Origin of the sequence: Flavimobilis rhizosphaerae (genome assembly GCF_014852685.1) — a bacterium.
Classification (GTDB): domain Bacteria; phylum Actinomycetota; class Actinomycetes; order Actinomycetales; family Cellulomonadaceae; genus Flavimobilis; species Flavimobilis rhizosphaerae.
Genome location: NZ_JACZDF010000005.1, coordinates 56,492 through 114,162, shown reverse-complemented (window position 1 = coordinate 114,162; position 57,671 = coordinate 56,492). Strand labels below are relative to the sequence as shown.

Sequence of the window (57,671 nt, the reverse complement as noted above, 5' to 3'; positions counted from 1 at the left end):
TGACCTCGACGACCATGACGCGGTTGTGGGACTCCGCTGTCGTGTGGATCCGGTCGATCGCCTCCGTCGCGATGTTCACCGCGGTGTGGAAGCCGATCGAGAGGTCGGTCCCCGCGACATCGTTGTCGATCGTCTTGGGGATCGCGACGATCTTCACGCCGGCATCCGCAACCTTGCTCGCCGCGTGGAGCGTGCCGTCGCCGCCGATACAGATGAGTGCCTCGATCTTCTCGGCCTCGAGCGTCTGGAGGACCGCGTCCATCGACCCGTCCTCCTCGCGCGGGTGGAACCGCGCGGTCGAGAGCAGGGTGCCGCCCATCGAGAGGACGTTGCGGATGTGCTGGCGCTCGAGCGGCTGGATGTCGCCGTCGACGACGCCCTTCCACCCGTTGCGGAACCCGATGATCTGGTGCCCGTACTCCCCGAGCCCCTGCTTGACGATCGCCCGGATCGCCGCGTTGAGACCCGGGCAGTCGCCGCCGCCCGTGAGAAGGCCGATGCGCATCAGAGAAAGCTCCCTCGCGTAGTGCGCGAGCACGACCGGGCAGACGCCGGGTCGCGTCCTCACGCCGTTCGTACCTCCAACTTATCTCACGACGGAGACCGATTTCCGGTGCCGAAGGTCCTTCCCGGGCGCGTGTCCCGCACCGTGGGACGATAGGCAGATGCAGCAGCGTGCCGGATACCAGGACGTCCCGCCCGAGTCCGCCGGCCCTGCGGGCCGCAGCTGGTGGGACGAGAACGCCGCCGAGTACCTCGACGAGCACGGGGAGTTTCTCGGCCACGGCGACTTCTGCTGGTGCCCCGAGGGACTGCGCGAGGCGGACGCCCACCTGCTCGGAGACGTCGCCGGGACGGACGTCCTCGAGATCGGGGCCGGCGCCGCGCAGTGCTCCCGGTGGCTCCGCGCACACGGGGCGCGCACCGTCGCCACCGACCTGTCCGGCGGGATGCTCGCTGCCCTCCGCACGCTGCCAGGGACGCCCCCGCTCGTCCAGGCCGACGCCCGCGCGCTCCCGTTCGCGGACGCCAGCTTCGACGCGGTCTTCACCGCGTACGGCGCGATCCCGTTCGTGCCCGATGCCCGCACCGTCCACGCCGAGGCCGCCCGCGTCCTCCGTCCGGGCGGGCGCTGGGTCTTCTCCGTCACGCACCCCGTCCGCTGGGCCTTCCCCGACGACCCCTCGGAACGCGGGCTCACCGCAACGTCCTCGTACTTCGACCGGACGCCCTACGCCGAGCGCGACGACGCCGGCCGCGTCACGTACGTCGAGTACCACCGGACCGTCGGCGACCACGTCCGGGACCTCGTCGCCGCGGGGTTCGAGCTCCTCGACATCGTCGAGCCCGAGTGGCCCGCCGGCCACAACCGCGCGTGGGGCGGCTGGAGCCCGGTGCGCGGCAGGGTGCTGCCCGGCACCGCGATCTTCGTCACGCGCCGCCGCTGAGCCCGGACGACGGCACGCCCGCCCCGCAGACGGGAACGGCGCCGCGGTGCGTCCCCCGGCGCACCGCGGCCCGGATCAGTGCCCCGCGTCGTGCCAGTTCGGGCCCGTGCCAACGGAGACGTCGAGCGGCACCGAGAGCTTCGCCGCGCCGCCCATCGCCGCACGCAGGAGCGCCTCGACCTCCTCGAACTCGCCCGGCGCGACCTCGAGGACAAGCTCGTCGTGGACCTGGAGGAGGAGGCGGGAGCGCAGCCCGCGCGCGTCGAGTTCCTTGCGCACCTCGAGCATGGCGATCTTGATGATGTCCGCAGCCGACCCCTGGATCGGGGAGTTGAGGGCGACCCGCTCGGCGATCTCGCGCCGCTGACGGTTGTCGCTCGTGAGGTCCGGCAGGTAACGCCGGCGCCCGAGGATCGTCTCGGTGTAGCCCGTCGCACGCGCAGCCTCGACGACCTCGTGGAGGTACGTCCTCACGCCGCCGAAGCGCGTGAAGTAGTCGTCCATGAGCTTCTGCGCCTCGCCGACCTCGATGCCGAGCTGCTTCGAGAGGCCGAAGGCTGACAGCCCGTACGCGAGGCCGTAGCTCATCGCCTTGATCTTCGACCGCTGAGCAGGGCTCACGTCCGTCGTCGCGACGCCGAACACTCGGGACGCGACGTAGTTGTGGAGGTCCTCACCCGACCGGAACGCCTCGATGAGTCCCTCGTCGCCAGACAGGTGCGCCATGATGCGCATCTCGATCTGAGAGTAGTCCGCAGTGAGCAGCGTCTCGTAGCCGTCACCCACGACGAAGGCGCGGCGGATGCGCCGTCCGGCAGCCGTGCGGATCGGGATGTTCTGAAGGTTGGGGTCCGCCGAGCTCAGCCGTCCCGTGGCCGCTACCGTTTGTTGGAACGTCGTGTGGATGCGACCGTCAGGACCGACGTAGCGCAGGAGAGTCTCGACCGTCTGACGCAGCTTCGTCACGTCACGGTGCGCGAGCAGGTGCTCGAGGAACGGGTGCTGCGTCTTCGCGAACAGCTCCGTGAGCGCGGCCGCGTCCGTCGTGTAGCCCGTCTTGATCTTCTTGGTCCGCGGCATGTCCAGCTGGTCGAAGAGCACCTCCTGGAGCTGCTTGGGCGAGCCGAGGTTCACCTCACGCCCGATGACCGCGTACGCCTCCTCGGCCGCGTGCCGTGCCTGCTCGCCGAACTCCGCGTCGAGCTCGCGGAGCAGGTCGACGTCGACCGCGATCCCCGTGTCCTCCATGCGCGCGAGGACGTCAGCCAGCGGCAGTTCGAGAAGCTCGAGGAGCTTCGTCGCGCTGCGGTCCGCGAGGTCGTCGGCCAGTGCCTCCCCGAGCGGCACGAGGATCGATGCCCGCTCCGCAAGCACCGTGAGCTCTCCCCCGTCGCCGTCGAGATCGAGGTCGAGCGAACCCTGCGTACCCCCGGGCGACGCCGCGCCGATCTCACGGTGGAGCGAGCGGATCGTGAGGTCCTCGAGGTCGAACGTCCGCTGGTCCGGGTGGCACAGGTACGCCGCGAGCTCGGTGTCGAGCGTGACCCCGCGAAGCGCGTAGCCACGCCCCTGCAGCTCGTGCCAGCGAGCCTTGCCGCCGTGAACGAACTTGGGTGCGTCCTCGTCCGCGAGCCACGCACCGAGCGCGGCGTCATCGGCGGGCTCGATCTCCGTGAGATCGACGACGACCGCGTGCCCGTCCGCATCCCCGAGAGCCAGAAGGTCCGCGTCACCCGAACCCGGAACCGCCCGGCCCCGCACCTCGAGCCCGAGATGCTTCCCCCCGCGGGCGGCGAGCCACGCACCGAGTCCGCCCGGTGCGACGGCGTCGAGCTCCAGCGAAGGACCCGCGACGACGTCGTCGTCGCCCCGCTCCTCGGCCGGCATCATCGCGAGCAGGCGGTCGCGCAGCGTCCGGAACTGCAGCGCGTCGAAGATCGTGTGCATCGCCTCGCGGTCCCACGGCCGCGCCTCGAGATCCTCGGGCGCGTACGGCAGGTCGAGATCCGTGAGGAGGTGGTTGAGCTCGCGGTTGAGCCGGACCTGGTCGATGTGCTCCCGCAGGTTCTGGCCCGCGACCCCCGTGATCTCATCGGCGTGCGCGAGGACACCCTCGAGGTCGCCGTACTGCGTGAGCCACTTCGCGGCCGTCTTCGGCCCGACCTTCGGCACCCCCGGGATGTTGTCCGCCGACTCCCCCACGAGCGCCGCGAGATCCGGGTAGCGCTCAGGACGCACCCCGTACTTCGCCTCGACAGCGTCAGGTGTCATGCGCGCAAGCTCCGAGACGCCCTTGACCGGGTAGAGCACCGTCACCGTGTCCGTGACGAACTGCAGCGAGTCGCGGTCCCCCGAGCACACGAGGACCTCCCAGCCGCGCGAGCCTGCCTCTGACGACCACGTCGCGAGGATGTCGTCGGCCTCGATCATCTCGCGCTCGTAGTGCGTGATCCGGAGAGCGTCGAGCACCTCACGGATGAGCGGCACCTGGCCCTTGAAGGGCTCGGGCGTCGCGTCGCGGCCGCCCTTGTACTCCGGGAAGCGCTCCGTGCGGAACGTCGTCGAACCTGCGTCGAACGCGACCGCGACATGCGTGGGCTGCTCGTTCTTGATGAGGTTCGCGAGCATCGACACGAAGCCGTGCACCGCGTTGGTGTGCTGGCCCCCCGACGTCGTGAACTTGTCGGCGGGCAGCGCGAAGAACGCGCGGAACGCCATGGAGTGTCCGTCGATGAGCAGCAGGCGGGGTCGCACGTTGTCGTTCACACCTGACAACCTATCTCCCATGACCGACACCCACCCGGACGTCCGCACCCCCCTCACAGACGCGCAGCGAGAGCTCGTCGCCCGTTCGGCGCACGGCACGCTCCACGAGCGCATGGGCATCGAGATCCTCGAGCTCACCCCCGAGCGCGCCGTCGCGACGATGCCCGTCGAGGGCAACACGCAGCCCGCAGGACTCCTCCACGGCGGTGCCTCCGCAGCGCTCGCCGAGACCCTCGCCTCGTACGCTGCGATCTCGCACGCCGGCACGGGTCGCGGGGTCGTCGGGCTCGACCTCAACGCGACCCACCACAAGGGGGTCCGCTCGGGGACCGTCACCGCCGTCGCGAACGCGCTCCACCTCGGCCGCACCCTCGCGAGCTACGAGATCGTCGTCCACGACGACGCAGGCCGCCGCGTCTGCACGGCGCGGCTCACGTGCATGATCCTCGACGCACGCTGAGAGCCCTCGCACCGAGTGGCTGCAGCCCGGGCTCAGCCCGCCGACGTCAGCCGACGACGGGCACCCGTCTCAGCGACGCCCTCCGCGACCGGGACACCCGCCCCCGGGGGTCGCCGGCGACCCCAGACGTTCCGCACGCAGACGCGCCTGGAGCTCACGCAGGTCGACGGGACCCGAGTGCGTCTCGATGCGCGCCTTGCGGCGCCGTGCGATGAGGTCCTCGAGCCCACGAGACCCGCGACGAGCAGACACCGGGTCCGACTCGAGTCGGCGGACGAGCGTCGCCGTCTGGACGACACGGTGCGCCGCGGCCGGTGCGAACCCGAGGCGCAGGAGGAAACGCTGCACGCCGCGCGAGCCAGGGAGCGGCACGGAGTAGACCTCCTCCGCGCCGACCTCGAGCGCGATCTCCGCCGCAGCCGCAAGCAGGGCGTGCCCGGCGCCGCGCCGACGGAAGACCTGGTCGACGAACAGCGCCTCGATGTAGAGCACTGGGTCGTCGTGATAGAGGTTCGCCTCGACGATCCTGCCGAGCAGGAACCCCACCGCGACCCCGTCGTGCCGGGCGACGAGCACACGCCCGCCCGGCACCGACAGCAGCACGCCGAGCTGGTTGCGCACACGCTCGACATCGGGCGAGCACAGCTGGGTCGGCGTCGAGGACTCCTCGCGTGCCGTCAGGCACAGGTCCGCGACGTCGAGAAGATCGCCGGCAACCGCATGGCGTACGTCGATCGATGCCCGCACCATCGACGCACCTCCTTCATGAAGTCCCCTGCTTGGCCCTGACGCGCTCCCGGGACGGGCACGCGGAACCGAATGTACTCAGGTCACGGTCAGGTCACAACACGCGACGGGCCCGGCAGCGTGCCGGGCCCGTCGTCATGCGATGTCAGTCCTTGCCGACCTGGTCGATGACCGCGTCCGCGACCTCGCGCATCGTGAGGCGTCGGTCCATCGACGTCTTCTGGATCCAGCGGAACGACTCCGGCTCCGACAGGCCCATCTTCGTCATGAGCAGACCCTTGGCACGGTCGACGTGCTTGCGCGTCTCGAAGCGCTCCTGAAGGTCCGCGACCTCGTCCTGGAGCGCCGAGATCTGCGTGTACCGCGAGATGGCGATCTCAACGGCCGGAAGCAGGTCCGCGGGGCTGAACGGCTTGACGACGTACGCCATCGCGCCCGCGTCCCGCGCACGCTCGACGAGCTCGGTCTGCGAGAACGCCGTGAGCAGTACGACCGGGGCCGCATGCGCCTTCGCGATGCGCTCCGCCGCGGAGATACCGTCGAGCTCGGGCATCTTCACGTCCATGACGACGACGTCCGGCTTGTGCTCGATCGCGAGCGCGACCGCGGTCTCGCCGTCACCAGCCTCACCGACGACGTCGAAGCCCGCCTCGCGGAGCGTCTCGACGACGTCCATGCGGATGAGCGCCTCGTCCTCCGCGACGACCGCACGACGGACACGACCAGCAGCGGCCGGCTTCTCCGCCTCAGGCTCGACGAGCGGGGGCAGGTCCAGCTCGATCTTCTCGGGGCTCTTCTCGTTCTCTGTCACGCACACATCCTACGGGGTCGGCGCGCACACCGGCACCGGACCCGCGGGTGCGTCGCACCACGTTGCGGGCGATATGCTGGGCCCGCCCCCGGCCCCGATAGCCCAACCGGCAGAGGCGTTCGGCTCAAACCCGATCCAGTGTGGGTTCGAATCCCACTCGGGGCACCCTCGCGCCCCCGCGGCGCACGCGCGGCCCGGTCCCCCCGAGGGACTGGGCCGCGCGCGTGAGATCGGCGTGTCAGCGCGGGACGCGCCCGAACACCCGCAGGACGTGGCACAACGCCCGATGGGCACGGTCACCGACCTCGCAGTGCATGAGCGGACAACCGCCGACGAGCACCTCGACGCCGGCAGCCCGGCGCGCCCGGCACCGACGGGAGGTCAGGGTGGGCCGGGTCTCCCCTCGACCTCGTTCGCCGACGGGTTGATCGCGACGGCGTCGTAGCTGGCCTTCCGCAGGCCGAGATGCACCGGCGCTCCTCGTCCCGTCCAATACCTCGTGCCATGGGCGTCTCACCGCTGCTGACAGCGACGAAAGCCCCGCACAGGCCCCTGCACAACGCGAGGGGCCCCGGACCGCACGGTCCGGGGCCCCTCGACGTGAGAGACGAGCGTCAGGCGATACGGCCGGTCGACTCGCCGATCTTGTGGACGGTGATGTTGTTCGTCGAACCGATGACACCGACGGGCGCACCCGAGACGACGACGACATACTCGCCGTCCTCGACGAGCTCCTTCGAGCGGAGCGTCTGGTCGACGAGCTGGACCATCGCGTCCGTGTTCGCGACCTGGTCGACGAGCTCCGCCTGGACACCCCAGCTGAGCGCGAGCACGTTGCGCACCGACGCGTCAGGGGTGAACGCGATGAGCGGGATCGACGAACGCAGGCGCGACATGCGACGCGCCGAGTCACCCGACTGCGTGAACGTCGCAAGGTACTTGACGCCCACACGCTCACCGATCTCGGCCGCGGCACGCGTGATGGCACCACCGCGCGTGTGCGGGGTCGAGCCGAGCGGCGCGATGCGCTCCCGGCCGTGCTCCTCGGTCGACTCGATGATGCGGGCCATCGTGCGGACCGCCTCGATCGGGTAGTCGCCGACCGACGTCTCGCCCGAGAGCATGACGGCGTCCGCACCGTCGAGAACCGCGTTCGCGCAGTCCGAGGCCTCAGCACGCGTCGGACGCGGCGCCGAGATCATCGACTCGAGGACCTGCGTCGCGACGATGACCGGCTTCGCGTTGCGGCGCGCGAGCTCGACCGCACGCTTCTGGACGAGCGGGACCTGCTCGAGCGGCAGCTCGACGCCGAGGTCACCACGGGCGACCATGATGCCGTCGAACGCGTCGACGATCTCTTCGAGGTTGTCGACCGCCTGCGGCTTCTCGACCTTGGCGATGACGGGGAGGATCCGACCCTCCTCCTCCATGATGCGACGCACGTCGTTGTAGTCGGCCGCGTTGCGGACGAACGACAGGGCAATGATGTCCGCACCGAGGCGGATCGCCCAGCGGAGGTCCTCCTCGTCCTTCTCGGACATGGCGGGGACGGAGACAGCGACGCCGGGCAGGTTGATGCCCTTGTTGTTGGAGACGGGACCGGCAACCTCGACACGCGTGACGACACGCGGGCCGTCGACCTCGACGATGCGCACGAGGACGCGGCCGTCGTCGATGAGCATCGGGTCACCGACGCGGGCATCGCCAGGAAGACCCTTGTGGGTCGTCGAGACGAGCTCCTTGGTGCCCACGACGTCGTCGGTCGTGATCGTGAAGATGTCGCCCTCGTCGAGCCAGTACTTCTCGTCCTTCTCGAACTTGCCGAGGCGGATCTTCGGACCCTGGAGGTCGACGAGCACCGCGACGGGGCGGTTCGCGGACGCGGCTGCGGCCCGCACGTTGTGGTAGACGAGCTCGTGCTCGTCAGGAGCGCCGTGGCTCCGGTTGATTCGGGCGACGTCCATGCCGGCGTCGACGAGGTTCTGGATCTGGTCCGCGGAGGCGGTCGCGGGACCGATGGTGCAAACAATCTTCGCTCTGCGCATGGCTCCAAGCCTAGTTCACATGGGGAGGTTGGTTGTAGGACGTCTGGCGGTCGGGACGGTCCCGACATGTGGGCCGCGCCACAGGCTAGTCGACCCGGACGCACGTCGGCCCCGGCACGGAGCCGGGGCCGACAGGATCAGACCCGCAGAGCGGTGTCCGACGCACGCACGGGAGAGGGGAGCTCGGTCGTTCCCTGGAGGTACGCGTCGACCGACGCGGCCGCCGCCCGGCCCTCGGCGATCGCCCACACGACGAGCGACTGGCCCCGGCCGGCATCGCCCGCGACGAACATGCCCGGGACGCTCGTCGCGTAGTCGTCGCCCCGCGCGACAAGGCCACGACCTGTGAGGTCGACGCCCGTCTGCTCGCTCAACGTGGTCGTCTCGGGACCGGTGAAGCCCATCGCGACGAGCACGAGGTCCGCCGGGATGATCCGCTCCGTGCCCGCGGTCGGCACCCGGCGCCCGTCGGCGAGGTACTCCGTCGTCGCGACGACGAGGCCAGTGACGTTACCGTGCGGGTCACCCTGGAGCGCGACCGTCGACGCGAGGTACGTCCTCTCGCCTCCCTCCGCGTGGGACGACGACACCTCGAAGAGCGTCGGCGTCGTCGGCCACGGCTGGTGCTCGGGGCGTTCCGCAGGAGGCTGCTTGCCGATCGCGAGCGTCGTCACGTACGCCGCACCCTGACGCAGCGCGGTGCCCACGCAGTCGGAGCCCGTGTCACCGCCGCCGATGACGATGACGTGCTTGCCCGTCGCCGTGATCTGGTCCGGCACCTCGCGGCCCGCAGCCGCCTCGTTGCCCTGGTGGAGGTACTCCATCGCTGCGTGGACACCCCTGAGCTCGGCGCCCGGCACGGAGAGGCCGCGTGCGACCGTCGCGCCCGTCGCGACGACGACTGCGTCGTACCGCGACCTCAGTTCGTCCCACGTGAGGTCCTTCCCGACCTCGACCCCGCACCGGAAGCGCGTGCCCTCCGACCTCATCTGCTCGAGACGCCGCTCGACGTGGACCTTCTCGAGCTTGAAGTCCGGCACACCGTAGCGCAGGAGCCCGCCCGGCTCGTCGTCGCGCTCGAGCACGACGACCGTGTGGCCCGCACGCGTCAGCTGCTGAGCAGCCGCGAGCCCCGCCGGGCCCGACCCCACGACGGCGACCGTCTGGCCTGTGAGCCGCTGCGGGACGACCGGCTGGACGTAGCCGCGCACGAACGCCTCGTCGATGATCGAGACCTCGACGGACTTGATCGTCACCGGGTCCTGGTTGATGCCGAGGACGCACGCCGACTCGCACGGTGCGGGGCAGATGCGCCCCGTGAACTCCGGGAAGTTGTTCGTCGCGTGCAGCCGCTCCGCCGCCTCCCGGTAGCGCCCCCGACGGACGAGGTCGTTCCACTCCGGGATGAGGTTGCCGAGCGGGCAGCCCTGGTGGCAGAACGGCACGCCGCAGTCCATGCAACGCCCGGCCTGCCTCCGCAGCATCTGCTGGTCGTCCGGGTTGTTCGCGCGGTACTCGTGCACCTCGCGCCAGTCCATGAGCCTCACGGCAACAGGGCGGTCCGCAGGGAGCTCGCGCTCCCGGACCTTGAGAAAACCACGCGGATCAGCCACGAGCCACCTCCAGGATGTTCTCCCAGACGCCCGGGGCGCCCGGGTCGAGCCCGTCGGACTCGGCCTTCGCGAGGGCGTCACGCACCCGCGCATACTCGGTCGGCAGCACGCGTGTGAAACGGGCGCGCACCGCAGGAAGGTCGCCCAGCAGCTCCGCCGCGAGCGGGGAACCCGTCTCCGCGAGGTGCTGCTCGAGCAGGTCGGCGACGACGAGCATGTCCGCGTCGTCGAGCGCAGCGAGAGCCAGCTCGCGGCCCGCGAGAGCCGCCTTGTTGACCGACCCCGGACGCAGGTCGAGGACGTAGGCGGTGCCGCCCGACATCCCAGCGCCGAAGTTGCGCCCGGTCGGCCCGAGGACGAGGACGGTGCCGCCGGTCATGTACTCGCACGCGTGGTCGCCCACCCCCTCGGTGACGAGGGTCGCCCCCGAGTTCCGGACCGCGAACCGCTCGCCGACGAGCCCGCGCAGGAAGATCGCCCCGGACGTCGCGCCGTAACCGATGACGTTGCCCGCGATGACGTCGCGGCTGCCGTCGAGCCTCGACGAGGCGTCCGGACGGAGCACGATGCGGCCGCCCGAGAGGCCCTTGCCGACGTAGTCGTTCGCGTCGCCCGACAGGCGCAGCGTCACGCCGCGCGGCAGGAACGCACCGAGCGACTGGCCGGCCGAACCGGTGAGAACGACCTCGATCGTGTCGTCGGGCAGCCCCTCGCCCCGGTAGCGGCGTGTCACCTCGTGACCGAGCATCGTGCCGATCGTCCGGTTGACGTTCCGGACGCGGGCTTCGAGACGGACCTTCTCACCGCGCTCGAGCGCGGGCGCCGCAAGGCGCACAAGCTCGTTGTCGAGCGCATGCTCGAGCCCGTGCTCCTGCGCCTGCGTCCGGCGCAGCGACGCACCCTCGAGCGGCCGCGGCCGCTCGAGAACCGGAGCGAGGTCGAGACCTGACGCCTTCCAGTGGTCGATCGCACGCCGGGCGTCGAGCACCTGAACCTGGCCGATCGCCTCGTCGAGCGACCGGAAGCCCAGTGCCGCGAGGTGCTCGCGCACCTCGGTCGCCAGGAACTCGAAGAACGTCACGACGAACTCGGGCTTCCCCGAGAACCGCTCGCGCAGCTCCGGGTTCTGCGTCGCGACCCCGACGGGGCACGTGTCGAGATGACAGACGCGCATCATGATGCAGCCCGACACGACCATCGGCGCGGTCGCAAACCCGTACTCCTCCGCGCCCAGGAGCGCGGCGACGACGACGTCGCGACCCGTCTTCAGCTGGCCGTCGACCTGCACCGTGATGCGGTCGCGCAGGTTGTTGAGGACGAGCGTCTGCTGCGTCTCCGCGAGGCCCACCTCCCACGGCGTGCCTGCGTGCTTGAGCGACGTGAGCGGGCTCGCACCCGTGCCGCCGTCATGGCCCGAGATGAGCACGACGTCGGAGTGAGCCTTCGCGACGCCGGCTGCGACCGTGCCCACCCCGAACTCCGAGACGAGCTTGACGTGGATGCGCGCGGCCGGGTTGGCGTTCTTCGCGTCGTGGATGAGCTGCGCGAGGTCCTCGATCGAGTAGATGTCGTGGTGCGGCGGAGGCGAGATGAGGCCGACACCCGGCGTCGAGTGACGCGTCCGCGCGATCCACGGGTACACCTTGTGCCCCGGCAGCTGACCGCCCTCACCAGGCTTGGCGCCCTGCGCGAGCTTGATCTGGATGTCGTCCGCGAACGTCAGGTACTCCGACGTCACCCCGAAGCGGCCCGAGGCGATCTGCTTGACCCTGCTACGACGCAGCGGGTCGTGGAGCCGCTCCGGGTCCTCGCCGCCCTCCCCCGTGTTCGAGCGCCCCCCAAGCATGTTCATGGCGATCGCGAGCGTCTCGTGCGTCTCCGCGGAGATCGACCCGTACGACATCGCGCCCGTGTTGAAGCGCTTGACGATCTCGCTCACCGGCTCGACCTCGTCGAGCGGCACAGGCTCGCGGTCGGGGGTGAAGCGCAGCAGACCACGCAGCGTGAGCAGCCGCTCCGACTGGTCGTCGATCCGCCGCGTGTACTCCCGGAAGACGTCGAGCTGACGCGTCCGCGTCGAGTGCTGGAGGCGGAAGACCGTCTCCGGGTCGAAGAGGTGCTCCTCACCGTCCCGGCGCCACTGGTACTCGCCGCCCGTCTCGAGGTCCTCGTGCGGCGGGTGGTTGCCCGAGGCGGGGTACGCCGCACGGTGGCGCGCCGCGACCTCCTCCGCGAGGACGTCGAGGCCCACGCCGCCGAGGCGCGAGGTCGTGCCGGTGAAGTACCGCTCGACGAGCGCCTGGGACAGCCCGACGGCCTCGAAGGTCTGCGCACCCCGGTACGACTGGATCGTCGAGATGCCCATCTTGCTCATGACCTTGAGGACGCCCTTGCCGAGCGCCTTGATGACGTTCTTCACAGCCGTCGCCGGGTCGACGTCGATGAGACCCTCCTCCGCAAGCCGCTCGACGGTCTCCATCGCGAGGTACGGGTTGACCGCCGCCGCGCCGTAGCCGATGTGCAGCGCGACGTGGTGCACCTCGCGGACGTCGCCCGCCTCGACGACGAGCGACACCTGCGTCCGCGTGTGACGACGCAGCAGGTGATGGTGCACGGCCGAGGTGAGCAGGAGCGACGGGATCGCCGCCATGTGGTGGTTCGCGTCGCGGTCCGAGAGGACGATGAAGCTCGCGCCCGCCGCGATCGCGTCGTCGACCTGCTCGAAGATCTCCTCGAGCCGAGCCTCGAGCGCCTCTCCCCCGCCGTCGACGCGGTAGAGACCACGGACCCGCTCGGCCTTGAAGATGCCCGTGAGCCGCGGGTCGCGGTCGATGCGGACGATCTTGGCGAGCTGGTCGTTGTCGATGACCGGGAACGGCAGGATGAGCTTGCGCGCGTGCTCGGGAAGCTCCTCGAGGAGGTTCGGCTCCGGGCCGATCGCACCGGCGATCGAGGTGACGAGCTCCTCGCGGATCGCGTCGAGCGGCGGGTTCGTCACCTGCGCGAACATCTGCGTGAAGTAGTCGAAGACGAGGCGCGGGCGAGCCGAGAGCACCGCGACCGGCGTGTCGGAGCCCATCGCGCCGAGGGGCTCAGCACCCGTCGCGCCCATGGGACCGAGGATGACCCGGACCTCCTCCTGCGTGAAGCCGAAGGCGCGCTGGCGCCGCAGCACGGACGCCGGCGAGTGCGCGATGTGCTCACGCTCGGGGAGCTGGTCGAGGAAGACCTCGTTCTCCGCGATCCACTGCGCGTACGGGGCCTGCGCGGCGAGCTCGGCCTTGATCTCGTCGTCCTCGACGATACGGCCGGCGGCCGTGTCGACGAGGAACATGCGGCCCGGCTCGAGGCGGCCCTTGCGCACGACGGTCGCCGGGTCGAGGTCAAGCACGCCCGATTCCGAGGCGAGCACGACGAGCCCGTCCTCCGTCACCCAGAAGCGGCCCGGACGCAGCCCGTTGCGGTCGAGGACCGCGCCGACGACCGTGCCGTCGGTGAAGGAGAGGTTCGCGGGACCGTCCCACGCCTCCATGAGGTTCGCGTGGTAGTCGTAGAACGCCCGCCGCGCGGGGTCCATGCCGACGTTGTTCTCCCAGGCCTCGGGCACCATCATCATGACGGCGTGCGGCAGGGAGCGTCCGCCGAGGTGGAGGAGCTCGAGCACCTCGTCGAGGCTCGCGGAGTCGCTCGCCCCGGGCGAGCACACCGGCATGAGCGGCGTGAGGTCGCCGAGCACGTCGGACGCGAGCGTCCCCTCGCGCGCGGCCATCCAGTTGCGGTTGCCGCGGACCGTGTTGATCTCGCCGTTGTGCGCGACGAGGCGCATCGGCTGCGCGAGCGGCCACGACGGGAACGTGTTCGTCGAGAACCGCGAGTGCACGAGCGCGATCCGGCTCGCGAAGCGCGGGTCCGAGAGGTCGGGGAAGAACGGCTCGAGCTGGCCGGTCGTGAGCATGCCCTTGTACGTGAGGGTCCGCGAGGAGAGCGACGCAAAGAACACCCCGAGCTCGTGCTCCGCCCGCTTGCGCAGCCGGAACGTACGCCGGTCGAGCGCGACGCCCTCGAGGGTCCCCTCGGGGTCGGCGACGAACAGCTGACGGAACGTCGGCATCGAGGATCGCGCCGTCGGCCCGACGAGGTCCGCGACGACGGGCACGTCACGCCACGCGAGAACCTCAAGGCGCTCCTCGGCCGCGATCGCCTCGACACCGCGCACCGCGGCGTCGGCGTCGGCCGCGTCCTGCGGGAGGAAGCCGAGACCGACCGCGTACGCCCCGGCGCGCGGCAGCTCGACACCGACGACGGCACGCAGGAAGGCGTCGGGCACCTGCGTGAGGATGCCCGCACCGTCGCCCGAGTCCACCTCGGCGCCGACGGCGCCACGGTGGTCGAGGTTGAGCAGGGCTGTGAGGCCCGCGTCAACGATGTCACGTCCCGCAGCACCGCGTAGCGTCGCGACGAACGCGACGCCGCACGCGTCGTGCTCGCGCGTCGGGTCGTAGAGGCCAGTCGCGGCCGGGGCGCCGGTGCGCCACGGGCTCGGGACCTCAGGGTGGGTGGTCGGCGGGGTCGACGACGACAGGGACATGGGAACCGTCCTCGGGGGTGCAGCCGGCAGACGCCGTGGCCGCAAGAGCTGATGGGTGAGCGCGGTCGCCCACGATCCGTCCGCGTCGTCACCGTGCCCCGGGACGAGGACGGTTCATGCAGGACGGAGGGTGGGCGTCAGTCGCTCACGGCAGCCCGAAGTCGGCGCCCCGGTTGTCATCGACCTGGGCGCGACGCGTCTCCTTCGCGTCAGGGACCTCGTGCACCGCAAGGACCTCGATGCGGACGGGCACGAGCCTCGTGAACGCGCGGCGCGCGCGCAGCCGCGCGGCGGCCGTGCTGCTCGGCGTGAGGCTCATGAGGACCGTCCTCGGGTGGTCGTGCGGCGGCGGGCCGCAGCGCGGTGAACTGGAGTTGTAGGACGACATTGGCCCGCGGTGGCCAATATTACATTCCCTTGACCCTCAGGACAAGGGGACGAGGTCCCACGGAGGCGCCCACGTGACCCCGGGCGCGAGGCCCCGGGACAACAGGGCAACGAGGCTCAACCCTATGTCACGTCGTCGGACGAAGAGTCCGCAGCGTCCGCGCCGTCAGCAGAACCGCCGGCGAGGACACTCGTCTCCCGCACCGGATGCCTCCGGCTCACGACGGCGAACGCGACCGCGCCGAGGAGGAGCGTCGCGAGCGACGTCCACACGTTGAGGCGCAGGCCCAGGACGAGCTCAGCGTCGTCGATGCGGAGCATCTCGATCCACACCCGACCGAGCGTGTACGTGACGACGTAGAGCCAGAACACTCGACCGTGGCCGAGCCTGAAGCGACGGTCGAGCCACAGCAGCAGCGCCGCAGCTCCGAGGTTCCACAGGAGCTCGTAGAGGAACGTCGGGTGGAAGAGCGTGCCCGCCGGATAGCCCGAGATCGCAGGGTCGATCTCGAGCCCCCACGGAAGCGTCGTCACGGCCCCGAAGAGCTCCTGGTTGAACCAGTTGCCGAGTCGGCCGATCGCCTGAGCGACGAGCAGCCCCGGGGCGACCGCGTCCGCGAACACGGCGAACGACACGCCAGCACGCCGGCAACCGATGTAGGCTCCGACCGCACCGAGAGCGATCGCCCCCCAGATGCCGAGGCCACCGTTCCAGATGTAGAGCGCCGACACCGGGTCCCCGCCCGGCCCCCAGTACGCGTCCGGGGAGCTGATGACGTGGTAGATACGACCGCCGACGATGCCGAACGGCACAGCCCACATGACGATGTCGAGCACCTGGTCAGGGTCTCCCCCGCGCTCCTTCCACCGGCGCATCGTCAGCCACGTCGCGACGACGATCCCGAGGATGATCGCGAGCGCGTACGCGCGTAACGGCAGCGGGCCGAGGTGCCACACGCCGCGGGACGGCGACGGGATCGAGGCGACGAGCGCACCAGCGAGGTTCACGCCGCACCGCCGGTCCGGGCCGCGCGGACGCCGCCCGCGATCGACCGGGCGACCGCCGCCATCGCGGCGATGCCCTCGTCCTCCGACGACGCCTCAAGCAGGGGCCTCACGAAGGCGGAGCCGACGATGACCCCGTCGGCGTACGCGCCGACCTCGGCAGCCTGCTCCGCACGGGAGACGCCGAGCCCGACGCAGACGTTCTCGGCGCCAGCGGCCCGCGTCCGTGCGACGAGCTCCGCGGCCCGCGGGCCCACCGTCGCCCGCTCACCCGTGACACCCATCGTCGAGGCCGCGTACACGAAGCCTCGCGACGCGGCCGCCGTCGAGGCAAGACGCGCGTCCGTCGAGCTCGGGGCGACGAGGAAGACCTTGTCGAGCCCGTGAGCGTCGGCCGCCGAGATCCACTCTGAGGCTTCCTCAGGAATGAGGTCCGGGGTGATGAGCCCCGCACCGCCCGCCGACGCGAGGTCGGCTGCGAAGCGCTCGACGCCGTAGCGCAGCACCGGGTTGAAGTACGTCATGACGAGCGCAGGTGCCCCGAGGTCGGCCACGCCCTCGACGACCCGGAAGAGATCCGTGAGGCGCACCCCGCCGTCAAGCGCGCGCACCGCGGCCGCCTGGATCGTCGAACCGTCCATGACGGGGTCCGAGTACGGCACCCCGATCTCGAGGATGTCGGCGCCCGCCTCGACGAGCGCCCGCGCGGCCCGCAGCGATCCGTCGACCGTGGGGAAGCCCACCGGAAGATAGCCGATGAGCGCAGGACGCCCTTCGGCGCGCAGCTCGGAGATCCGTCGTGCGGTCGCGCTCACTGCGCCCCTCCCTCGGTGAGATCGGCGTCGGCATCGACGAGGTCGAACCACCGCGCCGCCGTCGCCACGTCCTTGTCGCCGCGTCCGGACAGGTTGACGAGCAGGATCGCGTCCTCCCTCCCTTGAGCCGCAAGCTCGCGGCCGAGCCGGAGTGCGCCAGCCAGCGCGTGCGCGGACTCGATCGCCGGGATGATGCCCTCCGTGCGCGAGAGGAGCCGCAGCGCCTCCATCGCCTCCGCGTCCGTCACCGGCTCGTACTGTGCGCGGCCGATGCTCGCGAGGTACGAGTGCTCGGGCCCGACGCCCGGGTAGTCGAGTCCTGCCGAGATCGAGTGCGACTCCTTCGTCTGACCGTCCTCGTCCTGGAGCAGGAACGACCGGGCGCCGTGCAGCACCCCCGGGGCGCCACCCGTGATCGACGACGCGTGCCGACCCGACTCGACGCCGTCACCACCGGCCTCGAGCCCGAGGAGCCGCACGTCGGCGTCGTCGAGGAACGCGTCGAAGATGCCGATCGCGTTCGAACCGCCGCCCACGCACGCGAGAACCGCGTCGGGGAGCCGTCCCGTGAGCGCGAGCACCTGCTCGCGCGCCTCGACCCCGATGATCCGCTGGAAGTCGCGCACGAGCTCGGGGAACGGGTGTGGGCCCGCGGCCGTGCCGAAGAGGTAGTTCGTCGTCTCGACGTTCGTCACCCAGTCGCGCAGCGCCTCGTTGATCGCGTCCTTGAGCGTCCGCGAGCCCGACGTCACCGGGACGACCGTCGCGCCGAGGAGTTTCATCCGGGCGACGTTGAGCGCCTGCCGGCGCGTGTCCTCCTCACCCATGTAGACGACGCAGTCGAGGTCGAACAGCGCCGCGGCCGTCGCAGACGCCACGCCGTGCTGACCTGCGCCCGTCTCCGCGATGACGCGCGTCTTGCCGATGCGCTTCGTCAGGAGCGCCTGGCCGAGCACGTTGTTGATCTTGTGCGAGCCCGTGTGGTTGAGGTCCTCACGCTTGAGGATGATGCGGACACCGCCCGCGTGCGCCGCGAAGCGCGGCACCTCGGTGAGGATCGACGGACGGCCCGAGTAGCTGCGGTGCAGCTCCGCGAGCTCCGCCTGGAAGGCCGGGTCCGTCTTCGCGGACGCGTAGGCATCGCTGAGGTCGTCGAGCGCCGCGATGAGAGCCTCAGGCACCCATCGCCCACCGAACTCCCCGAAGTACGGGCCGGGCATGTTCTGCAGCGACGGAGGCACGTCGGATCCTTCCTCGGGGCGGGTGCGGCCGGGGCCGCTCGGCACAGGAGCGTGCCGTGCCGTTCCGGCGCGGTGCCGGGACGGCTGTTCAGTGGCGCAACGCGCGCACCGACGGATGTGTTCCTGCGGCGACGAGAGCCGCGACCGACTCGCGCGGGGACGCGTCCGTGACAAGCGCCTCCCCCACGAGCACCGCATCCGCGCCAGCGCGAGCGTAGTCGACGACGTCGTGCGGGCCGCGCACGCCGGACTCGGCGATGCGCACGATGCCGTCAGGGATGAGCGGGGAGACCCGGGAGAACGTCTCCCGGTCGACCTCGAGCGTTTTGAGGTTGCGCGCGTTGACGCCGATGACGCGCGCGCCTGCGTCGGCCGCGCGGGCGACCTCCTCGCCGTCGTGCACCTCGACGAGCGCGGTCATGCCGAGCGAGTGGATGCGCTCCGTGAGCGACTCGAGCACCGTCTGCTCAAGCGCCGCGACGATGAGGAGGACCATGTCGGCGCCGAAGGCGCGCGCCTCCCACACCTGGTAGGGCGTGACGACGAAGTCCTTCCGGAGCACCGGGACGTCGACGCGCGCACGGACAGCTGCGAGGTCCGCGAGCGTGCCCTTGAAGCGTCGCTCCTCCGTGAGCACCGAGATCATCGAAGCGCCACCCGCCTCGTACTCCGCGGCGAGCGCCGCAGGATCGGAGATCTGCGCGAGCGCGCCCTTCGACGGGCTCGAGCGCTTGACCTCGCTGATGACCGCGACACCGTCCTCGAGCCGCAGGCGGGGCACGCAGTCGATCGCGCCGGGCTGACGCGCGGCACGCTCCTTGAGCTGGTCGAGAGTCGTCAGCGCCTCGCGGGCGGCGAGGTCCTCGCGGACTCCCGCGACGATGTCGTCGAGCACGGTCCGTCCGTCCGACATGTCTGCCCCTTCCCTCGGCTGATGTTGGCTCCATCGTAGGGCCGCTCGAGAGTGGTCCACGCCACCGTCCGCCTGCCGGGAACCGACCGAGGGCCCGGGGCGATCGCCCGGGGACGACGACGCGCGGCTGCCGAGATCCGGCAGCCGCGCGACGAGCGTGTGCGAGGACGTCAGAAGCTCGTCGAGCCCGTCTCCAGCGTCTCGAAGAAGCCCTCCAGGCCCCCGGCGCCCTGGAGCGCGAAGCCGATGAGAGCGATGTAGGCGATGACGAGGAGCACGAAGAGGACGCATGCGGCGACCCCGAGCCACAGGCCCGCGGTACCGAGACCACGGTTGTCGGCGAGCCCCTGGTCCGCAGCGCGTCGCGACAGCACGCCGACGATGATCGCGGGGATCCCGGTGAGAGGTCCGAAGCCGAGGAAGGCCGCGATGCCGCAGACGAGGGCGATGACGCCGAGCGAGTTCTTCTCTTGGGGGCGGTTCATCCCAAACGGGGCACCATAGGGCTGCTGACCGTAGGCAGCCTGCCCGTAAGGCTGCTGACCGTAAGGCGCCTGTCCGTAGGGCTGCTGACCGTAAGGCGCCTGTCCGTACGGCTGCTGACCGTAGGGCTGCTGGCCGTACTGCGGCTGTGCCTCGTGCTGCTGGCCCGTCGACGCGCTGCCCGACGGCGTCGCGAACGGGTCCGAGGGCGTACCGTCGGACCCGTTCCCCGCGCCGGACCAGCCCGGAGTGCTCACGCGCGGGCGCGCTCGGCCTCGGACGGCTGCCCGTGACCGAGGACCTGGAGCACCTTGCCGGAAACGATGCCGAGTGCGACGACGCCCATGCCGACCCAGAAGAGCCACGGAAGTGACGCGACGACCGCACCGGCCGCGATCGCGACACCGATGAGGACGAGGACGACGAGCGTCCACGACGCCGTCGTGTGCCCGTGGTTGTCGTTCGGGGCCGCGGGCGGGAGGTACAGGCGCTCCGAGGCACCCGACGAGATGTTGTCAGCCATGCGCACAGGGTAGCGCGCGGGCGGCGCTCACGTCGTCACGTCCGCCCGGGAGGTCGCCGGTCAGCGCCGCTCCGAGCCGTTGTCGGCCACGTCCGGCTCGTCACCCTCGGGCGCGTCCCACAGGTCGGCGAGATCGGGCGCTGCGTCTGCGACGGCGGACGCAGCCCGCGGCGCGCTCGCACGCTCGTGCCGGCGCGAGCCCGTGCGCCACCCTCCTGCGCCGAGCGCCGCCGCGACCGCGACGACGAGCGCAAGCACCCCGAACACCGGAGCAGCCCACGCGACCGCCGCAACCTGGGGCTCCGTGACGAGCACGTCGACCCCCGTCGCCGCGGACGCCGCCGAACGTGCCGCCCCCGCGGGCGACGTCAGCACCGGGAGCGACGCGACGAGCGCGACCGCACCACCGAGAGCGACGACACCGGCGACGACCAGACCACCGAGCCGCCCGACGAGGAGCGACGCCGCAGCCGCCGCGAGCAGGACGAGGCCCGCCGCCTGGACCCCCGGCGCAGCCGTCCCGCCCGTCACCGTGACCTCGACCGCCGACGACAGCGCGCTCGACCCCGTCGCGGAGATCCACACCGGCGCCGACACCGCGAGCAGACCCGTCCCGAGCGCGACGGCGCCGAGCACCGTCGTGCGTCGCGACGCTCCGCGCACGCGCTCAGCCACGGCGCACCGGCACAAGACGCGACGCGAGCTGGACGGCCCGGACCGCCGCCGCGGCCTTCGACCGCGTCTCCTCGTACTCGGTCGCCGGGACCGAGTCTGCGACGATGCCCGCGCCCGCCTGGACGCTCGCACGTCCGTCGCGCACGACCGCCGTACGGATCGCGATCGCCATGTCCATGTTGCCTGCGAGGTCGAGGTAGCCGACGCAGCCGCCGTAGACGCCCCGCGCTGCGGGCTCGAGCTCGTCGATGAGTGCGATCGCCCGCGGCTTCGGTGCACCCGAGAGCGTGCCCGCCGGGAACGTCGCCGTGAACGCCTGCAGCGCCGTCGCGCCCTCCCGCAGCCGCCCGACGACCGTCGAGCAGATGTGCATGATGTGGCTGAAGCGGCGCACTGCCATGAGCTCGACGACCTCGACCGACGTCGGCACGCACACCTTGACGAGATCGTTGCGCGAGAGGTCGACGAGCATGACGTGCTCGGAGCGCTCCTTGGGATCTGCGAGCAACTCCTTCTCGAGCGCCACATCCTCCTCGGGCGTCGCTCCACGCGGCCGCGAGCCCGCGATGGGGAACGTCGTCACACGGCCGTCCTGGACGCTCACGAGCGTCTCCGGGCTCGAGCCGACGACGGCGAACCGGCCGCCGGCCGCGTCCGTGAGCTCGAAGTAGTACATGTAGGGGCTTGGGTTGATCGTCCGCAGCGTCCGGTAGACGTCGAGCGGCGAGGCCGGGCAGTCGAGGTCGAGCCGCTGCGAGAGGACGACCTGGAAGACCTCGCCGTCGACGATCGCGGCCTTCGCCGCGTCGACCGCAGCTTCGAAGTCCGCGCGCGCCGTCCGGAACTCGAGCTGCGGCTCGGGCGCGTCGCCGAGGACGACCGGCACCTCGGCACTCGTGCCGCGCCCCTCGACGAGCTTGCGCTCCATCGCGTCGAGCCGTGCGAGCGCGTCCGCGTAGGCCTCGTCGACGCGCTCGTCCGTCGCGTCATAGTTGATCGCGTTGGCGACGAGCCACACCGAGCCGGTGAGGTGATCAACCGCCGCGACGTCCGACGCGAGGCACAGCGCGACCTCCGGGACGTCGACCTCGGTCGGCGTCGACCGCACGAGCGTCGGCTCCCAGTGCCGGACGACGTCCCAGCCGAGCGAGCCCGCCAGGCCACCGGTGAACGGCGGCAGCCCCTCGATGCGCGGGGTCGCGAGCACCTCGAGCGTGCGCCCCAGGACGTCGAGCACGTCGCCGTGCGCGGGCACCCCCTCGGGGACGTCGCCGAGCCAGCGCGCCTCGTCACCGTCGACCGTGAGGGTCGCGCGCGACCGCACCCCGACGAACGACCAGCGCGACCAGCCGCCGCCGATCGGCGCGGACTCCATGATGAACGTGCCCGGCTCACCCTCCGCCAGGGTGCGGTAGAGCGACACCGGCGTGACGTCGTCGACGAGCAGACGTCGCACGACCGGGATGACCCGGTGGTGCTCCGCGGCGAGCGCCACGAAGTCCTCGCGGGACGGCCAGGTCGCACCCCAGGCGAGCTGGTCGCCCGGGCCCTGCACAGCGCTCATACTGCACCTCCGACGGCCGCACGGAGGTCCCCGCCAGCCTCGAAGCACGTGCGTGTGCCGGTGTGGCACGCGGCACCCACCTGCTCGACGCGGACGAGAAGAGCGTCGCCATCGCAGTCGAGCGCGACCGAGCGCACGTGCTGGACGTGGCCCGACGTGTCGCCCTTGCGCCAGTACTCCTGCCGCGACCGCGACCAGAACGTCACGCGACCCTCCGTGAGCGTGCGCCGGAGCGCCTCGTCGTCCATCCAGCCGAGCATGAGCACCTCACCCGTGTCGTGCTGCTGGACGATCGCGGCGACGAGGCCCGCGTCGTCGCGCTTGAGACGGCTCGCGACGGCGGCGTCGAGCCGGGGGGCGGCGGTGGAGTGTTCGGTCACGCGTCGGATCATCCCACGCACCCGCTCACCGTGTCTGGGCGATCCACGCCTCGTGCATCCGCGCGTACACGCCCCCGCTCGCGACGAGCTCCGAGTGGTGGCCCACCTCGACGACCTTCCCCGCATCGACGACGACGACGAGGTCCGCGGCTTCCGCCGTCGAGAGCCGGTGCGCGATCGTCACCGTCGAACGCCCCGCCGCGAGCTGCTCGAACGCGCGCGCGACGCGCACCTCGGTCGCCGGGTCCACGGCGCTCGTCGCCTCGTCGAGCACGAGGAGGTCGGCCTTGGCGAGGTACGCGCGGGCGAGCGCGACGAGCTGTCGCTCCCCCGCCGACAGCGCCTCGCCCCGCTGCCCGACCGGCGCGTCGAGACCGCCGGGGCGGTCCGCGACCCAGTCGGCGAGCCCCAGCGAGACGATCGCGTCCTCGACGAGCGGGCGGACGTCCTGGCCGGGCGCGAGGTCACGTGCGCCGTACGCGATGTTCTCTGCGAGCGTCCCGTCGAAGAGGAAGCCCTCCTGCGGTACGAGCACGACCCGCGCACGCAGGCTCGCGCTCCGCAGCCGACGGAGGTCCGTGCCGTCGAGGAGGATCTGGCCCGTGCTCGGGTCCATGAGCCGCGCGACGAGCTTCGCCAGCGTTGTCTTGCCCGAGCCCGTGCGCCCGACGACGGCCACCCGCGTGCGGGGCGGGAGCGTGAGGTCCACGGCGTCGAGCACCGTCGGGCCGTCCGGGTACGCGTACGACACCCCGCGGAGCTCGACCGTCGCCGGACCGCGAGGTGAGACCTCGCCGTCGGGCGGGTCCGCGACCGTCACCGGTGTCTCAAGGACCGCGAGGACCCGACGCCATCCGGCGACCGCGTTCTGGAGCTCGTTGAGGACCTCCGTCGCGAGCTGGACCGGGCCCGTAAAGAGCTGGACGAGGAAGAGGAACGCGAGCAGGCGTCCGAGCGAGACCTCGCCCGCCATACCGAGGAAGCTCCCCGCGACGACGACCGCGACGAGCACGAGGTTACTCACGAGCATCCCGCCCGAGAACACCGACGCGACCCGCACCTGCGCACGGACCTGCGCATCGCGGTGCCCGGCGACCGCGGCGTCGACACGCCGGCGGGTGCGTGCCTGGGCCGCGTGAGCCCTGATCGTCTCTGCGCCGAGCACCGCCTCCGACACCGTGCCGAGCACGCCGCCCATCGCAGCGCGGACCTCAGCGAACGCCCGGTTCACCCCGCGCTGGAGGCGCGGCAGGACGAGTGCGAGCGGGACGAAGCACGCCCACACGAGGAGCGTCAGCTGCCACGAGTAGGCCGCCATGAGGACCGTCGCGACCGTCAGCTGCATCGTCGAGACGAGCAGCATGATGCCGCCCCACTGGACGAACATCGAGATCGTGTCGACGTCGCTCGTGACGCGGGAGACGAGCGCGCCCCGGCGTTCCGAGTCCTGCGACAGCACCGAGAGGTCGTGGACGTGCCGGAACGCCTTGACGCGCAGCGTCGCCAGACCGGCCTCGGTGCGTCGCACGAGCCGCACGTTGACGAGGGCCGAGCACGTCCCCGCGAGCACGAGGACGAGGGCGGCGGCCGCGACGAGCACCCCGACCCGGCCCGCGTCGACGCCACCCTCGGCGAGCAGCCCCGTGTCGATCGACTGCTGGACCGCGACCGGCACGACGACGCGTCCGATCGCGGCGAGCACCGCGAGCAGGAGCGTGAGCCTGATCCCCGTGACGAGCTCGGGCGAGACACGCACTCCCGCGCGGAGCGTCCCGAGCACCCCGAGAGAGCTCGCGGTCGCGATCCGTCCTGCGGCGTCCGTCACGGCCGCGCGCGGCGACCTGTCCTCGTGCACGCTCATCGGTCCTCCTCGACGCCCGCCGCGGCGGCCTCGTCCGCCCGGCGCGACGTCTCCCGCGCATACGCGGTCGCGAGCCGCGCGTAGCCATCGTCGCGTGCGAGCAGCTCGGCATGCGTGCCGACGTCGACGACGCGCCCAGCGTCGACGTGCACGACGGAGCTCGCGAGCGCGATGCTTGCCGCCCGGTAGGCGACGATGACGACCGTCGGACCGCCGCGCTCACCGAGGCCGAGAAGGATGTCCCGCTCGACGCGCGGGTCGAGCGCGCTCGTCGCGTCGTCGAGGACGAGGAGCCGCGGGCGGCGCACGAGCGCACGGGCGATCGCGAGCCGCTGTCGCTGGCCGCCCGAGAGGTTCGAGCCGCGCTCCCCGAGCCGGGCGTCCAGCCCGTCAGGCAGCGCGCGGACCGTGTCCGCGACATGGGCGCGCTCGAGCGCGTCCCAGATCTCCTCGTCCGACGGTGCCCCCGGCTCGTCGTCGTCCATGAGCGTGACGTTCGCCCGCACGGAGTCCTCGAAGACGAACGTCGACTGCGACACGTACGCCACCGCTCCCGCAAGCGCCTCGGGCGCGAGCGATCGCACGTCCGTCCCGCCCAGGCGCACGGTGCCGCGCGACGGGTCCGAGAGCCGTGCGAGGAGCGCGACGAGCGTCGACTTCCCCGCGCCCGTCGCACCGACGACCGCGACCGTCGCCCCGGGCGCGACGTCGAGAGTCACGTCGTCGAGCAGCGTGAGCGGGCCGTCCGGCCCCACGACCTCGAGCCCGACGCCCTCGACCCGGACACCGAGCGGGCCGGAGCCAGCCAGCGCACCCGAGCCGGGCACGATCTCCTCCGGAGCGTCGAGGACCCCGGCGATCCGTTCGTGCCCGACGAGACCGCGCGGCAGCTCGCCGAGCACCCAGCCGAACGCCCGCACAGGGATCGCGAGCAGCGTGAGCAGGTACGCGGCCGCGACGACGTCACCCGCACCGACGTCACCGACCGACGCACGCCACACCCCGACGCCGAGGACGAGCAGCGTGCCGAGCGACGGCAGCAGCTCGATCACCGGGTCGAAGACCGCACGGACCCGCCCCACCTGCACGTTCGCCGCACGAGACGCGTCAGCGACTCGCGCAAAACGCGCCTCCTCGCGCGCCTCCGTGCCGAGCGACTTCACGAGGAGCGCCGCCGAGAAGCTCTCGTGAGCGACGTCCGAGACGTCGCCACGGAGCCGCTGCGCCTCCGTCACCGCCGGCGACATTCGCCGCTGGAACACCGCATTGACGACCATGACGGCCGGCAGCACCGCGAACGCCGCCGCCGCGAGCCAGGGGTCGACCGTCACGAGACGCACCGCCGCAACGACGAGCATGAGCGCCACACCGAGCGCGAACGGCAGCGGGTTGAACACGCCGGTCGCTGCCTCCGCGTCCGAGCTCACGTGCGCGAGCAGCCGACCCGTCGGACGACCCCGGTGCCATGCGACGGGAAGCTCGAGGTACCGGTGCGCGAGGTTACGGCGGTGCTCCGCACCGAGCCGTGCGTACCCCATGCCCGCACCGATACGTCGCCCCGCCACCGCGACCGCGTTGAGGATCGCGACGAGCGCGAGCCCCGCGACGCCGAGCCACACCGTCGCCGAGGTCGTCGGTGCTCCCGTGAGCGCCGGGACGACGACCTCGTCGGTCGCACGCCCCAGCCGCGTCGAGATCTCGACCGTGAGGACGCCCGCGAGCCCCGACACGGCGATCGTCCACGTGTACAGCCAGGGTTGCGCGCGCAGACCACGACCCATGAGCGCGAGGGAGCGGCGCAGTCGCGAGCCCGTGAGCGCGACGGGGCGGCGCGGGTTGGTCGTCGAGGTCACAGGTCCGTCCGGGCTCTTCGGGGTGGGGACCGTGACATCCTCGCACGCGGCACCGACACTCACGCGTGCGTCCGCGACGTGCCACGATGAGCTCATGACCTGGCACCAGCACGAGCGCGAGACCCTGGCGTCACTCCTCCACGAGGCGGGCCCCGACGGGCCCACCCTGTGCGACGGCTGGCGGACCCGCCACCTCGCGGTCCACCTTGCGCAGCGTGAGCTCGCACCATGGATGATGCTCCAGGCCGTCCCCGGCCCCATCGGCCGGCGGACGGCCGCGACGTTCGACGAGGCCGTCGCCGCGTGCGACGACCCATCGACCTACCACGACACGGTCGACCGCTGGGCTGCCGCGCCCGCCGCCTGGAGCCCACGCGCGCTCGCCGGCGACGCGATCAACCTCGTCGAGTTCTTCGTCCACGGCGAGGACGTCCGTCGCGCGTCCGACGACGAGCCCGCGCCCCCGCCCGTCGCACGCGACCTCGACCCCGCCGAGGAGGACGCCCTCTGGCAGGCCGTGCGACGCATGGCCCCGCTGCTCCTGCACCGTTGCCCCGTCGGCGTCGTCCACGTGCTCGACGACGGCCGGCGCGCACTCGTCCACCGACCCAAGGATGACCGCGGGACCGTCGTCGTCACCGGTGCTGTCGGCGAGCTCGCGCTCCACACGCACGGCCGTGGAGCACGCGCGCTCGTGAAGATCGTCGGCTCCGACGATGACCTCGCGACCCTCGAGCGGTTCGTCCCCTCGTCCTGACCCACCGACGACGGGGCGGGCACCGGTCGGTGCTCGCCCCGTCGTCGTCGGTCCTCAGCGAACCGCGAGGCCCGCGCGCCGCATGTCGTCCTTGACCTCGTTGATCGTCAGAGTGCCGAAGTGGAAGACGCTCGCCGCGAGCACGGCGTCCGCGCCCGCCAGAGCAGCCTCCGTGAAGTGGTGGGCCGTGCCTGCACCGCCCGACGCGATGAGCGGCACCGCGACGAGAGACCGGACGTCCGAGAGCATCTCGAGGTCGAAGCCCGCGTTCGTGCCGTCCGCGTCCATCGAGTTGAGCAGCACCTCACCAGCCCCGAGCTCAGCGGCACGCGCCGCCCACGCGACCGCGTCGAGGCCCGTGCCCCGCCGTCCGCCGTGCGTCGTCACCTCGAAGCCGGAGTCCGTCACCGTGCCGTCGGGGCAGCGCCGCGCGTCGACGGACACGACGAGCACCTGCGAGCCGAACCGGTCCGCGATCTCCGAGAGGAGCTCGGGCCGCGCGATCGCCGCCGTGTTGACACCGACCTTGTCCGCACCCGCCCGCAGCAGCCGGTCGACGTCCTCGACCGACCGCACCCCGCCGCCGACCGTGAGCGGCACGAAGACCTCCTCGGCCGTGCGCCGCACGACGTCGTACGTCGTCTCGCGGTTGCCCGACGACGCCGAGACGTCGAGGAACGTGATCTCGTCCGCACCCTCCGCGTCGTAGCGGCGCGCAAGTTCGACAGGGTCGCCCGCGTCGCGCAGGTTCTCGAAGTTCACGCCCTTGACGACACGGCCAGCGTCGACATCGAGGCACGGGATGACCCGCACGGACACGCTCATGGTTCTCCTCAGCTCGGCTACTTGCTGTCGTCGGTCGCCTCGTCGGTCGCCTCGTCGCTGTCCTGCTTCTCGACGTCGGGCGCGACAAGGGTACTCGCGTGGAGGATGTCGACGACGTAGACGACCGTCTCGTCGGCCCACGGCGACGCCGTTCCCCCGTACGCGGCGGACGGCGGCGCCACGATGAGCACCTGCGAGCCCACGCGCTGCTCGATGAGTCCCTGGTTCCAGGCCGCGACTGGCTTGGAGTCGCCGACGAGCGTGACGAACGGCGCGCGCACGCGCGACCACGTCGTGTCGATGATCTCGCCCGTCGACCAGGCGACGGCCGTGTACTGGACGATGACTGTCTGGCCGTCGGTCACCTGATCGCGGTCGCCGCGCACGAGCGTCCGGACGACGACGGACGCCGGGGGGTCCGTGTCCTGGGGCACTGTGACGGTCGGGGTGCCGTCCGTGCCGAGCGTCACGGTGGGCAGTGCCGGGTCGTCGTTCGGCACCGCGTCGCCGGAGGCGCGACCTGCGAGGACGTCGACGACGAGGGCGAGGGGCGTGCTGTTCGACGTCTCCGTGAGGAGGAGCCGCGCGCCGGCCCGGTGCCCCTTGAGCAGGTCGTAGAGCGAGGGTCCGAGGAACGTCTCGTCAAACGTGTAGGTCTCGGGGAGCGAGTCGTGGGTGTTCATGACGGAGCTGCCGTCGGATGCGTCCTCGGCGAGCAGGTCGAGGAGGACCGTCGAGCCGTCCGTGATGGCGGGTCCGTCCCCCTCCCACACGACCGCGCTGCGACGGTCCGGGAATGTCAGCGGCGGAGTGTACGTGAGCGTCGGGACTCCTCCGAACTCGCCGCTCACCGCGACGACCGGCGCTGGTGTCTCCGGGGCGGTCGGCTCGTCGGTACACGCGGCGAGCCCGAGGCTCGCCACGCACGCCGCCGCGGCGAGCGTCGCAGCGTGCCGCCGCTGTCGGCGCCGGTGAGGGGTGGTCACGGTCTGATGCTCCTGTCGTGCGGGCCGGGCTGGACCCCGGCCGGCCTCACATCGAGGCGATGAGACGGTCGACCCGCTCGTCGACGCTCGTGAACGGGTCCTTGCAGAGGACGGTGCGCTGCGCGGCATCGTTGAGCTTGAGGTGCACCCAGTCGACCGTGTAGTCGCGGCGGGCGTCCTGCGCCGCGCGGACGAAGTCGCCGCGGAGGCGTGCACGCGTCGTCGGGGGCGGCACCGAGACGGACTCGAGCACCTCGGCCTCGCTCGTGAGCCGTCGTACGAGGCCCGCGTCCTGGAGCTTCGTGAGGAGCCCGTCGGTGCGGGAGACGTCGTGGTAGGCGAGGTCGAGCCGCTGGACCCGCGGATCGGCGAGGCCCAGACCGTGCCGCGCCCGGTAGCGCTCGACGAGCCGGTGCTTGACGACCCAGTCGAGCTCGGTCTCGACGCTCGTCATGTCCCCCGCCTGCAGCGCCTCGACGCCGCGGCGCCACAGGTCGACGACCTGACGGTCCTCGTCCGACGCCCCGTGCTCGTCGAGGAAGGCGAGCACGCGCGTGAGGTACTCCTCCTGGACGTCGACCGCCGTGACGACCCGGCCGTTCGCGAGCGTCACGGGTGCACGGCCCGTGAGGTCCCGGCTGATCTCGCGGATCGCGCGCACCGGGTTCTCGAGCGTGAGGTCCCGCAGGTGAACGTGAGCCTCGAGGAGCCGCAGGACAAGGTCCGTCGACCCGATCTTGAGGAACGTCGTCGGCTCGGCCATCGAGGAGTCACCGACGATGACGTGCAGCCGCCGGTAGAGCTCGGCGTCCGCGTGCGGCTCGTCTCGCGTGTTGATGATCGGGCGCGAACGCGTCGTCGCGGACGACACGGCCTCCCACATGTGGTCGGCCCGCTGCGAGAGCTGGAACGACGCACCTCGCGGCGTCACCTCGATGCGGCCCGCGCCCGTGAGCACCTGCCGTGTGATGAGGAACGGGACGAGCTGCTCGGTGACACGCTGGAAGTCAGGGCCGCGACGCACGAGGTAGTTCTCGTGGCTGCCGTAGGAGTTGCCCGCGGAGTCGGAGTTGTTCTTGAAGAGGTGCACGCGACCGGCGACACCCTCGGCGTCGAGGTGCTCCTGCGCCTGGGCGACGAGCTCCTCGACGATGCGGTCGCCGCCGCGGTCGTACGTGACGAGCTGGCGCACCGAGTCGCACTCGGCGGTCGCGTACTCGGGGTGCGAGCCGACGTCGAGGTAGAGCCGCGAACCGTTCGTGAGGAAGACGTTCGACGACCTGCCCCACGCGACGACCTTCCGGAACATCTGGCGCGCGACCTCGTCGGCCGAGAGCGTACGCTCCCCCGTCGCCGCGAAGGTCACGCCGTACTCGGTCTCGAGGCCGAAGATCCGGCGGGTGTCCCTCACGAGTCCGGCCCCTCGTCCGTCGCGACTCCGAGGAGCGTCGCGAGCTCACGGTTCCCGACGCGTCGGAACGCCCGACGCGCGCGTGTGCGGTCGAGCACAGCGACCTCGAGGTCCTCGGCCGGGACCGAACGCTGCTCGTCGCCGTGCGCGAGGACCTCGGCCGCGAGCCGCAGCACCTCCTTGAGGGTGAGACCGGGCCGCCAGCGCTCGGCCACCGCCGCGCCCAAGGTCTCCGCGTCGCCGCCGAGGACGACGTGGTCGCGCAAGTCCGCGACCGAGCCGTCGTAGGAGAGCCGGTAGAGCGCGTCTTCGGACGCGCTCGCGCCAACCTCCGCGACGACGAGCTCGACCTCGAGCGGCTTCGAGTCCGTCGTGAACGCCGCACCGATCGTCTGCGCATACGCGTTCGCGAGGCCGCGGGCACGGACGTCGGACCGGTCGTAGGAGAAGCCGCGAAGGTCCGCGTAGCGGATGCCGGCGACACGCAGCTGCTCGAACTCGTTGTACTTGCCGACCGCCGCGAACGCGATCCGGTCGTAAATCTCCGAGACCTTGTGGAGCGCCCGCGAGGCGTTGACGGTCGCGAACGCAATGCCGTCGTCGTAGCCGACGACGACGACCGACCGGCCGCGCGCGATGCCCTTACGGGCGAAGTCCGCGCGGTCCTTCATGAGCTGCTCGGGCGAGACGTAGAACGGCATGCTCATGCGCAGGCCTCCCGCCGCTCGGTGAGGACGGCTCCCGTGACGGACGCGAGGACGTCGTCGCTCACCCGCACGGCACCCGCTGGTGTGACGAGGACGACGACGGGCCAGATGTCGCGCAGCGCGTCGGGGCCGCCCGTCGCAGAGTCGTCGTCGGCCGCGTCGACGAGGGCCTCGACGACGACGCGCACCGCGGCGTCGCCGTCGAGCCCACGCCGCCAGCGCTTCTTGAGGGATCCGCGCGCGTACGCCGCGCCCGAACCCACCGCGTGGTGGTCCCGTTCCTCGTAACGGCCGCCCGTGACGTCGTAGGAGACGATGCGTCCCCGCCCGACCTCCGGGTCGAGCCCCGCGAGGAGAGGCACGACCGCGAGCCCGCGCAGCGCGAGCCCGAGCTGCGAGCGCAGCATCGTCGCGAGGCGGTTCGCCTTGCCGTCGAACGACAGCTGGCGCCCTTCGATCTTCTCGTAGTGCTCGAGCTCGAGCTGGAAGAGACGCACGAGCTCGAGAGCGAGACCGGCCGAGCCCGCGATGCCGACGACCGCGTGCTCGTCGGCCGGGAAGACCTTCTCGATGTCACGGCTCGCGATGTGCGTCCCGGCCGTCGCGCGGCGGTCACCCGCCATGACGACCCCACCGTCGAACGTCGCGGCGACGATCGTCGTGCCGTGCGGCACGCCCCCGACCACGCCCTCACCACCGGCCGCGGACGGCAGGAGGTGCGGGGCGTGCTCGGCGACGAAGTCGACGAACGACGACGAGCCCGGGCGCCCGAAGGCCGCGGGAAGACGGGCGTGGTCCTGGGTCATCGGCGGATCACTCGCCGCCCTTCTGGACGAAGCCACGGACGAAGCTCTCGGCATTCTGCTCGAGGACGTCGTCGATCGAGTCGAGCAGCGCGTCGACGTCGAAGTCCTGCGCGCGCGCCTGGGGCGCGACGGGCGCCGGGGCGTCGTCCGCCGCCGGGTCGTGGGGCCTGCTGACGCGTTCCTGACCGGACAAGAGTTCCTCCTGCGTGCGCGCGGATCGTTGCTCGTCCCATCTCACCACAGGTGAGGGGCCGCGGGTGCGCGCGTCCGCTACGCGAGGAGCGCCGCGAGGAACGCGCCGACGTCGCCGCCGTACGCGTCGAACAGCGGCCCGACCTGCGCGCGCGTCCCCTTGTGAGGGTCGAGCATCGGCACGCGCTGCAGCGCAGGCGCACCGGGGACGTCGAGGACCACCGAGTCCCAGCTCGCAGCGTCGAGGTGCGGGCCGAAGTGCGCGACGACCTCGCCGCGGAAGTACGCACGCGTGCTCACCGGCGGGTGGTGCACCGCGTCCGTGACCTCGGCCTCCGTCGTCACCCGGTCGAGGGCCCCCGCGGCGAGCAGCCTCTGGTAGACACCCCGCTCGGGCCGGACGTCGGCCCACTGGAGGTCGAACGCCGCGAGCCGCGGGCTTCCCCAGCCGAGCCCCTCACGTTCCCGCATGCGGTCGAGGAGCCGGTGCTTCGCGACCCACTCGACGTCTCGCGCGCACTCCGCGAGCGACCGGCCGAGCCGGTCGAGGACATCCGCCCAACGGTCGAGGATCTCGCGCGTCGCGGCGTCCGGCGGACCGTCGACGTGCGCGACCTCGTGCGCCGCCGCGAGATACGCACGCTGCACCTCGAGCGCCGTCGCCGTGCCGCCCGAGCGCAGGCGCAGCGGCGCCCCGAGCTCGAGGTCACGGCTCACCGTGCGCACGTCGTCGACCGGGTCGCACAGCTGCAGGTCCGCGAGGCGCGCCGTCGCGGGACCGAGCCGGTGGAGGTTCTCGGCGACAGCGAGCACGAGGCTCGTCGTGCCGATCTTCAGCAGCGTCGCGGTCTCGAGGAGGTTCGCGTCGCCGATGATGACGTGGAGCCTGCGCCACCGCTCGCGGTCCGCGTGCGGCTCGTCGCGCGTGTTGATGATGGGTCGGCGCAGCGTCGTCTCGAGGCCGACCTCGGCCTCCATGAAGTCCGCGCGCTGGGAGAGCTGGAACCCCGCCTCCTCGCCGCGCTGGCCGAGGCCGACGCGCCCCGAGCCGACGATGACCTGCCGCGTGACGAAGAACGGTGTGAGGACGTCGACGAGCGTGTCGAACGGCACCGCGCGGTCGACGAGGAAGTTCTCGTGCGTGCCGTAGCTCGCACCCTTGCCGTCGCCGTTGTTCTTGTAGAGGTCGACGTCGATGCCCGCGGACGCGAGCTCGCGCGCCGCGCGCAGCATGACTCGCTCGCCGGCGACGTCCCACACGACGGACTCGCGCGGCGTGAGGACCTCAGGCGCCGAGTACTCCGGGTGCGCGTGGTCGACGTAGAGGCGCGCGCCGTTCGTGAGGATCGCGTTCGACGTGCTCGGGTCGTCGTAGAGCGGTGTCGTCGGACGCGCGATGCCCGTCACCGGACCTGCGACGACGGAGTCACCCGCGTCCGCGTCGCCGGCGGGGACGTCGCCCGACGGCGCCGGCCGCGACGGGTCGTCCGTGAGCAGCGACGGGTGCGCCGCCGCACGCTCGAGGTGGAAGCCGCGGGCGTCCGCGAGCGGGTCCTCGTCGAGGTAGTCCCAGCGCGGCGGCCGCGGCAGCTCGGCGAGCGCCCGGTACGCGTTGACGACCTGCGACGACATGAGGATCGCGTTGGCTCCGGGGTTGCCCGGGGACACGACCCCGTACTCGGTCTCGATCCCGACGACGCGCGTGACTCCCACGTGCGACCTGCCCTTCGGCGTGCTCAGAGGTACTGGCCCGTCGGGCTCGTCGCCTCGACGGGGCGGGCCTGGTTCTCGGTGCCCTGCTTCTCGTCCTGGACGATCGTCCGGATGAAGACGATCCGCTCGCCCTTGCGTCCGGACACCCGCGCCCAGTCGTCGGGGTTCGTCGTCGACGGCAGGTCCTCGTTCTCCCGGAGCTCCTCGCCGAGCGAGCGCAGCAGGTGGTCGACACGCAGGCCGCGCTCGCCCGAGGCGAGCAGGTCCTTGATCGCGTGCTTCTTCGCGCGGTCGACGACGTTCTGGATCATGGCGCCCGACGCGAAGTCCCGGAAGTAGAGGACCTCCTTGTCGCCGCTCGCGTACGTCACCTCGATGAAGCGGTTCGCGTCGTCGGTCGCGTACATGCGCTCGACGGTGCGCTGGATCATCCCCGTGACGGTCGCGGCCGCGTCACCACCGTGCTCGGCGAGGTCGTCCGCGTGGAGCGGCAGGTCCGGGGTGAGGTACTTGCCGAAGATCTCACGCGCGCCCTCGGCATCCGGACGCTCGACGCGGATCTTCACGTCGAGCCGCCCGGGCCGGAGGATCGCAGGATCGATCATGTCCTCGCGGTTGGACGCGCCGATGACGATGACGTTGTCGAGCCGCTCGACGCCGTCGATCTCGGCAAGGAGCTGCGGGACGATCGTCGTCTCGACGTCGGAGGACACGCCCGTGCCGCGCGTGCGGAAGAGCGACTCCATCTCGTCGAAGAACACGACGACGGGCGCGCCCTCGGTGGCCTTCTCGCGGGCCCGCGCGAAGATCGAACGGATGTGCCGCTCCGTCTCCCCCACGTACTTGTTGAGGAGCTCGGGACCCTTGATGTTGAGGAAGTACGAGCGGACCTCGCCACCGCCCTCGCGCGCCGCGACGAGCCGCGCGAGCGACGCCGCGACCGCCTTGGCGATGAGCGTCTTCCCGCAGCCGGGGGGTCCGTAGAGGAGGACGCCCTTGGGCGGGCGCAACCCGTGCTCGCGGTAGAGGTCAGGGTGGTCGAACGGGAGCTCGACCGAGTCGCGGATCGTCTCGATCTGCGAGGCGAGGCCACCGATGTCCTCGTAGGAGATGTCCGGCACCTCCTCGAGCACGAGCTCGGAGACCTCGGCCCGCGGCACGACCTCGAAGACGAACGCCGTACGCGTGTCGGCGACGAGCGTGTCACCCACGCGCACACGCACGCCCTCAAGGGAGCCGGCGGCGCGCACCACGCGCTCGTCGTCCGAGCGACCGACGACGACGAGACGCCCGTCGTCGAGCGTGTCCTTGACGGTGACGACCTCGCCGACGGGCTCGTAACCGCCCGCGGAGACGACGACCATCGCCTCGTTGAGCGCGAGCTCCTGGCCCGGGCGCAGCGCCGCCGTGTCGATGCCCGGCCCGACGCCGAGGTGCATCTTGCGTCCCTGCTGGAGGACGACCACCGACGACGCGTCGACGGCCTCGACGAAGACGCAGAACGTGCCCGGCGGGCGCGCGAGGTCCTCAAGCTGGGCGTTGAGCGTGACGATCTGCTCGCGCGCCCGAGTAAGGGCGTCGACGAGACGGTCGTTGCGCGCGGCGAGCAGCGCGAGCTGGTCGTCGGGGCGGCCGGGCTCGGTCATCGTCGCACCTCCTGCAGGGCACGGGCCGCCGGGCAGCGGCCCTCTCCCTCCGACCCTAGTGCTCAGTCCTCGGCGTCGGGCCCGCGTCCCACATCGCGACGGACGCGACGGATCTTCTTGTCCGAGACCGGACGCTCGCCGACGTCCTCGGGCGACCAGTCGTCCGTCGTCGCAGGTGTGTAACCCTTCGACGGGCGTCGCTTGCGCTCGGGCGCCTCGACGCCGTCCGCCATGCGGCGCACCGTGAGGAGGAAGCCAGTGTGCCCGACCATGCGGTGGTTGGGGCGCACCGCGAGGCCCTCGAGGTGCCAGCCACGGATCATCGTCTCGAAGGCCTCGGGCTCACCGAAACCACCGTGCGAGCGCAGGTCCTCCGCGAGCCGCGAGAGCTGCGTCGTCGTCGCGACGTAGCAGACGAGCACACCCCCGGGCGTGAGCGCCGTGTGGACCTCGTCGATGTTCTCCCACGGCGCGAGCATGTCGAGGACGACGCGATCGACCTCGCCCGGCCCCGCGACGAGCGGGAGCGTCGGCGCGAGGTCGCCGACCGTGAGCGACCACGCGGGGTGCGGCCCGCCGAAGAACTGCTCGACGTTGCCGCGCGCGATCTGTGCGAAGTCCTCGCGCCGCTCGATCGAGTGGACCGATCCGGAGTCACCGACGGCGCGCAGGAGCGAGAGCGTGAGCGCACCCGAGCCGACACCTGCCTCGATGACGCGCGCACCCGGGAAGATGTCCGCCATCGCGACGATCTGGCCCGCGTCCTTGGGGTAGACGACCGCCGCGCCTCGCGGCATCGAAAGCGTGTAGTCGCTCAGCAGCGGACGGAGCGCAAGATACTCGACACCCGAGGTCGTCACGACGACCGAGCCCTCGGGAGCACCGATGACGTCGTCGTGGCGGAAGTAGCCGCGGTGCGTGTGGAACTGGCCGCCCTCCTTGAGGACGACAGTGTGGAGCTTGCCCTTGGGGTCGGTGAGCTGGACTCGCTCGCCCGCGCGGAAGGGGCCGCGGCGGACGGCCGCTCCCGTGGCCTCCGCCGCGGAGTCCGCGACGGGGCGGACGAGCGCACGGGGCGTGGCGTCGTCAGTCGTGGCGGGGGTCTCGGTCGGGGTGGGGTTCGCGTCGGTCACGAGGCAGGAGTCTAGTTGTCCTGCGGCCGGTCGCTGCGCGGCGTCCGGCGCGAGGGCGCGCGGAGCGCCGCGACGACCTCGGCGACGACGATGAGCCCGACGACGCGCCCGTGGCGCACGGCGACGATCACCGGGGCGTCCGCGACCGCACGGACCGCGTCGAAGAGGTCGATCCCCGTGAGGGACGCGTCGACGGGGCCCGCCGGAGCGAGCGCGGTCGCGACCTCGAGCACGTGACACGCGCGTCGCTCGGCAGGCGCAGCAGCAAGCGCGGCCCCGTCGGCCCACGCGATCGGCCGACCGAGAGCGTCGGGCACAACGACCGCACGCACCCCGTCCGCGAGGAGGGTCGAGAGCGCGGCATCGATCGTCGCGTCCGGCGCGACGACCGTGACGGGACGCACGAGCTTCGCGGGGTCGAGCGTCGCCGCCCGCGCCGCCGGCACGGCGGACGCAGCAGCGCGGCTGGCACCGTGCCAGACGAGCACCGCGAGGACGAGGCCCCACGCGAGGACGAGCGGGGGCGGCGAGCTCTGCGCGAGCAGCCACCACGCGGCGAGGACCGCGACGATCGCGACCGCGATGCCGTACCCGCTCGCCGCGGCGACGCGCGTCGCGGTCGCACGATCCCGGGTGAGCCGCCACACGACGGCCTCGAGAGCCGCACCGCCGTCGTAGGGCAGCGCGGGCACGAGGTTGACGACGGCGACGACACCGTTCGCTGCGGCACCCGCAAGAAGCACCTGGACGACGACGAATCCCCACGCGGTCGTCGCCGTCGTGCCGAGCGCGGCCGCGAGACCGCCGAGCGCGAGGGCGAGGGCGACGTTGACGGCCGGACCTGCGAGCGCGGTGAGCAGGTGGCTGCGCGGGGTCGTGCCACGCGGGTCGTAGGTCGTGCGGCCGCCCCAGGCGGTGAGCGTCACGGATCGCACTGCATGGCCGTGCCCGCGCGCGACGAGCGCGTGCGCGACCTCGTGGAGCGCGACCGAGCCGAGCAGGAGGACGACGAACGCCACGGTCATGAGCGCGACGACCGCGCCCGTCGGCAGACCGACCGCCGCGAGCCCGTCGAGCGGGTGGGCGACCCGCGTCGCGGTCGGTACGTAGACCGCGGCGAGCACGAGCGCGCCGAGCGGCCACCACGCGTCGACGACGACGGGCGCACCGGCGACACGTCCGACGACGAGCCCTCCGGCCGGACGGCTGCCCCCACCTCGGGTCCCGCTGCGTTCCTCCACAGGGAGCAGACTAGGCGCACCCGGGTGTCCGACCCGAACCCTAGGGTGGAGGCATGATCTCCTCGGCCCCCGTCGACACGCCCCGTGCACGCCGTGCGCCCGCGCTCTCACCGTCGCGCGCGAACGACTACCAGCAGTGTCCGCTGCTCTTCCGGCTCCGGACGATCGACCGTGTCCCGGAGGCGCCGAGCCCGGCAGCAGCCCGTGGGACGCTCGTGCACTCGGTGCTCGAGGGGATCTTCGACGTCCCGGCAGCGGAACGCACCCCGGGCCTCGCGCTCGAGCTGCTCCCGCGTGCCTGGGACGACCTGCGGGAGCGGCGGCCCGAGTACGCGGGGATGTTCGACGACAACGCGGCGGTCGACGCCTGGCTCGGCTCGGCGCGTGCGCTCGTCGAGCGGTACTTCACGCTCGAGGACCCGATGCGGCTCGAGCCCCGGGCGCGGGAGATCACGCTCGAGGCACAGCTCGAGGGCGGCCCGCTGCTGCGTGGCATCGTCGACCGCGTCGACGTCGCACCCGACGGCGCGGTGCGGATCGTCGACTACAAGACCGGCAAGGCACCGCGCCCGCAGTACGGCGAGTCAGTCGCGTTCCAGATGCGCTTCTACGCGCTCGTCGTCCTGCTCTCACGCGGCACGATGCCCGCGATGCTGCAGCTCGTGTTCCTCGGCGACGGGCAGGTCCAGCGGAACGTGCCGACGCCCGGAGATCTCGAGCGCACGGAGGCGAAGATCCGCGCGGTGTGGGACGCGATCGTCCGGGACGCGCAGGAGGGCGAGTTCCGGCCGAGGACGAGCAAGCTGTGCGACTGGTGCGCCCATAGGACGCTGTGCCCCGCGTTCGACGGCACGCCCCCGGAGTTCCCCACCGGGGCGGTGCCGCTCACGCTCGGGATCTGAGCGCGCAGGCGGACGGTGCTACTCGTCGTCGCCGAGGTCGTCGACGATCCCGCCCGCAAGGACGTGGCCGAGCAGGCCGACGTCGAGCGTCTCGAGCGACCGGATCCGGCTGAGCCCGGGGTGCTGCACGACCGGCACGTGCCCGCGCACCGCGATCGTCGCGGCCCCCGAGGCGAGCGCGGACGCGACACCGGGACGCGAGTCCTCGATCGCGACGCAGCGGGCCACGTCGACGCCGAGCAGCTCGGCCGCACGCAGGTAGGGCTCGGGGTCGGGCTTGCCGCGCTCGACCTCGTCGCCCGTGACGACGACCTCGAACGTTCCCGCGGGCAGGGCCTCGAGGAGGTGCTCGACCATCTCGCGGTAGGACATCGTCACGAGCGCGCACGGCACCCCACGCTCACGGAGGTCGGCGAGGAGCTCGGCCGCCCCGGGGCGCCACGGCACCTCGGCGGCGAGCAGCGCCGCGACGCGACGCGTGAGGTCGTCCGCGATCTCCTCGCGCGAGAGCGCGACGCCGTGCTCCTGGAGGACGACCGCGCTGTCGAGGAGGTTCATGCCGACGAGCTCGAGGCCCTGGGCGTCCGACCACGTGCCGCCGTGCTCGGCGACGAGCGCCGCCTCGGACGCGAGCCAGTAAGGCTCCGTGTCGATGATGGTGCCGTCCATGTCCCACAGCACGGCCTCGGGCACGAGACCCGGGGCGTCGATGAGCGTGGGCGCGAGCGTCGCATCCTGCACGTCCTACCTCCTCCTGCGGTCCCCCCGACCGCGTCACCCTCGCGACCCTAGCCCGGGTGCGGGGGGTCGGGAGCGGTTTCCCCACCCTGCGGACGGGCGACGTCGGTCACACCGGCGACGCGGTGGACCTCGCCGGGCCACGGCACTCGACGCGGTCGACCGCCTAGGCTGGAAGGATGGACAGCACCGACCTTCCCGAGCAGCCCCCAGCGCGGGACACCGTCCTCGTCGCGGCCTTCGAGGGCTGGAACGACGCGGGCGGAGCCGCGACCGCGGCCGTCCTCCACCTCGTCGAGCACCTCGGCGCGACGAAGGTCGCCGACATCGACCCCGAGGAGTTCTACGACTTCCAGGTCAACCGGCCCGTCGTCGCGACCGAGGAGGACGGCTCGCGCTCCCTCACGTGGCCGACGACGACGTTCGCGACCGTGACCGTCGGTACCCGTCGCCTCGTGCTCGTCCACGCGACAGAGCCGTCGATGCGCTGGCGCACGTACTGCGCCGAGGTCCTGCGCATCGCCGACTCGCTCGGCGTCGGCACGGTCGTCACGCTCGGCGGCCTCCTCGCCGACGTCCCGCACTCGCGCCCGATCCCCGTGACGGCCACGAGCGACGACCTTGCAACCCGCGCGATGCTCGACCTCCCGTCGAGCACGTACGAGGGGCCGACCGGCATCGTCGGCGTCCTCCAGGCCGCTGCGCGCACGCACAGCATGCACGGGTTCTCCGTATGGGCCGCGATCCCCCACTACGTCGCGCACGGGCCGTCGCCCAAGGCCACGCTCGCGATCCTCTCGCGGCTCGAGGAGCTCCTCGGGATCACGGTGCCGCTCGGCGACCTCGTCGACGACGCACGCGCGTGGGAGGACGGCGTCGACGTCCTCGCGGGCGAGGACGAGGAGATCGCGGAGTACGTCGCGCAGCTCGAGGCGGCGAAGGACGCCGTCGACCTGCCGGAGGCGAGCGGCGACGCGATCGCGCGCGAGTTCGAGCGCTACCTGCGCCGTCGTGAGGACGGGAAGGGCGACGGGCCCACGCGTCCGGGAGGTCCAGCGGCCTGACGGCTGCGCTGGGGCACATGGCGCCCCGCCGTCGCCTACCGTGGGACGCATGGACGTCCGCATCTTCACAGAGCCCCAGCAGGGCGCGTCGTACGACGACCTCCTGCGCACCGCCCTCGCCGCCGAGGCCCTCGGCTTCGACGCCTTCTTCCGGTCCGACCACTACCTGCCCATGGGCACCGACGGGCTCCCCGGCACGACGGACGCGTGGACGACGCTTGCGGGCCTCGCCCGCGACACGACGACGATCCGGCTCGGGACGCTCGTGAGCCCCGTGACGTTCCGGCACGCGGGTGCGCTCGCCGTCCAGGTCGCGCAGGTCGACCAGATGTCGGGCGGCCGTGTCGAGCTCGGGCTCGGCGCGGGCTGGTTCGCACGCGAGCACGAGGCGTTCGGCCTGCCGTTCCCGGCCCGACGCTTCGGGATCCTCGCCGAGCACCTCGAGGTCGTCACCGGGCTGTGGGCGACGCCGTCCGACGCGACGTTCACGTTCCGTGGCGAGCACGTCACCCTCGTCGACGCCCCCGGTCTCGCGACGCCGGTCCAGCGGGCCGGCCGCGGCGGTGCGCCCGGGGTGCCGATCATCGTCGGCGGGTCCGGGCCGCGTCGGACGCCCGAGCTCGCGGCGCGCTTCGCCGCCGAGTACAACGCGTCCTTCCCCGAGATCGATGCGATCCCCGCGCGGTTCGCGACGATCCGCGAGGCTGCGACCGCGGCCGAGCGGCCCGACGGCGACCTGCTCTGCTCGGTCGCGCTCGTGTGCGCCGTCGGCCGAGACGAGGCAGAGTTTCGCCGGCGCGCGGACGCGATCGGGCGGGAGCCCGCCGAACTTCGCGAGCACGGGGTGTGCGGAACCGTCGACGAAGCGGCCGAACGCATCGACGCGCTGCGCGGCATGGGCGTCGAGCGGCTCTACCTGCAGGTCCTGGACCTCGGGGACCCGGACCTGCTCGAGCTCGTCGCCCGCGAGGTCCTCCCCCGCGCGAACGCTCGCTGACGCGAGGCGCCGCACGAGTCGTAGGTCCCCAGCACCATCGAACGGTGGTCGGGACCTACGAGTCGGGTGTCGCCCGCGACTCGTAGGTCTCCAGCACCGGCGGGCGATGCTCGGGACCTACACGTCCGGGGACGGCTAGATGCGGACGCCGAGCAGCGCGTCGAGCGCGCGAGCGACGACGCCCGGGGCGCCCTCGACGACGTCGACGTCGCTGAGCGCCGACTCCGTCACCGCGCGCTCGGCCCACGCGTCGACCGCGGCAAGCGCCCGCGGCGTGTCGAGGTCGTCGCGCAGGGCCGCGCGGATCTCGACGAGCATGTCCGTCGCGTCCGGCCCGCCGTTGCCCGAGACCGCCTCGCGCCACCGCTCGAGGCGCGTCGTCGCGGCCGCGAGGTCCGCGTCGAACCACTCCCACTCGGCGCCGTGGTGGTGCGCGAGAAGCGCGACACGTACCGCCATGGGATCGACCCCCGACGCGACGAGCCGTGAGACGAGCACGAGGTTGCCGAGCGACTTGCTCATCTTCTCGCCCTCGTAGGCGACGAGAGCTGCGTGCACGTTGACGACAGCCGCCTGGCCGCCGAGCATCCGCACGTGCGACGACGTCATCTCGTGGTGCGGGAAGAGGAGGTCCGAGCCCCCACCCTGGACATGGATGCGGTCACCGAGGCCGGCCCGCGAGATCACCGCGCACTCGACGTGCCAGCCAGGACGTCCGCGGCCGAGCGTCCCCGCGTCCCACGCGGGCTCACCGGGACGCTCACGACGCCACAGCAGAGGGTCGAGCGGGTCGCGCTTGCCTGGGCGGCTCGGATCGCCGCCGCGCTCGGCGAAGAGGTCGAGCTGCTGGGCCCGCACGAGGTGCGCGACCGTCCCGAACGCGTCGTCGCGCGAGAGGTCCGCGTAGACGTCGCCGAGCGTGTCGCCGTCGACGACGGACTCCGCCGGGTCGACGGGCACACGGTAGGCGGCACCCGAGGCGAGCATCGCCTCGACCGCGTCCGCGACCTGAGGAACCGTCTCGACGACGCCGAGGTAGAGGTCGGGCGGGATGACGCCGAGCGCCGTCATGTCGCGGCCAAAGAGCGCGATCTGCTCGGCCGCGAGGTCGCGCCAGTCGACGCCCGTCGCCGCCGCACGCTCGAGAAGCGGGTCGTCGACGTCCGTGACGTTGGAGACGAGCGTCGTGCGCAGCCCCGCGTCGCGCCACGTGCGCAGCAGGACGTCGAACGTCACGTACGTCGCCGCGTGACCGATGTGCGTCGCGTCGTACGGCGTGATGCCGCAGACGTAGAGGCCCGCGTCCGTGCCGTCGACCGGCTGGACGCGGTCGCCGCTGCCGGTGTCGAGCAGCGTCGGCGGGGTCTCGGCCCCGCGTGTCGACGGGAGGGCGGGGATGTACGGGGTCGGCCAAGCATGCACCGGCCCAGCCTAGCCCCACCGACGGCCAAGGTCAGCCGCTCGTCAGACCCCTGTGCCTGCCGCCGTGAGCGCGCCCCCGAGGAGCAGCGCGACGACGACGCCCGCGAAGAGGATCCGGTAGACGACGAACGGCAGGTACGAACGCGTCGAGACGAGCTTGAGGAACCACACGATGACGACGTACCCGACGACGAACGCGACGACCGTCGCGAGGAGCGTCGCCCCGACTCCGGGCGTGCCGGGCTGCCCGAACTCGTCGAGCGAGCCGACGAGCTTGTAGAGCCCCGAGCCGAGGACCGCGGGGATCGCGAGGAGGAAGGAGTACCTGGCCGCCGCCTCGCGCGTGTAGCCGAGCAGGCGGCCCATCGTGATCGTGCCGCCCGATCGCGAGACGCCTGGGACGAGCGCGAGCGCTTGCGCGAAGCCGAACGCGACCGCGTGCCCCGCCGTGAGCTGCGTGAGCTCACGTTCCTGGGGCCGGACACGGTCGATGACGCCGAGGAGGATGCCGAAGACGGTGAGCGTGCCGACCGTGATCCACAGGTTGCGCAGCGACGTGTCGATCGCGTCCTCGAGGAGCAGGCCGCCGACGACGATCGGCACCGAGCCGAGCGCGATCCACCACGCCATGCGGGCGTCGGGGTCGCCCGCACCGAAGCGGGCGGCGGCCGAGGTGCCGTTGCGCCCCACGAGCGCGCGCCACCAGGCGTTGACGATCCGTGCGATGTCCTTGCGGAAGTACAGGAGGACCGCGGCCTCCGTGCCGATCTGCGTGATCGCCGTGAACGCGGCCCCGGGATCGACGTCCCCGATGAGCTCGCCGACGACCCGCAGGTGCGCCGACGAGGAGATGGGCAGGAACTCGGTGAGTCCCTGGACGAGGCCGAGGACGAGGGCTTCCCATGCGTTCACGGGAGACCACACTAGGGGTGGGACGCGCGTGCGGCCTCCCCCCGTGGTCGGACATGGGACGATAACCTTCCCCGCATGGACACCCGTTCCCTCGGCAGCACTGGCCTGCGCGTCTCGGCCCTCGGGCTCGGCACGATGACGTGGGGGCGTGACACCGACGAGCACGACGCCGCCGAGCTCCTGCGTGACTTCCTCGACGCGGGCGGCACGACGATCGACACGTCCGCCTCCTACGCGGACGGCGGCTCGGAGGAGGTCATCGGCCAGCTGCTCGCCGCGACGGGTGCGCGCGACGACGTCGTCCTCGTGACGAAGGCCGGCACGCGCACGACGTCGCGCGGGAACGTGCTCGATGCGGGCCGCGGCGCGATCCTCGACTCGCTCGACGCGTCGCTGCGCCGACTCGGGACGGATCGGGTCGACGTTCTGCTCGTCCAGGCGCCTGACCCCCGCACACCGCTCGAGGAGACGGTCGACGCGCTGCGTCGTGCCGTGGACTCTGGGCGCGCCCGCTACGTGGGTCTGTGCAACCACCCTGGGTGGAGCCAGGCACGCGCCGCGACGCTCCTCGAGGCTTCGGGGACGGGTCTCGCGGCCGTCGAGGTCGAGTACTCGCTCCTCGAACGGGGCGTCGAGCGCGAGGTCGTGCCGGCCGCCGCTGCGCTCGGTACGGGCCTCCTCGCGTGGTCCCCGCTCGGTCGCGGCGTCCTTACCGGCAAGTACCGGCGCACCATCCCCGCGGACTCGCGCGCCGCGTCCGCGCACCTCGCAGGGTTCGTCGCGCCCTACCTCGACGAGAGCGCGAGCTCGGTCGTCGACGCCGTCGCGATCGCCGCCGACGGGCTCGGGCGCACCCCGGGCGCGGTCGCGCTCGCCTGGCTCCTCGGACGGCCGACGGTCGCGTCCGCGCTCGTCGGCGCGCGCACGCCCGCCCAGCTGCGGGCCGCGCTGGAGTCCGTCGACCTCGTGCTGCCGGCCGAGGTCGCGTCGGCGCTCGACGAGGTGAGCGCCCCGGCGCTCGGCTACCCCGAGCGCCGCTGACCGTCGGTGCCTCGCATGAGAGCCCCCGGCCGTGGCCGGGGGCTCTCATGCGAGGTGCGCCGCGCGGGTCGGCGCTCAGAAGCGTCGCGGCCTAGAAGCCGTCGCGGTTCAGCCGCCTGACGGCTCAGCGGTCCGGGCGGCTCAGCGGTCAGGACGGGCGACGTCGTTGAGGTCGTCCTCGGAGAGACCTTCGAGGTCGTCGTCCTCGTCGTCGTCCTCGTCCTCGTCCTCGTCGCTGTCGTCGTCGTCATCGTCGTCTGTGTCGATGTCGTCATCGTCGTCATCATCGTCGTCGACGACGTAGAACGGGAGCGCCTCGCCGAACTCCGTCGCGAGCGCGTCGTCATACACGTCGAACGCGTCGGCGAGCACGTAGTACGCCTCGTCGACCGCCGGGTCGTCGTCGGTGCGACGGCTCACGACAGCGTGCAGGTGCGCCTCGAAGGCAGCGGTGAGACGGGCCAGGGCATCACGCGGGTCGACGGTCATGCCTGAACCGTAACGCGCCGACGTGCACAATGGCAGTCGGATACCCGTCCCGGACCTCAGGAGGCCGCATGTCGAACGCCACCACCACCCAGGCCGCACGTCCCGTGCCCCGCACCGGCGAGTACGAGCACCGCGTCCTCAAGGTCGGCCGCGACGTCTCCCGCGCCGAGCTGCGGCGCCTCCTGCTCGACGAAGCCGAGCAGGGCCGCTGGGAGCTCGCGCGCACGATCCTCTACGTCGGCGGCTCCCGCACCGTCTGGCTGCGGCGGCGCATCATCCGCGCCCGCTCGACCCTCGACCTCGCCTGAGGCCCGCGCCGACGACCTGAGGACGCCGGCGTGCACCTCACAGGTGCGTGAGCATCCGACGCAGGACCCGCACCCCGAACTCGAGCGACTCGACCGGCACCCGCTCGTCGACCCCGTGGAACATGCCCGGGAAGTCGAGATCCGCAGGCAGCCGCAACGGGACGAAGCCGTAGCCGTTGATGCCGAGGCGAGCGAGGGACTTGTTGTCTGTGCCGGCAGAGAGCAGGTACGGCAGGACCGTCGCGCCCGGGTCCTCCGCGAGGACCGACGCGACCATGGTGTCGACGAGGTCACCCGCGAACGGCACCTCCATCCCGATGTCCTCGTGGATCGGCTCGATGCGTACGTGCTCACCCGCCAGCTCCCGCAGGACCGCCATCGACGGGTCGTGGCTCTCGGGGAGGAAGCGGGCGTCGACGACGCCCGTCGCCGTCGTCGGCACGACGTTCGCCTTGTACCCGGCGTCGAGCTGCGTGGGCGTCGCCGAGCCGCGGAGCGTCGCCCCGACGAAGCGCGCGGCCGGGCCGAGCGCGTCGAGGAGTGCCGGAATCGTGCCCTCGTCGTCGGGGTCGAAAGGCAGGCCCGTGAGGTCCGCGACGCCACGCAGCAGCTTGTCGACGGTGCCCGTGAGCTCGAGCGGCCACGCGTGGTCGCCGATGCGCGCGAGCGCGCGCGCGAGGTGCGTCACCGCGTTATCCGCGTTGACCTGCGAGCCGTGCCCCGCACGCCCCTCGGCGACGAGCCGCAGCCACGCAAGCGACTTCTCCCCCGTCTGGAGCAGGTAGGCACGCTGTCCCGCGACGTCGACCGAGTAGCCGCCGACCTCGCTCACCGCCTCGGTCGCTCCCGCGAAGAGCTCGGGACGGTGGTCGACAAGCCACTGCGCGCCGTGGACGCCGCCTGCTTCCTCGTCCGCGAAGAACGCGAGGACGACGTCCCGACGGGGCCGCACGCCGTCGCGGATCATCTCGCGGACGACCGCGAGGATCATCGCGTCCATGTCCTTCATGTCGACCGTGCCGCGTCCCCACACCATGCCGTCGACGACCTCGGCCCCGAACGGGTCGTACGTCCAGTCCTCGGCACGGGCCGGAACGACATCGGTGTGGCCGTGGAGGACGAGCGCGGGCGCGTCCGGATCCGTCCCCGCCCAGCGGGCCACGACGCTCGCGCGCCGCGGCTCCGTCTCGACGTACGTGACCTCGAGCCCGACCTCCTCGAGGAGCGCCTGGACGTACTCGGCCGCCTCACGCTCACCCGGCCCCGAGCCGTCGCCGTAGTTGCTCGTGTCCATGCGGACGAGGTCGCGGCAGATGCGCAGGACCTCGTCCTCCGCACGAGGGTACTGACCCGTCGTCGTCATCATCGTCTCACGCGTCCGCGAGACCGCGACGTACGAGCAGCGGCGTCGTCGACGCCGGCCGGCCACGGAGCCTCTCGAACGCGCCCACGGGGTCGGTCGAGTCGCCGAGCGCGAGGAGCTCGCGCCGGAACCGCTCACCGTTCGCGCGGGTGAGCCCGCCGTTCTCCTCGAACCACGTCACCGTGTCGGCGTCGAGCACCTCCGACCAGATGTACCCGTAGTACGCGGCCGAGTACCCGCCCGCGAAGACGTGGTTGAAGTACGTCGAGCGGTAGCGCGGCGGCACGAGGTCCGGGTCGAGGCCGAGCCCGCGCAGCGCGCGGTCCTCGAAGCCGAGGACGTCGTCGACCGAGGTCGGAACCTCCTCCGGGGTGAGGCGGTGCCACGCCTGGTCGAGCAGCGCCGCGCCGAGGTACTCGGTCGTCGCGAAGCCCTCGCCCTCGCCGCGCGCGGCGATCATTGTCGCGACGAGCTCCGCAGGCAGCGGCTCCCCCGTCGCGTGGTGACGCGCGTAGCGCGCGAGCAGGTCCGGGTGCCACGCCCACATCTCGTTGACCTGGGACGGGAACTCGACGAAGTCGCGCGGCACGGACGTTCCCGACTGCGAGGGCAGCCGCACGTTGGAGAGGAGGCCGTGGAGCGCGTGCCCGAACTCGTGGAACGCCGTGATGACCTCGTCCCACGTGAGCAGCGCGGGCTCCCCCGCCGCGGGGCGCGGCACGTTGAGGACGTTGTAGACGACGGGACGCTGCCCGAGGAGGTGCGACTGGTCGACGAGGTTGTCCATCCACGCGCCGCCCCGCTTCGAGGGCCGCGTGAAGAAGTCGCCGAGGAACAGCCCGAGCCCCGAGCCGTCGGCGTCGAGCACCTCCCACACGCGCACCTCCGGGTGGTAGCCGACGAGGTCCGTGCGCTCGACGAGCGTGATGCCGAAGAGCTCGTGAGCCGCGGCGAACACGCCGTCGTTGAGCACCCGATCGAGCTCGAGGTAGGGGCGCAGGGCCGCGTCGTCGAGCGCGTACCGCTCGCGCCGCAGGTGCTCCGCGTAGAAGGCACGGTCCGACGGCGCGAGGTCCGTCGCACCCGTGTCCGCGACCAGAGCCGCTGCAAGGTCGGCGTGCTCGGCGCGCGCGTTCGCGACCGCCCGGGGCACGAGCGGCTCGAGCATCTCCGCGACCGCCTCGGGCGTGCGTGCCGTCGCGTCCTCGGTCGCGTAGGACGCATGGTCCCGCAGGCCCAGGAGCTGGGCACGTTCGGCACGCAGCCGGGCGAGCTCGAGGAGCGTCGCCCGCGAGTCCGTGCCCTCGTGCGTGCCACGCGTCACGGACGCCTCGTGGATGCGCGCGCGCAGGCCACGGTCCTTGAGCGACGCGAGGACGCCCTGCTCGGTCGGCAGCTGGAGCGTGAGCAGCCAGCCGGACTCGTGCCCGGCCTCACGCGCTGCGGCCTCCGCGGCCGCGACGGCGTCCGGTGCGAGACCTTCGAGCTCTGCGACCTCCGTGACGAGCACGGCACCCTCGTTGCCCGACGCGAGCACGACCCTGCCGAACGCCGCCTCGAGCTCCGCGATGCGCGAGTTGAGTGCCCGCAGCGTCTCCTGCTTCTCGTCCGGAAGGTCGACGCCTGCCCGACGGAAGTCGCGCAGCAGCGTCTCGACCGCTCGGCGGTCCGCGTCCGTCGCCTCGACCTCGCCAGCAGCGATGCGGGCGTCGAGCGCGGCGACCCGCACCTGCAGGCCCGCGTGCATCGCGATCGCGTCGTGGTGCGCCGACAGCTCGGGCGTGAGCTCGGCCTCGAGGTCCTCGAGTGCCTCGGTCGAGTCCGCGCCCAGGAGCAGGTCGAGGATGACGAGCGCCCGGTGCAGCAGCTCGCCCGAGCGCTCGAGCGCCTCGAGCGTGTTGACGAGGTCCGGGGCAGCCGGGTCCGCGACGATCGCCTCGACCTCCGCACGCTCCTCCGCCATGCCCGCGCGGATCGCCGGAGCGAGATGCTCGTGCCGGATGCGCGCGAAGTCGGGAAGGCCGTACGGGAGCGTGGAGGGCTGGGCGAGAGGGTTCGTCGCGTCGAGCGGAAGAGCGGTCATGACCCCAGTCTCTCAGCGATCGGGGCTGCTCCGCACGGACGGCGCGCGGTCGCGTCAGACGGGCCGGACCGCGAGGACAGCGATGTCGTCGCGCTCGCCCGTCGCCTCCATCTCGGCGAGCACGACGTCGAGCAGGTCACCGACCGGCGCCTGACCCACGCCGCCGAGCACGCCCGCGAGCCTCACGAAGGACTCCTCGATCGGCTCACCTCGACGCTCGACGAGGCCGTCCGTGAAGAGCAGCAGGGTCTCCCCCGGCGCGAGCGTCGCCGCGTGGTCGTGCCTGTCGTACTCGAGGACGCCGAGCATGAGGTCGCTCGTTCCCTCGAACGTGCGCGTCGTCCCGTCGGCACCGACGACGACCGGCGCAAGATGACCGGCGCTCGACCACGTCACCCGGGCCGACCCGTCCTCATCGAAGCCGCCACGCAGCTGTGCGACGAGCGCAGTGCCCATGGTTCCCGTGCCGAGCGCGATGTTGGCGTGGTCGAGCCGCTCGAGCAGCTGCGCCGGCGTCTGGACCCGGTCCGCGACGAAGCCACGAAGGATCGACCGTAGCGACCCCATGCGCGTCGCCGCAGCGATGTTGTGCCCGACGACGTCGCCGATGACGACCGTCGTGACGCCGCACGAGTGGATCGCGTCGTACCAGTCCCCGCCCACCTGCTGGTCCTCGGCCGCAGGGACGTAGCGTGCGGCGAGCTCGAGCCCCGGGACCGTCGGGAGACTCGTGAGCATCGCCTCCTGGAGCGTGCGCGCGACCGCGTCGCGCGCCTGGACGAGCTCGACACGTTCGATCGCCTGTCCCACGTACCGCGCGAGCGCCAGCTTCATACGGCGCGTCCGCGCGAACGTGTGGTGCGGCCCCGCCCAGCCGAGCCATAGCCAGCCCGTCCTCCGTCCGACGCGCAGAGGCACGTAGGCCTCGCCGTCGACGTGGGCGGAGGCGCCCTCTGCGAGCCCTGGGAACCGCTCGGCGAGCGCCGAACGGTCGTCGAGGAAGACACCCTCACCGGTCGCGACCGCGTAGGGGCCGGGGTGGTCCGCGCCTGGCGCGAGCTCTGTGTAGTGCAGAGGCCTGTCGAGGGGCAGCCCGCGGCGGTCGAGGGAGTCGAACCGTCCGTCGTTCTCGAGGACGACGGTGCAGCAGCTGGCCTCGAGCTGCGTCGTCGCGAGATCGCGCACGACCTGGAGGGTCTCGTCGACCGTGCTCGTCCGCGCGAGCGCCTCCGAGAACGCCAGGAGGATGCGATTGATGCGGGTGATCTCCTGGAGCTCGGCCTCGGCCTCGACCGCGCGCCGCAACGACGTGCGCGACCCGAGGTAGGCGGCCAGGAGCACCGCGAGCTCGCCGAGAGCCCTCACCTGGCTCGGTTGGACCTCGACGAGCGTCTGCGCGAAGAGCACCGCGACCCGCGCCCCCTCCGGGGTGGTGACGGGCACCGCGACGAACCCCACCGGCTGCTCGGGCCGCGAGACCGCGGACTCCGCGGGCGTGAGCACGACGAGCCGTCCCGTCCGGAGCGACTCGTACGCAAGATCAGAACGCAGCGTGCCCGACGCGCCGTCGTCGATCGTCGACGCGGCTGCGACCCGGGCTCCGTCCGGCTCGGGGAGCAGGACCGCAGCTGCTCCGTCGCCGACGCACAGCGACGCGAGCACCGCATAGCGTTGCAGCTCGGGGTCGTCGCTCGGCTGCGGCCCGAGCCAGGGCCGCACGACGTAGCCTGACGCCCCCCGGTTCGTGTCTGCCGTGGTCACGTGGGCCAGTCAACACGAAACGGTCGCGCGGCGCGAGACGGTCCACCGTCCTGTCGTGAGTGCAGCCAGCGCTCGTTCGGGGGAACGACGAAGCGGACCCAGGTGAACCTGGATCCGCTTCGCGTCGCTGTCTCAACGAGTGTCCGGAGGGGGACTTGAACCCCCACGCCCGATAAAGGGCACTAGCACCTCAAGCTAGCGCGTCTGCCATTCCGCCACCCGGACAGGTGACCATCACGGCCCGAAAGCCGTGCGGTTGTTCAGTTGTCTCAGCGAGTGTCCGGAGGGGGACTTGAACCCCCACGCCCGATAAAGGGCACTAGCACCTCAAGCTAGCGCGTCTGCCATTCCGCCACCCGGACAGGTGACCCTCGCGAGGTGACCCCCGCTCGGTGCTGGAAGAACATAGCACGGCCGGAGCCCAGAAATCACATCGGCACCAGAGCCCCTCACCGCCCCTCGGCACAGGTGCGTCGGGCCTCCTCAACGGAAGTCACGCGAGCGCGACGGCACCGCGAGCGACAGCGGCGCGAGGTGCTCCGCGACGAGGTTCGTCGCCCCGTCCGCACGCTCGAGCCGCCCCCGCACGACGAGCGCCGCAGCCGACCGTGCGACCGTCCGGTGCCTCTGCCACAGCCCCGGCGAGCACACGACGTTGAGCAGCCCCGTCTCGTCCTCGAGCGAGAGGAAGGTCACACCGCGCGCCGTCCCAGGACGCTGCCGGTGCGTGACGACCCCCGCCACGGCGACCCGACGTCCTGCCTCGTGGACCGTCGCCGCACCCACCGTGAGGACGCCTGCCGCGTCGAGCCCGGGGCGGACGAACTGCGTCGGGTACTCCTCGGGCGAGACGCCCGTCGCCCACACGTCCGCGACCGACCGCTCGACCTCGCTCATCCCCGGCAGCGTCGGAGCCTCGACCCCGACGCTCACCCCCGGGAGCGTCGCGGGCGACTCCTGCGCCACTGCGGCGGCCGCCCACAGCGCAGCCCGCCGCGAGCCCGCGTACGCGTCGAGCGCACCCGCGGTCGCAAGCGCCTCGAGCCGCGCGACCGTGAGGCCGACGCGTCGCGCGAGGTCCGGCAGGTCGACGAACGGCGCCCGCTCCCGCTCCGCGACGATCCGTCCCGCGACGTCCTCCCCCACGCCCCGCACCTTCGCGAGCCCGAGCCGCACCCCGAGCGCCCCGTCCTCGCACCGCTCGACGCGCGCCTCGACGCCTGAGCGCGTGACGTCCGGGCGCAGCACCGTGATGCCGTGCCGACGCGCGTCCGCGACGAGCGACTGCGGCGAGTAGAAGCCCATGGGCTGCGCCGCGAGAAGCGCCGCGTAGAACGCCGCCGGATGGTGCACCTTGAGCCACGAGCTCGCGTAGACGAGGTACGCGAACGAGTAGGCGTGCGACTCGGGGAAGCCAAAGTCAGCGAACGCCTTGAGCTTGTCGAAGATCTGCTCGCCGACCTCCCGCGAGATGCCGTTCGCCGCCATGCCCGCGAGCAGCCGCGCGTGCAGAGCCTCCATGCGCTCGGCGGAACGTTTGGATCCCATGGCGCGACGGAGCTGGTCGGCCTCGGCAGGTGTGAAGTCTGCGACATCGATCGCCATCTGCATGAGCTGCTCCTGGAACAGCGGTACGCCGAGCGTCTTGCCCAGGGAGTTCTTGAGCAGCGGGTGGAGGAAAGTGACGTCCTCCCGGCCCCGCGCACGGTTGATGTACGGGTGCACCGAGTTGCCCTGGATGGGACCGGGCCGGATGAGCGCGACCTCGATGACGATGTCGTAGAACGTCCGCGGCTGCAGCCGCGGCAGCGTCGCCATCTGCGCCCGCGACTCGACCTGGAACACCCCGACCGTGTCCGCCGCGCACAGCAGGTCGTACACCGCCGGATCCTCCTGCGGCAGACCGTGGAGCGTGAGCTCGACGCCCTCGTGCTCGGCGACCTGCTCGAACGCGAGCCGCAGCGCCGTGAGCATGCCGAGACCGAGCAGGTCGAACTTCACGAGGCCCGCGTCCGCGCAGTCGTCCTTGTCCCACTGGAGCACCGTGCGGCCCGGCATGCGCGCCCACTCGACCGGGCACACCTCGACGACCGGCCGGTCGCACAGCACCATGCCCCCGGAGTGGATGCCGAGGTGACGCGGCAGTCGCAGCAACTGCTCGGCAAGGTCGAGAACGTCCTCCGGGATCGTGCCTTCCGACGCCGCGGACGGCGGTCTCACGGCAGGCACGACGTCACGCCCGTCGTCGCTCAGCACCGCCCCGGGGTCGCCCGGCACCGGGACCGCCGCGACCGGCCCGCCGCGGCTCACCGTCCACCACGGGCTGTCGTCCTCGGGCCCGCGCAGGCTCCCCCAGCGCTCGATGCCCTTGCTCCAGGCATCCTGCCGCCCGACGTCGTGCCCGAGCGCGCGCGCGGCGTCCCGCACCGCCGAGCGCGGCCGGTAGGAGATGACGTTCGCGACCTGCGCCGCGTGACGCCGGCCGAACCGCTCGTAGACGTGCTGGATGACTTCCTCACGACGTCCCGACTCGATGTCGACGTCGATGTCCGGCGGGCCGTCACGCTCGGGCGCGAGGAACCGTTCGAAGAGCAGGCCGTGCGCGACCGCGTCGACCGCCGTGATGCCGAGCGCGTAGCAGACCGCCGAGTTCGCGGCCGAGCCGCGACCCTGCGCGAGGATCCCCTGCTCGCGGCAGAACGTCGCGATGTCGCTGACGATGAGGAAGTAGCCGGGGAAGCCGAGCGCCGTGATGACCTCGAGCTCGTGCTCGAGCACGAGCCGCGCACGCTCGGCCCGGGCGGTGCCCGGCTCGCCGTAGCGTTCGAGCGCGCCCCGACGGACGAGCTCGCGCAGCCAGGAGGCCTCGTCGTGCCCCGCGGGCACGGGGTACGGCGGGAGCGACGGTGCGACGAGGCTGAGGTCGAACGCGCACTCCCGGCCGAGCTCTGCGGCGGTGAGGACCGCCTGCGGGTGCGCACGGTGGCGCGCGAGCATCTCGTGCGCCGAACGCAGGTGCGCGGCGGGGGCACCCGGCAGCCAGCCGTCCATATCGTCGAGCGAGCTGCGCGCGCGGATCGCGCCGAGCGCCGCCGCGAGCGGCGCCTCGGCGGGCGTCGCGTGGTGGACCGCGCCCGTCGCGACGAGCGGCAGGCCCGCGTCCGCGGCGAGCGCCGCGAGCAGCGCGTTGCGCTCAGGGTCGCGCGGGTCCGCCGTGTCGGTGATCTCGACCGCGACGTTGTCCCGCCCGAACGCCGCCGTGAGCCGGTCGAGCTCACGCCGCGCAGCTGCGGGACCGCCCGACGCGAGCGCCGACCGCACCGCGCCCTTGCGGCAGCCCGTGAGGACGAGCCAACGGCCGTCGGCCCGCGCCCCGAGGTCCTCGAGGTCGTAGCGCGCAAGCCCCTTGGCCCCTGTCGCGAGATGCGCGTCCGCGATCGCGGCGGACAACGCCGTGTAGCCGTCGGCCCCGCGCGCGAGGACGAGAAGGTGCTCGGAGCGGGGGTCGGGCACGCCCGTCGGCGCCTCGAGGACCGGCGGGCCGTCGGGACGGTGCGCAGGCAGGTGGAGCTCGGCGCCGAAGACCGTCGGGAGACCTGCGCGGCGTGCGGCCTGCGCGAAGCGCACGACCCCGTAGAGACCGTCGTGGTCCGTGAGCGCGAGCGCCTCGAGGCCGAGCCGCGCGGCCTCGGCGACGAGCTGCTCGGGCTGGCTCGCTCCGTCGAGGAAGCTGAACGCGGAGTGCGCGTGGAGCTCGGCGTAGCGCGGCTCAGTCATAGCTGGCCTCCCACCACCAACGACCGGCCGAGCCCGCGAGGAGCACAGCCGGGGTGTCGTCGTCGGCGGTGCGGACGACGGCCTGGACGTGGACGAGCCGTTCTGCGTCCTCGCGCCACCACCGCTGCGCGAGCGGCCAGGGCCCCGCCCACGCGACGACCTCGCCCACGGGAACCTCAGGCGGAACCGCTGCCCGACGCGGGCGGGCCGCAGGGCGGCCGGCCGTATGACCGTGCCGGCCGACGGTCGTCGGCCCGTCCTCCGCGGGTGCGGGCGGCAGCGCCCGCACGTGCGCAGGCTCCCCCGAGACGGCGAGGCGACGGTCGACGACGACGGGACGGCCCGACGCGTCGAGCAGGCGCACCTCGACGGGCTCGGGCAGGACGCGCGCCGGGGCGGGCGAGGGCAACGAGCCGGGCCACGGCCGGTCGAGCGGGCGCAGCGGCGGCGGTTCCTCGCCCCACGGGACGACGCTCACGCGGTCGCGCGCCGTGCGGCCGCCCTGGAGGCGCGCCGCGAGGACACCGTCGGCGCCGAGCAGCCCCTGGACGCGGTCGAGCGCCCGCAGGGCCCGCAGCGACGAGCCTTGAGCCGAGCCCCACAGTCCTTCCTGGTGCTGCCCCGCGTCGACGAGGTCCTCCGCGGTGACCGTGAGCCGGACGATGCCTGCCGCGTCGTCCCCGCTCGGGTGCTCGTCCGCGGGGTCCGGCGCGTCGGACGTCAGCCAGCCCTCGAGCTGCCAGCGCACCCGGTCGGTGATGCGGGCGGCCGTGAGCCCGCCGAGCGCCGCGTCGTCGGTGCGCCACGTCCGCACGTGCTCACGACCGTCGCCGCGCCGTGCGGCGATGCGCAGGCGCGCGCACGTCGCCCCACGGGCGACGAGCGCGGCGTGCAGCTCGGCCGCGAGCCGGCGCGCCGCGAACGCCGCGGTGTCGACGCGGACGGCTGGCGGGTCAAGCTCGCACGTCGCCTCGACGTCGGCCTCGGGCCGCCGCCGTGCGGGCGGTCGCAGGTCCTCGCCGCGGCCGACGCGCTGCGCCCAGACGCCCTCGGCGCCGAAGCGTGAGGCGACCGCGTGCGCGTCGAGCGCCGTGAGGTCCCCGACCCGGCGCACACCGAGCCGGTCCCAGAGATCGACGAGCTCGAGCAGCGCGGTGGCGCGCTCGGGCGTCACGGCGACGTGGACGAGGTCGCGCAGCGGCCGCGGCGCGAGGAAGTCCGCGCTGCGCCCGGGCGCCACGAGCCGGTCCTCACGCGCCGCGAGGACGGCGGCGAGCACGCCGTCGGCGATGCCGACGCGGCACTCGTGCCCCGTCGCGTCCGCGACGCGCTCGACGAGGAGCCGCACGAGCTCGTCCTCGGAACCGTGGAAGCGCGCAGCGCCCTCCGCGGGCAGGAGCAGAAGCCCGGGCCGCGCGACCTCGAGCCCCGCGACGACCTCCTCGGCCGCGGCCGCGACGGGCTCGAAACCGCGTGCGTCTCGTGCGTCGTCGACAGGCAGGAGGACGAGCCCGGGACAGGCCTCCTGCGCGTGACGGCGCCGCATGCCGCGACGCACGCCCGCGCGGCGGGCTGCGGGGCCGACCGCGACGATCCCGCGAGCGTCCTGCACCGCGACGGGCACGGCGGGCGAGTGCCCGGCCGCCGTGGCGGCTGCGACGACGGGCCAGTCGGGCACCCAGACGACGGCCGTCCGCGTGACCTCCGTCGGGGCGGCCCCGGGGGTGGACGCGGCTGCGACAGCGCTCATGCGACACGCTCGACGGGCCTCAGCGGGAGGATCCCCTGATCGTGGGTGGGCCCGGTGGCCTGCGCGGGCAGGCCCTCACGACCGGGCGTCGCGGGTTCGGTCGAAGACGACGTCCGGCTCGTAGCGTCGGTCGCGGTGGCAGGCACGGCGCCGGGGCGGACGTCGGGCGTCGTCACGTCGTAGCCGTCGCCCGGGGCCGGCAAGACGAGCGCGACGTGCGCACGACGCGTCCGGCCGGCCTCGACCCGCGCGACGTGGAGCTCCCGCGAGCGCAGCCGCCCCTCCCCCGCACCGATGCCGCGCCAGCGCACGCCTGTGACCTCGAGGACGGCGCGCGCCCCGGGCCAGGGGCGCACGGCAAGGATCGCGACGCCACGCTCGCGGGCACGGGCGACGAGCCGGCGACGGTCGGCCTCGGTGAGGCCGACGTCACCGATGACGACGATGTCGACGCCGTCGACGAGGGCCGCGAGGACGGTCGCGGCCTCGAGGCCGGGCGTGGGGACGAGGAGGAGCCGGTCGAGGCTCACGCCGGCCTCGGCGGCCGCGACGAGGCCGAGGGCCGGGCAGCCGACGACGGCCGTCCACGGCTCGTCGCCGAGCGCGACCCGCTGCGTCTCGACGTGCGCGAGCATCTCGAGGACGAGGGCGGCCGAGCCCGTCACCTGGGTGACGGTGCCGCGGCGCAGCCCCTCGGGCAGGACGTCCGCGAGCGCGGGCGGCACGGGCAGCGGGGGGCGTTCGGCGGTGCGGACGCCGAGGGGTGGTGCGGGTGCGCGCTGGGGCGTGCGGGTCATGGAGGTTGCCGGGCGGTGGACGGGATCCTGCTGCTGCGGTGCTGGCGCAGCGTTCCGGGCGGCCCCGCGCGAGTGCCCGACGACGACGGGCGCGACGTCCGTGAGCGTCACGCGTCGTGCCCCCGTGCGTTCCTCGGCCGTGCGCAGGGCCGCGAGCGCGCGTGCTGCGCGGTCGGTCCCTGCAGAGGCCGCAGCTGCAGTCGCCATGGTCCGTCCTTCCGTCCCCTCCAGCATATCGAACAGATGTTCGACGTCGAGGACGGTACCCCCTGCGACCGACACTCGCGGCCACGGCCGCGAGACGGTGTCAGGCACGGCGCGGGCGGGTGCCGCTCAGCCGCGCCCGGCCGCGACCTCCTCGAGGAAGGGGCGGTCGAGGAGCGACGTCCAGCGGCGGCCCGAGTCGACGATCCCGTCCTTCTTCCAGCGGCTCATGACGCGGGAGACGGACTCCGGCGTGGAGCGCGCGAGCCCCGCGAGGTCGGCGCGGGAGAGCGGCACCTCGAGCATGACGCCGCGCGGGCCCCGGTCCTCGCCGAGCTTGTCCGCAAGACGCAGCAGGGCGCGGGCGACGCGTTGCGGCACGGTCTCGGTGCTCTGCCCGCCGATGTCGGTGTGGGCGCGGGCGAGCCGCGCGGCGACGTCGTCGAGCACGCGGAGCGCGACCTGGGG

At 72.5% G+C, this 57,671-nt stretch carries 48 protein-coding genes and 3 tRNA genes (2 of these 51 running past the window's edge); 9 read left to right on the top strand and 42 right to left on the bottom strand.

Annotated features, from left to right (window positions below; all coding sequences use genetic code 11):
• Window positions 1-505: the 5' end (the start) of a 6-phosphofructokinase gene (locus IGS67_RS10265; RefSeq protein ID WP_102510500.1), read on the bottom strand. 521 nt of this gene lie to the left of the window's left edge; the window shows 505 of its 1,026 coding nt (coding positions 1-505); its start codon is at window positions 503-505; its stop codon lies off the left edge, out of view.
• A 160-nt stretch (window positions 506-665) separates the two neighbouring features.
• On the opposite strand from IGS67_RS10265, the gene IGS67_RS10260 reads away from it, so the two are divergent.
• Window positions 666-1,448 carry a class I SAM-dependent methyltransferase gene (locus IGS67_RS10260; RefSeq protein WP_192280458.1) on the top strand — a complete coding sequence of 261 codons (783 nt, stop codon included), beginning with the start codon at window positions 666-668 and terminating at the stop codon, window positions 1,446-1,448.
• A 75-nt stretch (window positions 1,449-1,523) separates the two neighbouring features.
• Here IGS67_RS10260 and polA read toward each other — a convergent pair whose 3' ends face one another.
• Entirely contained in the window at window positions 1,524-4,235 is a 2,712-nt protein-coding gene (gene polA, locus IGS67_RS10255; protein ID WP_192280455.1) for a DNA polymerase I, read from the bottom strand.
• On the opposite strand from polA, the gene IGS67_RS10250 reads away from it, so the two are divergent.
• The gene (locus IGS67_RS10250) at window positions 4,234-4,674 is read left to right on the top strand and encodes a PaaI family thioesterase (RefSeq protein ID WP_192280451.1); all 441 of its coding nucleotides are present in this window, start codon (window positions 4,234-4,236) and stop codon (window positions 4,672-4,674) included. The genes polA and IGS67_RS10250 overlap by 2 nt on opposite strands.
• Window positions 4,675-4,743: 69 nt before the next feature.
• On the opposite strand, the gene IGS67_RS10245 is transcribed toward IGS67_RS10250, so the two are convergent.
• Window positions 4,744-5,424 carry a GNAT family N-acetyltransferase gene (locus IGS67_RS10245; RefSeq protein ID WP_192280448.1) on the bottom strand — a complete coding sequence of 227 codons (681 nt, stop codon included), beginning with the start codon at window positions 5,422-5,424 and terminating at the stop codon, window positions 4,744-4,746.
• Between the two features lie 142 nt (window positions 5,425-5,566).
• On the bottom strand, window positions 5,567-6,202 hold the full coding sequence (locus IGS67_RS10240; protein WP_407925821.1) for an ANTAR domain-containing response regulator: 636 nt from the start codon (window positions 6,200-6,202) through the stop codon (window positions 5,567-5,569).
• Window positions 6,203-6,323: 121 nt separating this feature from the next.
• On the opposite strand from IGS67_RS10240, the gene IGS67_RS10235 reads away from it, so the two are divergent.
• Window positions 6,324-6,397 (top strand) — tRNA-Leu (locus IGS67_RS10235).
• A 449-nt stretch (window positions 6,398-6,846) separates the two neighbouring features.
• Here IGS67_RS10235 and pyk read toward each other — a convergent pair.
• The 15 genes from pyk to IGS67_RS10160 form a co-directional block, all read right to left on the bottom strand.
• Complete coding sequence (gene pyk / locus IGS67_RS10230) at window positions 6,847-8,277, bottom strand: pyruvate kinase (protein ID WP_192280446.1); 1,431 nt, start codon at window positions 8,275-8,277, stop codon at window positions 6,847-6,849.
• Between the two features lie 137 nt (window positions 8,278-8,414).
• Entirely contained in the window at window positions 8,415-9,890 is a 1,476-nt protein-coding gene (locus IGS67_RS10225) for a glutamate synthase subunit beta (RefSeq protein ID WP_192280444.1), read from the bottom strand.
• The gene (gene gltB / locus IGS67_RS10220; protein ID WP_192280442.1) at window positions 9,883-14,478 is read right to left on the bottom strand and encodes a glutamate synthase large subunit; all 4,596 of its coding nucleotides are present in this window, start codon (window positions 14,476-14,478) and stop codon (window positions 9,883-9,885) included. Before gltB ends, IGS67_RS10225 begins: the two co-directional genes overlap by 8 nt.
• A 145-nt stretch (window positions 14,479-14,623) precedes the next feature.
• On the bottom strand, window positions 14,624-14,797 hold the full coding sequence (locus IGS67_RS10215) for a hypothetical protein (protein WP_165375411.1): 174 nt from the start codon (window positions 14,795-14,797) through the stop codon (window positions 14,624-14,626).
• Window positions 14,798-14,988: 191 nt separating this feature from the next.
• Window positions 14,989-15,873, bottom strand: a complete 885-nt coding sequence (lgt, locus tag IGS67_RS10210; protein WP_192280440.1) for a prolipoprotein diacylglyceryl transferase — start codon at window positions 15,871-15,873, stop codon at window positions 14,989-14,991.
• On the bottom strand, window positions 15,870-16,685 hold the full coding sequence (gene trpA, locus IGS67_RS10205; protein ID WP_192280437.1) for a tryptophan synthase subunit alpha: 816 nt from the start codon (window positions 16,683-16,685) through the stop codon (window positions 15,870-15,872). The genes lgt and trpA overlap by 4 nt, the downstream gene beginning before the upstream one ends.
• Window positions 16,682-17,905, bottom strand: a complete 1,224-nt coding sequence (trpB, locus tag IGS67_RS10200; protein ID WP_192280692.1) for a tryptophan synthase subunit beta — start codon at window positions 17,903-17,905, stop codon at window positions 16,682-16,684. The genes trpA and trpB overlap by 4 nt, the downstream gene beginning before the upstream one ends.
• A gap of 109 nt (window positions 17,906-18,014) precedes the next feature.
• The gene (gene trpC, locus IGS67_RS10195; protein WP_192280435.1) at window positions 18,015-18,839 is read right to left on the bottom strand and encodes an indole-3-glycerol phosphate synthase TrpC; all 825 of its coding nucleotides are present in this window, start codon (window positions 18,837-18,839) and stop codon (window positions 18,015-18,017) included.
• Window positions 18,840-19,009: 170 nt separating this feature from the next.
• Window positions 19,010-19,579, bottom strand: a complete 570-nt coding sequence (locus tag IGS67_RS14415; protein WP_192280432.1) for a DUF4190 domain-containing protein — start codon at window positions 19,577-19,579, stop codon at window positions 19,010-19,012.
• Window positions 19,576-19,845, bottom strand: a complete 270-nt coding sequence (locus tag IGS67_RS10185; RefSeq protein WP_192280429.1) for an HGxxPAAW family protein — start codon at window positions 19,843-19,845, stop codon at window positions 19,576-19,578. Before IGS67_RS10185 ends, IGS67_RS14415 begins: the two co-directional genes overlap by 4 nt.
• A gap of 60 nt (window positions 19,846-19,905) precedes the next feature.
• The gene (locus IGS67_RS10180; RefSeq protein ID WP_192280426.1) at window positions 19,906-20,508 is read right to left on the bottom strand and encodes a Trp biosynthesis-associated membrane protein; all 603 of its coding nucleotides are present in this window, start codon (window positions 20,506-20,508) and stop codon (window positions 19,906-19,908) included.
• A 4-nt stretch (window positions 20,509-20,512) separates the two neighbouring features.
• Window positions 20,513-22,084, bottom strand: coding sequence for an anthranilate synthase component I (locus IGS67_RS10175; protein ID WP_192280423.1), 1,572 nt, complete (start codon window positions 22,082-22,084; stop codon window positions 20,513-20,515).
• On the bottom strand, window positions 22,081-22,464 hold the full coding sequence (gene hisI / locus IGS67_RS10170; protein WP_328742357.1) for a phosphoribosyl-AMP cyclohydrolase: 384 nt from the start codon (window positions 22,462-22,464) through the stop codon (window positions 22,081-22,083). The genes IGS67_RS10175 and hisI overlap by 4 nt, the downstream gene beginning before the upstream one ends.
• Before the next feature lie 25 nt (window positions 22,465-22,489).
• Entirely contained in the window at window positions 22,490-24,325 is a 1,836-nt protein-coding gene (locus IGS67_RS10165) for an ABC transporter ATP-binding protein (protein ID WP_192280417.1), read from the bottom strand.
• Window positions 24,322-26,106: an ABC transporter ATP-binding protein gene (locus IGS67_RS10160; RefSeq protein WP_192280687.1), complete on the bottom strand. Its 1,785-nt coding sequence runs from the start codon at window positions 26,104-26,106 to the stop codon at window positions 24,322-24,324. The genes IGS67_RS10165 and IGS67_RS10160 overlap by 4 nt, the downstream gene beginning before the upstream one ends.
• 166 nt (window positions 26,107-26,272) lie before the next feature.
• On the opposite strand from IGS67_RS10160, the gene IGS67_RS10155 reads away from it, so the two are divergent.
• A complete protein-coding gene (locus IGS67_RS10155) occupies window positions 26,273-26,935 on the top strand; it encodes a TIGR03085 family metal-binding protein (RefSeq protein ID WP_192280414.1) in 663 nt (220 codons plus the stop codon).
• A gap of 54 nt (window positions 26,936-26,989) precedes the next feature.
• Here IGS67_RS10155 and hisF read toward each other — a convergent pair whose 3' ends face one another.
• From hisF to IGS67_RS10105, 10 genes are all read right to left on the bottom strand, one after another.
• Window positions 26,990-27,760 (bottom strand): imidazole glycerol phosphate synthase subunit HisF, encoded by a 771-nt coding sequence (gene hisF, locus IGS67_RS10150; RefSeq protein ID WP_102508810.1) that lies wholly within the window; start codon window positions 27,758-27,760, stop codon window positions 26,990-26,992.
• A gap of 17 nt (window positions 27,761-27,777) precedes the next feature.
• A complete protein-coding gene (locus IGS67_RS10145) occupies window positions 27,778-28,746 on the bottom strand; it encodes an FKBP-type peptidyl-prolyl cis-trans isomerase (protein ID WP_192280410.1) in 969 nt (322 codons plus the stop codon).
• Window positions 28,747-28,792: 46 nt separating this feature from the next.
• Window positions 28,793-30,157, bottom strand: a complete 1,365-nt coding sequence (pafA, locus tag IGS67_RS10140) for a Pup--protein ligase (RefSeq protein WP_192280407.1) — start codon at window positions 30,155-30,157, stop codon at window positions 28,793-28,795.
• Window positions 30,154-30,864 carry a proteasome subunit alpha gene (prcA, locus tag IGS67_RS10135; RefSeq protein WP_192280403.1) on the bottom strand — a complete coding sequence of 237 codons (711 nt, stop codon included), beginning with the start codon at window positions 30,862-30,864 and terminating at the stop codon, window positions 30,154-30,156. Before prcA ends, pafA begins: the two co-directional genes overlap by 4 nt.
• Entirely contained in the window at window positions 30,861-31,670 is an 810-nt protein-coding gene (gene prcB / locus IGS67_RS10130; RefSeq protein ID WP_192280400.1) for a proteasome subunit beta, read from the bottom strand. Before prcB ends, prcA begins: the two co-directional genes overlap by 4 nt.
• Window positions 31,671-31,677: 7 nt before the next feature.
• Window positions 31,678-31,863 carry a ubiquitin-like protein Pup gene (locus IGS67_RS10125; protein ID WP_192280397.1) on the bottom strand — a complete coding sequence of 62 codons (186 nt, stop codon included), beginning with the start codon at window positions 31,861-31,863 and terminating at the stop codon, window positions 31,678-31,680.
• A 77-nt stretch (window positions 31,864-31,940) separates the two neighbouring features.
• Complete coding sequence (gene dop, locus IGS67_RS10120; protein WP_192280393.1) at window positions 31,941-33,575, bottom strand: depupylase/deamidase Dop; 1,635 nt, start codon at window positions 33,573-33,575, stop codon at window positions 31,941-31,943.
• Window positions 33,576-33,598: 23 nt separating this feature from the next.
• Window positions 33,599-35,221 carry a proteasome ATPase gene (arc, locus tag IGS67_RS10115; RefSeq protein WP_192280389.1) on the bottom strand — a complete coding sequence of 541 codons (1,623 nt, stop codon included), beginning with the start codon at window positions 35,219-35,221 and terminating at the stop codon, window positions 33,599-33,601.
• Between the two features lie 62 nt (window positions 35,222-35,283).
• Entirely contained in the window at window positions 35,284-36,354 is a 1,071-nt protein-coding gene (locus IGS67_RS10110; protein ID WP_192280386.1) for a tRNA (adenine-N1)-methyltransferase, read from the bottom strand.
• Window positions 36,355-36,365: 11 nt separating this feature from the next.
• The gene (locus tag IGS67_RS10105) at window positions 36,366-37,595 is read right to left on the bottom strand and encodes a site-2 protease family protein (RefSeq protein WP_192280383.1); all 1,230 of its coding nucleotides are present in this window, start codon (window positions 37,593-37,595) and stop codon (window positions 36,366-36,368) included.
• Window positions 37,596-37,648: 53 nt separating this feature from the next.
• On the opposite strand from IGS67_RS10105, the gene IGS67_RS10100 reads away from it, so the two are divergent.
• A complete protein-coding gene (locus IGS67_RS10100; RefSeq protein WP_192280380.1) occupies window positions 37,649-38,497 on the top strand; it encodes a RecB family exonuclease in 849 nt (282 codons plus the stop codon).
• A gap of 18 nt (window positions 38,498-38,515) precedes the next feature.
• Here the strand turns inward: IGS67_RS10100 and IGS67_RS10095 are convergent, their stop codons facing one another.
• Window positions 38,516-39,238 (bottom strand): HAD family hydrolase, encoded by a 723-nt coding sequence (locus IGS67_RS10095; protein WP_328742348.1) that lies wholly within the window; start codon window positions 39,236-39,238, stop codon window positions 38,516-38,518.
• A gap of 176 nt (window positions 39,239-39,414) precedes the next feature.
• Here IGS67_RS10095 and IGS67_RS10090 point away from each other — a divergent pair, with 176 nt between their 5' ends.
• Together IGS67_RS10090 and IGS67_RS10085 are read left to right on the top strand one after the other, a co-directional pair.
• Window positions 39,415-40,299, top strand: a complete 885-nt coding sequence (locus tag IGS67_RS10090; RefSeq protein ID WP_192280377.1) for a PAC2 family protein — start codon at window positions 39,415-39,417, stop codon at window positions 40,297-40,299.
• A 49-nt stretch (window positions 40,300-40,348) separates the two neighbouring features.
• Window positions 40,349-41,296 carry a TIGR03560 family F420-dependent LLM class oxidoreductase gene (locus IGS67_RS10085; RefSeq protein WP_192280374.1) on the top strand — a complete coding sequence of 316 codons (948 nt, stop codon included), beginning with the start codon at window positions 40,349-40,351 and terminating at the stop codon, window positions 41,294-41,296.
• A 135-nt stretch (window positions 41,297-41,431) separates the two neighbouring features.
• Here IGS67_RS10085 and mshC read toward each other — a convergent pair whose 3' ends face one another.
• Together mshC and IGS67_RS10075 are read right to left on the bottom strand one after the other, a co-directional pair.
• Entirely contained in the window at window positions 41,432-42,718 is a 1,287-nt protein-coding gene (mshC, locus tag IGS67_RS10080; protein WP_192280371.1) for a cysteine--1-D-myo-inosityl 2-amino-2-deoxy-alpha-D-glucopyranoside ligase, read from the bottom strand.
• A 42-nt stretch (window positions 42,719-42,760) separates the two neighbouring features.
• Window positions 42,761-43,630, bottom strand: coding sequence for an undecaprenyl-diphosphate phosphatase (locus IGS67_RS10075; protein WP_192280368.1), 870 nt, complete (start codon window positions 43,628-43,630; stop codon window positions 42,761-42,763).
• 75 nt (window positions 43,631-43,705) lie between these two features.
• Between IGS67_RS10075 and IGS67_RS10070 the strand changes: the two genes are divergently transcribed.
• Window positions 43,706-44,671: an aldo/keto reductase gene (locus IGS67_RS10070; RefSeq protein ID WP_192280365.1), complete on the top strand. Its 966-nt coding sequence runs from the start codon at window positions 43,706-43,708 to the stop codon at window positions 44,669-44,671.
• Window positions 44,672-44,812: 141 nt separating this feature from the next.
• Here IGS67_RS10070 and IGS67_RS10065 read toward each other — a convergent pair whose 3' ends face one another.
• Complete coding sequence (locus IGS67_RS10065) at window positions 44,813-45,160, bottom strand: primosomal protein (RefSeq protein WP_192280362.1); 348 nt, start codon at window positions 45,158-45,160, stop codon at window positions 44,813-44,815.
• Window positions 45,161-45,228: 68 nt separating this feature from the next.
• On the opposite strand from IGS67_RS10065, the gene IGS67_RS10060 reads away from it, so the two are divergent.
• A complete protein-coding gene (locus IGS67_RS10060) occupies window positions 45,229-45,468 on the top strand; it encodes a DUF5703 family protein (RefSeq protein WP_192280360.1) in 240 nt (79 codons plus the stop codon).
• 37 nt (window positions 45,469-45,505) lie between these two features.
• Here IGS67_RS10060 and IGS67_RS10055 read toward each other — a convergent pair whose 3' ends face one another.
• The 9 genes from IGS67_RS10055 to IGS67_RS10015 all read right to left on the bottom strand — a co-directional run.
• On the bottom strand, window positions 45,506-46,831 hold the full coding sequence (locus IGS67_RS10055; protein WP_192280357.1) for a M20/M25/M40 family metallo-hydrolase: 1,326 nt from the start codon (window positions 46,829-46,831) through the stop codon (window positions 45,506-45,508).
• Between the two features lie 7 nt (window positions 46,832-46,838).
• Complete coding sequence (locus IGS67_RS10050) at window positions 46,839-48,914, bottom strand: M3 family metallopeptidase (protein ID WP_192280354.1); 2,076 nt, start codon at window positions 48,912-48,914, stop codon at window positions 46,839-46,841.
• 54 nt (window positions 48,915-48,968) lie between these two features.
• Window positions 48,969-50,675, bottom strand: a complete 1,707-nt coding sequence (locus tag IGS67_RS10045; RefSeq protein WP_192280351.1) for a PP2C family protein-serine/threonine phosphatase — start codon at window positions 50,673-50,675, stop codon at window positions 48,969-48,971.
• Window positions 50,676-50,815: 140 nt separating this feature from the next.
• Window positions 50,816-50,900, bottom strand: a tRNA-Leu gene (locus IGS67_RS10040).
• Between the two features lie 52 nt (window positions 50,901-50,952).
• Window positions 50,953-51,037 (bottom strand) — tRNA-Leu (locus IGS67_RS10035).
• 121 nt (window positions 51,038-51,158) lie between these two features.
• On the bottom strand, window positions 51,159-54,452 hold the full coding sequence (locus IGS67_RS10030; protein WP_192280348.1) for an error-prone DNA polymerase: 3,294 nt from the start codon (window positions 54,450-54,452) through the stop codon (window positions 51,159-51,161).
• Entirely contained in the window at window positions 54,445-56,202 is a 1,758-nt protein-coding gene (locus tag IGS67_RS10025; RefSeq protein ID WP_192280347.1) for a Y-family DNA polymerase, read from the bottom strand. The genes IGS67_RS10030 and IGS67_RS10025 overlap by 8 nt, the downstream gene beginning before the upstream one ends.
• Window positions 56,199-57,206, bottom strand: coding sequence for a hypothetical protein (locus IGS67_RS10020; RefSeq protein WP_192280344.1), 1,008 nt, complete (start codon window positions 57,204-57,206; stop codon window positions 56,199-56,201). The genes IGS67_RS10025 and IGS67_RS10020 overlap by 4 nt, the downstream gene beginning before the upstream one ends.
• A 126-nt stretch (window positions 57,207-57,332) precedes the next feature.
• Window positions 57,333-57,671: the 3' end of a Crp/Fnr family transcriptional regulator gene (locus IGS67_RS10015; RefSeq protein WP_192280342.1), read on the bottom strand. The gene runs 468 nt beyond the window's last position; only the last 339 of its 807 coding nucleotides appear in the window; the start codon falls outside the window, past its right edge — the gene reads right to left on this strand; it ends in the stop codon at window positions 57,333-57,335.

Coding starts and splice junctions, on each gene's coding strand:
- IGS67_RS10030 (WP_192280348.1), bottom strand. CDS start 54,452: ATGACTGAGCCGCGCTACGCCGAGCTCCACGCGCACTCCGCGTTCAGC.
- IGS67_RS10185 (WP_192280429.1), bottom strand. CDS start 19,845: ATGGCTGACAACATCTCGTCGGGTGCCTCGGAGCGCCTGTACCTCCCG.
- IGS67_RS10055 (WP_192280357.1), bottom strand. CDS start 46,831: ATGACGACGACGGGTCAGTACCCTCGTGCGGAGGACGAGGTCCTGCGC.
- prcA (WP_192280403.1), bottom strand. CDS start 30,864: ATGAGCATGCCGTTCTACGTCTCGCCCGAGCAGCTCATGAAGGACCGC.
- gltB (WP_192280442.1), bottom strand. CDS start 14,478: ATGTCCCTGTCGTCGTCGACCCCGCCGACCACCCACCCTGAGGTCCCG.
- trpC (WP_192280435.1), bottom strand. CDS start 18,839: ATGTCGGACGGACGGACCGTGCTCGACGACATCGTCGCGGGAGTCCGC.
- IGS67_RS10250 (WP_192280451.1), top strand. CDS start 4,234: ATGACCGACACCCACCCGGACGTCCGCACCCCCCTCACAGACGCGCAG.
- IGS67_RS10090 (WP_192280377.1), top strand. CDS start 39,415: ATGGACAGCACCGACCTTCCCGAGCAGCCCCCAGCGCGGGACACCGTC.
- IGS67_RS10175 (WP_192280423.1), bottom strand. CDS start 22,084: ATGAGCGCTGTGCAGGGCCCGGGCGACCAGCTCGCCTGGGGTGCGACC.
- prcB (WP_192280400.1), bottom strand. CDS start 31,670: ATGACCCAGGACCACGCCCGTCTTCCCGCGGCCTTCGGGCGCCCGGGC.
- IGS67_RS10085 (WP_192280374.1), top strand. CDS start 40,349: ATGGACGTCCGCATCTTCACAGAGCCCCAGCAGGGCGCGTCGTACGAC.
- pyk (WP_192280446.1), bottom strand. CDS start 8,277: ATGCGCAGAGCGAAGATTGTTTGCACCATCGGTCCCGCGACCGCCTCC.
- IGS67_RS10025 (WP_192280347.1), bottom strand. CDS start 56,202: ATGAGCGCTGTCGCAGCCGCGTCCACCCCCGGGGCCGCCCCGACGGAG.
- IGS67_RS10065 (WP_192280362.1), bottom strand. CDS start 45,160: ATGACCGTCGACCCGCGTGATGCCCTGGCCCGTCTCACCGCTGCCTTC.
- IGS67_RS10070 (WP_192280365.1), top strand. CDS start 43,706: ATGGACACCCGTTCCCTCGGCAGCACTGGCCTGCGCGTCTCGGCCCTC.
- IGS67_RS10155 (WP_192280414.1), top strand. CDS start 26,273: ATGACCTGGCACCAGCACGAGCGCGAGACCCTGGCGTCACTCCTCCAC.
- IGS67_RS10020 (WP_192280344.1), bottom strand. CDS start 57,206: ATGGCGACTGCAGCTGCGGCCTCTGCAGGGACCGACCGCGCAGCACGC.
- arc (WP_192280389.1), bottom strand. CDS start 35,221: ATGACCGAGCCCGGCCGCCCCGACGACCAGCTCGCGCTGCTCGCCGCG.
- trpB (WP_192280692.1), bottom strand. CDS start 17,905: ATGCCCGGCCCGTACTTCGGGGAGTTCGGTGGGCGATGGGTGCCTGAG.
- hisF (WP_102508810.1), bottom strand. CDS start 27,760: ATGAGCGTGTCCGTGCGGGTCATCCCGTGCCTCGATGTCGACGCTGGC.
- IGS67_RS10260 (WP_192280458.1), top strand. CDS start 666: ATGCAGCAGCGTGCCGGATACCAGGACGTCCCGCCCGAGTCCGCCGGC.
- IGS67_RS10100 (WP_192280380.1), top strand. CDS start 37,649: ATGATCTCCTCGGCCCCCGTCGACACGCCCCGTGCACGCCGTGCGCCC.
- IGS67_RS10215 (WP_165375411.1), bottom strand. CDS start 14,797: ATGAGCCTCACGCCGAGCAGCACGGCCGCCGCGCGGCTGCGCGCGCGC.
- IGS67_RS10050 (WP_192280354.1), bottom strand. CDS start 48,914: ATGACCGCTCTTCCGCTCGACGCGACGAACCCTCTCGCCCAGCCCTCC.
- IGS67_RS10245 (WP_192280448.1), bottom strand. CDS start 5,424: ATGGTGCGGGCATCGATCGACGTACGCCATGCGGTTGCCGGCGATCTT.
- IGS67_RS10165 (WP_192280417.1), bottom strand. CDS start 24,325: ATGAGCGTGCACGAGGACAGGTCGCCGCGCGCGGCCGTGACGGACGCC.
- IGS67_RS10160 (WP_192280687.1), bottom strand. CDS start 26,106: ATGGGTCGTGGTCTGCGCGCGCAACCCTGGCTGTACACGTGGACGATC.
- IGS67_RS10060 (WP_192280360.1), top strand. CDS start 45,229: ATGTCGAACGCCACCACCACCCAGGCCGCACGTCCCGTGCCCCGCACC.
- polA (WP_192280455.1), bottom strand. CDS start 4,235: ATGGGAGATAGGTTGTCAGGTGTGAACGACAACGTGCGACCCCGCCTG.